Raw genomic sequence first — 48,958 nt, 5'->3', positions numbered from 1 at the left:
GTACAGATCAGACGTCGCTTATCGAAACGGCAATGAGTGTCGGTGCAAAAACGGTTCTGCTTGTACCGTCACTCGCTGGTACTCGCATCGACCTTGGCTCGATCGAGAGAACTTTTGAGGTCACGGTCATCGCCGCCGATGAACTGTTCTTCAGCCAGGACGGGACGGTCGTAGTGAGCACTCCTGCGTTGGACGAGCTTCGCTACCGACTTGGGCTGGGCGAAGATTCTCCACCCAACTCTTTCCGCATGACTGGCGATCATTGGGATATCTGTTTCGAGAAGAATCGGTTCGTACTCGCCGACGCGATTGGCATGTGGTATCTCGCAGAGTTCTTGTCACGTCCTGGCAGAACACTGAATCCCGTCGAACTCGAAAACGCTCGCACTGGGATCGCGGCTCGGTCTTCCACCAGCGGCACGGGCGAGGCTTTCGACGAAGACGCTCGCCGTGAATACAAGCGGACCTTGGCCGATATCAGTGCCCGCATCGCGGAAGCAGAACGCAACAACGATGCAGGTACGCTCGAAACGCTGCAAACCGAGCAATACGAGATTCTCTCGCAACTTCAAAAGGACACCGGTAGGAGCGGCAAAGCCCGCGTCCTCACTGACGAATCCAAGTCACGCAAGAATGTGCGGCAAGCCATCAACCGTGACATCAAACGCATCGCCGAGCATCATGCGGAGCTCGCTGAGCACTTAAAGCTCGCATTCAAAGGCAATGCAATGTGCTATCGGCCAGATGCTGATCCAAATTGGGAATTCTGAAATTTCTCCTCGACTCACGCGATGTGCCAAAGACTCACGCCATGAGTCGCCGTGACTCCAGCTGAGAGATTCGCCTTCGTGCTGATCCCGCTGGCCCGTGTGTTTCTGTGACCGATCGGTCGTTCGCAGCACGGTTTCGCCGGCCGGAGTCATCGAACGAACCTCCAGCCGGAGGATATTCGTTTGAAAACTCAGGAAGTTTCAAAAGTCAGCGACATCGACTGGAAGTACATCCAGGCCAATATCCGCTGTCAAGCGTGGCGTGGCTATAAGGCCGGTGCGTACGCCCGGCAAGAACTCCGCGACATCGAACAATCGTTGTGGACGATGGTCGAGCGGTATCTCGAAGATTTCACGCCCGAACGTGCGACATTCAAAACTTACATCGACATGATCGTCTCGCGGGCACTCGCCAGGATCCTTGATTCTCGCAAAACCGCGTTTCGCACTCCGCCCGGCGGACCTGTCGTTTCACTCACAACGATGGTCGACGATCCCGACGGTGGCCCGCCGGTTGAATTGGCTTCTGCGCTTTCGCTGGAAGATCGCGACCGCGCCATCGGCAGAGAGACTCGCAGTGAAGAAGCGGTATTCGAGGAAGTCGAAGCGTTTCGCGTTGTCTTCGCTGAGTTGCCCGAACATCAGCAAGAACTCTGCAAGCAAGTCATGGAACACGGGCGCATTCCTGCGCGACTTCGTGCGGTGGGTTGAACGGTCGCTGAAACATCGTGGCTTGCGTTTGCTTCGACGATGGAGTCCTTGGCAACGTCTTTTCAGGACGACTGAGATTGAACTCCGCCGTACACACTGGAGAACTTCATGAGATGGCTGCTTGCAGGGCTGGTCACTCTTTCTTTGGCAATTCGAACCGCTCACGGTGACGAAACGGAAGACTCCAACTCTTCTCATGAAAAAGAAAAACTCACCTCGCACGGGTTCGAAGGGCTCGCTGAATGGAGCGAGTTCGGATGGCGAACCAATGGGGAATTGCCCATGGATGTTGCAGCGAGATTGCCCGTGATACCTTGATTCGCATGACTGACACCTCTTCGACCGTCCGTAGTTTACGCCGCGTGTTTCGAGAGAGCATTGTGGCTCGCGATCTCGCCGAGCCGCTTGCTTCTTTTGATGACACCGCCGAACTCGACGCACTGCGTGAGTTCATGCTGGACCGGCCGCTGTCTGCCCTCCTAAAACGCGAGCCTACTCACTGAACCGATGGTGCAGGTCAATCAGTGGACCATAGTTTCGCACATCCGCTTGCTTGATGGCGGCAATGTATTCGTCTCGAATCGGACTCGCTGCATTTCGCAGGTCGGTCGCGGGCCAAAGTGTTGCTGGTTGATCGTGTTGCATGAGCCAGATATTTGCCAGCAGTCTTGCCCACCGACCATTGCCGTCTTCAAAGGGGTGAACCCAAACGGCGCGGTGATGAAACTCAGCAGCCGTTGCGATTACGAGGGCACCGGTTTCGTCGTGCCGTTTGTCCGCCTCCATCGCAATGACGCCAAGCTCGGCGGCAATGACCTTTGGGCTCACTCCGATGTTCTTTTCGGTGGCTCGGATCTCGCCCGCCCAACTCCAGATCGAGCCGAGCATCTCGCGATGAAGCCCGAGTAGCCAATCGAAATTGAACGGTGCAATCTTCCGCGATGGTTTGGTGAGCAGGTACTTTTCTGTCACGCGCAGGATCGAAGAAAACTCGACTTCATTGAGCTCGTGTCGCGTTTTGATGGACTTCATCTTCAGGCCTGATCCATCAAAAGGCGTGGCGTCATCCTTTCCGCTCGATCCCAACCTCATGCGTTTGTCGCGCCCGGCGTTCACGACGCCCACAGTTTTCGGCTGGACGATGCAATCCGATTTTTCGCTTCTTCGAGATGCGATTGAGCCGAAGCTCGCGAGACAGCCTGGGACTCGAGAGCCACATTGCCTTGCGTAAGTGCAATCAAACGTTTGGCTTTTGCGGTGGCAATCTGATCTCGGAATTGCGCGGCGGGAATCTCTGTTAGATCGAGAGAGATACCCAAGGCGAGCAGAATGGCCTGCAAGTTTGCGAACGAGAATTCATGGTCTTCACCCCCGAGGATCCGGATCACGGTGGCCCGCGAAACCCCGCTGCGTCGCGCGAGATCCGAAACGGAGATATCGAGCTCTCGTTTTCGCTCTTGGATACGGGCGATTATTTCGGGAAGGGCCATGGCGAAACGTCCGGATTCTATGGAGGAGCTGATTGGCAAGTCGGGAAGAAAACCGAAGCTCGCAGGACACAACTATATTGTTGCACGCGTGCTACAAAAATCAATCATTCAATTGTGTGTCATCGACGTTACATCCCGCAAAAAACGACAAAAACGCGAAAATCCTTGAGCGAGACAGACACCCTGCCTGTCATTCACCACCGAATCAAAAAGCCGACGTTGGTCACTGACCGACGCCGGCTTTTTTCGTGGCTCACCACGCCGAGCGGCGACAGATCGCTCCGAACTCGTTTCAACTGTTGTCGCTCCGCGACTTGGGTGCGCGTTGGTCACGACCGGACCTTGGGTTGAAACCCAAGGCTGGCCCAATGCAGTCGCTCCGCGACTGTTCGGACAAGATGTTGGCAACCAACCGCGGAGCGGCGACAGTTGGGTTTCCAATGATTGATGGATGGTGGGGGGCACCAAACGGATGACCGGCCCTTGTCTCCTCCGATGGCTTCGCGAAGGTCGGCGAGGATTTTGGCGGCGGCTTTGTAGTTGGTCGTGCCGCGACCAGCCGCTGTCTTCTCGGCTTGGTCGTGGGATCGAGTGCAACGATGGGGCGGTGTTCATGGCGGCAACCTGGGGCCAAACCACATCCGAGTGATGGCAACCAATCATCAGATTGTCGGCGTGGGTATTACGTTTGGTGATGGAGCTTTCGAAACAACTACTGCGCTCAAGAAGGTGACCCCGAGATCGAGATCCTGTTTTATACCAATACCGGTATCTTCCTCGGGTATTTCGACGGGGGCATCCGACGGCCGATGAATGGTTCCGCTGCTGACGCGATTGGCAGATGGGACTGCTGCGGGGTGAGACGGCAACTGCGTTTTGATCGTAGGCAGAGCGTGTGACGCCGCGTTGAAGGTCGTCTCGTTTGTTCTTGGACCGCGACACTTTTCGCTTTGTCTGCGAAGTCGGATTCGTCGATGGGGCGGTTGCAAAACGAATTGAAATCCGAAACGCCCGCGGAGGAGTCATCCCCGCGGGGGTTTTCTATTTCGTCACCTTTTCATCTTTTGCTCATATGCGACAATCTCCACCTTACTCCACCAGTCCCAAGAACGAACCAATGAGCGATCTACCTAACTGCCCACAGTGCGACGGCGAATTCACCTATGAGGACGGACCCTTGCTCGTCTGTCCAACATGCAACCACGAATGGTCGCCGGCCGACGAAGTGGCTGCCGCCGAAGATGAGATCACTCGCGATGCGAACGGGAACGTGCTCGAAAACGGCGACTCAGTCATCGTCATCAAAGACTTGAAGTTTAACGGTGGCGTGGTGAAAGGCGGCACCAAGGTGAAGAAGATCCGCATCGTCGACGGTGATCACGACATCGACTGCAAGATCGACGGCATCGGAGCAATGTCGCTGAAGTCCGAATTCGTCAAGAAGGCCTGATTCACTCGCCATCTCGCGACGGAATCATCCAGCACGATCATTTCTAATGACGTTCCAGCGTTGGAATGATGAGCTGGGCTGTGCGCCGAGCACCTCGGTTGGAGCAAATTCGAATGAAAGTCGAATGTGCCGATGAATGAACGATGCGCGACCGTCGCACCGCGCCTTCTGTTCCGATGAAGCCATCGTAGTGTCGGAATTAGAAATGTAGTGGATCTTGTGAAAGATCCTTCGTGGGTGAGGGACTCGGTATGCTGGTGGGATCTTCAACAAGATCCACTACGCGAAAACGGAGTTGACATCACCGACATGTGGGCTACTTCAGCCGGATTAGGACTTCGTTTCGACGAAGGGGGCCGGGGGTGAAGGGAGGGTCGTAGGATGCGGTTTCGACGCCACTGCCTGATTCGCCGGGCGTTGCGAATGAATCGTTGGCAACGAGTCCTTTCGATTTCATCCAGGCTCGGAGTTTGGCTTCGGATTCCTTGGCGAGCTTCTTGTTGAGTCGACCGGAGAATCGTAGGACGGCGAAGCGTCCGCCGGCTCGTTTGCGTACGTCGACGTCGGGACCGGTAGGCGACGGTACGCCTTCGACCGCAACTTCTTTCGGCATCACGAACCCCATCTGGACTTCCGAATCCGCTTTGTCGTTCTCCATGAACACTGGCGTTGTCATCGAGATCTTCTGTTCGGATTCGTTCGCGCCGCTGATGTAGCGAAAAAGTTTCATGAAACTGCCGTCGCGACCTTGTGCGTCAATTTTGGTCGACGTTGCAACCAGCATCAGGTCGGGGTATTCGCGGACTTCAAAGTTGCCGTCGGACTCGATGACTTTGTATTCGGCTGATTCGTAGCCGGCTCGCGTGGATTTGTTGAACACAAACACTCCGACCGCAACCAGTACCGCGATACTCGTGAGATACATCATTCGTTTACGCATCATCCATTCACCCAACGAAAACTCGCAGCGACGATTCGGAAATCGGATCGTTCGCATTGGCAGGTTAGATGTCTGGCAAGGAGGGAGGTGGGGCGAAGTTTGAAGGGTGAGGGGTGAGGTTTGGAAAGGTTGCGCATTGGGTTGGGCTTGGCGAGGGGCGGGGGTTTCGCTGGGGTAGGGTTGTTGGATTTAGACGCAGAGACGCAAGGATGCAGGGTTCAGGTTGCAAGGTTCAGGTTGCAAGGTCCAGGTTGCAAGGTTCAGGGGGGCGGTTGTGATGCTTTCCTGTTGGGGGCAGCATTTTGCATTGCAATGAATGGGGTATGTGTTCAAGATGCTGGGGATAAAAAGGCGGCGGGAGGACTGTTGGAATTCGGGGCATGGAGTGAGAGAGGCACTTTGATGAAAGAGCCCTGGGAATTGGTTCGAGCGGTGAAGTCCCTCCTGCTGCCGAAGTGATTGGGCATCATTGATTGCGGGGATTCCGTTGGCAAAGGAAAACAGGGGGGCTGGTTTCGACGGCGTTACCAAACCATCTCTCGATACAGATCAAGCGAAGACGCAGTCGCAGACGACGAAAGGCTCCCATGGCCCTGAGGCGAGCGAACTGCCCTCTCTCGATACGCCCGGTCTGAGCAGAGGAACGCTCGGGACGATCGGCCGGTACAAACTCATTCGAGAGATCGGCCGCGGCGGCTACGGCATTGTTTTTCTCGCCAGCGACACCGAGCTCCATCGTGAGGTTGCGGTCAAGATCGCACGCCCTGAGATCACCGATAGTGAAGAAGGAGTCGAGCGGTTTCTTCGCGAGGCCCAGATCGCGGGAACGCTGCGTCACCCCGGGATCATTCCCGTTTTCGACTGTGGCGTTGAGGGGAAGCTGCATTACTACGTGATGCCGTACATCGACTCGCAGCATCTCGGGAAATGGATGGATGCGCGGAAAGACGACCCCGTCGACGAAAAGCAGGCGGCTGAATGGGTGCGTGACATCGCCGCGGCGATCCACTACGGGCACGAACAAGGCGTCGTCCACCGAGACATCAAGCCTCAGAATATCCTTTTGAATGCGTCCTCTGAATCGCCGTCCGGGTTCAGTCCGGTGGTGTTGGATTTCGGACTGTGCGGCGTTGAACAATCGGCGTCTGTGTCGACTAGCGTCTTGGCAGGCACGCCGAATTTCATGTCGCCCGAACAGGCAATGTTTGGCCGGAAAAGGATCACCAAACAATCCGATATCTATTCGATCGGTGCGGTCCTGTATCGGATGTTAACGGGAGAGACGCCGCATCCGGCGACGACGCTCCCCGAAGCGATTTTGATGCTTCACAACGAACCCGTTCGAAGTCCGAGAACGATTCGACCGGAGTTGTCGAAACGTCTCGAGACGATCTGCATGAAGTGTTTGCGGAAGGAACCCGAACGTCGGTACGAGTCTGCAAAAGCACTCGCCGACGATCTCGGCCGGTTTCTCAGTGGAGAGACACTGTCGGCAAAACCAGAAAGCCGATGGGAGCGACTTCAGTTCTCGCTGCGATACCGAGATTGGGAAGCAAGACTGGGATGGTCGGCGATCGGGATCAGTGTGGGGAGCTTTATCTGGGCGTTCGTGGGGGCTTTGTTAATCGTCGCCCGTGATGGCAGCAATCCTGTAGTGATCGAGCACATGCCGGCGCTATTGATGTTTGAAACATTGATTGTCTTGCCCGTGCACGGGTATGTGGTTTATCAAGGATGGCTGATGGTAAAACGGACGACAAAGTTTGTTCAGCTAGCGATCTCTGCGGCGTTGTGTGGGGCGTGGGCGATTTTCCATTGGGTCAGTTTGTTCCAAGGCAGCACCAGCCTGAAAATCTATGAAGGTCAGGAGTACGCGCACGTGATGGTGTTCTTGCTGATCTCAGCCGCGTTTACCGTGATCAGCGTCATCTTCGCGGTGGGATACTGGCTGGCACGCGGCAGGCACCGATCCGAACGCGACTTAATTTCCTCAACGGGATGATAGGGCTCGCCCGCACTCGCAAGATCGCTCTGCGGTAGAATGCCTGCATGGACATTGCCACTCATGCATTGATCGGATCCGTTGTAGCTGCGGGGACATTGGACAGTCATCCCGCATTGGCGGCAGGCGTGATGGTGGGGAACGTGCTTCCGGATCTCGATGCGTTTTCTCGACTCGCGGGCAAGTACGCTTTCATGCGTTTGCACCAGACGTACACGCATTCGCTGGGGGCTCGATCGGTTTGGCGAACTCGCATGGTTGTTCCCATTTGTGCTCGGGTACTTCTTTTTGTTTTGCAACGTCTTTCGGCTCCCTCGGCAACCGGAGTTGGTATGGGCGGGTTGTTTTTTAGTGATCACGACCGGTTGTCTCGTGTTGGGCTTCTCGATCTTCGGCGTCATGTTGACGGTGCTGGCGATAACATTCGCGGTGCTCGCCTATGCGATTCGGCTGCCGAGTTATCACGGAATCTTCTCTCAACCAAAGTCGAGCGAATGGGAGGAATGTGATTGCTGAAGCCGAGGAACGCGGCTGGGTTGCTCGGTGTCTTATCGCTACGTGTCTCGTCGCTCGGCGTTCCGTTGGAGAATCGAACGGACTTGAAAACTGCTCCTTGACATGCAGATATTGCCGTGCGTAGGATTGGGCAATGTGCACCTTTTGGTGTTTGTTTTGTCCGGCTCGGTTGCGGTCTTCCTGGTGATTGTTCGCGGTGTTATCGCGTTTGCATTCGGGGTGATCGGTGGACTGTTGTTCGGTTGATTTCACCGCGTTCTCTCTTTCGAAGGTTTCTTATGCTCAGCGAACAAACCATCCGAATCATCAAGCAAGTCACGCCGGCGGTTGCGGCCAACGCCGATACGATCACCTGCAAGTTTTATCAGCGGATGTTCGCTGGCAATCCCGAGGTGAAAGCGTTCTTCAATCAGGCCCATCAACAGAGCGGACAGCAGCCTGCCGCGCTTGCGGGGGCCATCTGTGCCTATTTTGCAAACATCGATAATCTCGATGTGCTCGGTTCGGAAGTGGAGTTGATCGCACAGAAGCACTGTTCGCTCGGTGTGAAGCCGGAACACTATCCGATCGTGGGAAAACACCTGATCGATGCGATCAAAGATGTGATGGGCGACGCCGCCACCGACGAGATTTGTGCGGCAGTCGGGGAAGCGTACGGTTTGTTGGCGGACGTTTGCATTGGCCGAGAAAACGAAATTTACGATCACTTGCAAAACCAACCCGGCGGTTGGAATGGCAAGCGAGACTTCCTTGTCGAACGGAAGATTGCCGAGAGCGACATTGTGACTTCGTTCTATTTGAAGCCCGCAGACGATGGAGCGTTGCCGACGTTTCTGCCCGGTCAGTACATCACGGTTCACTTGGATCATCCGTCAACGCCAACTTCGCCGCGCAACTACAGCCTTTCGGATTGTCCGGGTACCGGTTACTTTCGAATCAGCGTTAAACGGGAAGTTGCCGGAGCGGCTGAGGCACCCGATGGAGTGATTTCCAACTATTTGCATGATCATGTCGGTGTTGGCGACGTTATCGCCTTGGGACCGCCATGCGGTGAATTCACCCTGGATGTTCAGTCTCCCTTGGAACGTCCGGTCGTGTTCATTGCCGGCGGGATTGGGGTAACGCCGCTGTTGTCGATGGCTAAAGCGTTGGTGGCGGCAGGCAACAAAACGCCCGTGTACTTCCTGCAGGCGGCCCGAAATAGTGGCGCCCATGCGTTTCGTGATGAGGTCCGCGGTCTGGCTGATCGCGAAGCCCCCGTGGTGACACGTTTTATTTACGACGCTCCGCTACCGACCGATGAGTCGGACGGGAAATGCGACGACGTCGGGTTGGTTACCAAGGAGTATCTCGCCGAGAATACCCCGACCGCGGACGCGTTGTATTACTTCTGCGGGCCGAAGCCGTTCATGCTATCGATCGAAAGATCGTTGAACGAATTGGGCGTCGATTCTGATCGATTGCACTGTGAGTTCTTTGGGCCGAAGCAACCGCTTGCTGCCGTTTAGAACTGTTTGCAGCGATGAGGCTTTGGTCGCAGTGAATCGATATGCGAGCGAGGGACGATGGGGTGTTTCGGCCTCAAGTCCTTCGTATACGCAATCGACTTGATCGGCGAAGAACGGCAACGTCGCGGAACTATCGGACGAGGTCGTACTGGAACGATTCAGGGTAGAAGATGATGTATGCGATGACTAGCAACGCCGGCAAAACCGTGAACGCGAGCATCATCACAACGAGCCGCATAAAGTAGCGGTCTTCGTCACAGAGGTTCGCCGGATCTTTCTTGACTTGGTAGCGAGCGGAACGTAATCCAACGTTGTTTGTCTGGTCCGACCACGTCGTTTTCGGTGGACGCGGAACGCGAGGTTGATGCGAGACAAGAGCAGGAACCATTGGCACTGCCTCCGGTGTAGGCGTTATTCGCGAAGACGGGCCTGGTCCGATTCTTCCATGAAAACGCGAGTGAGTTGGCTTCTTCGCAGAAGCGAGATTGAAACGACCGGACATTCATGCACGATGCGAGCCAATCGCGTATTCGATGCGCAGGAGCCGCTTTGAGACGGTTTTGTGTTCACCCCGGTTGCCACAGCGTCAACTGAGGTTGACGTTCGTTGGCAGGATTCGCCTTTGCCGGTGTCTGGTCTAAAATTGAGGAATGGAGTCATCGTGGACATCAGCGAAGTCGCCCCGGCGCGGCGATCCGATTGCACCAGAGTATTTTCGTGCGATCGCAGAAGGGACTGTCGACTGGGAGAGTTGGCTGTCGGGGGAAGGAGAGGTTCTGTGGGTCAACGAGGCGGTTGAGCGTTTTACCGGCTACGCGCCTGATGAGTGTTTAGCGATGGACGATTATCCGTTGCCGCTGATTGTTCCGGATGATCGCCAACGGATGGCTGTGCACATGAAGGATGCGGCCGGGGGCAGTACGAAGAACAACATCGAGTTTCGCGTGCTGCATCGTGACGGATCGACACCGTGGGTAGCGATTTCGTGGCAACCGTTGCGGGGCCGCGACGGCGAGGCTCTCGGGTTTCGTGCGAGTGTTCGTGATGTCACGGAAAAGCACGCGATGCGGGAGCAGTTGCGTTTGCAGAACGAACACCTCGAGCAACTCGTTCAAGAGCGAACGGCGAAGATCGCACAGCTCGAGGAACATCGTTTGAAGATGGAGCAACTCGCCGCGATCGGTGAACTCGCCGCAGGAGTCGCTCACGAAATCAACAACCCGCTGGCCGGAATTCGCAACGCGTTCGCTTTGTTGAAACGGCATCTGTCCAAGGACGTCAAACACTATGACAAGCTCGAGTTGATCGACGACGAAATCGAACGTATCAGCGGCATCACGCACCAGATGTATCAACTTTATCGCCCGAGCGAACAGACGGCGTCCACGTTCTCGATGGACGAAATTCAACAGCACGTCCTCTCACTCACCTTGCCGACCGCTCGCAAGAGTCGCGTGACCGTCGACTGGGATACGGACCCACTGCCCGCCGGCGAAGGGCTCGAGATGAACGAAGTCCATCTTCGCGCGGGCGAGGTCAAGCAAATCCTGATCAACCTCATACACAACGCGATCCAAGCGTCCGAGAAAGGTGAACGGGTTCAGGTCACCGTCAAACCATCCACCGGTGGCGTGCGGATTGAGGTCACGGACTTTGGGTGTGGAGTGCCTGACGAACTACGAGAGAAAATCTTCTTTCCGTTTGTAAGTACCAAGATCGCGAAAGTCGGCCAGGGAATGGGACTGGGTTTGTCGGTGACGAAGGGACTGGTCGAGGGAATGCGGGGCGACATTCGTTTGCAAAGCCGGATCGGCGAAGGCACCTGTTTTACCGTTGAATTGCCACGCAGATTGTCGTCGATATAGGCCACTTATGAATCAACAGCCACCGAAGATCCTGATCGCTGACGACGAGCCGTTGTACCGTGAGACAACGGCAGAGTTCCTGCGCGAGGAGGGGTTCGAGTGCGTGTGTGTCGAAGACGCCCACGATGCAATCGACGTTCTGCAAAACCATTCGTTCGATTTGATCCTCTCGGATCTCAACATGCCGGGCAACCTGAAGCTCGAACTTCTTCAAGAAGGACGCACCGCGTATCCCGAGACGCCGATGATCATCGTCACCGGGGTGCCTTCGACCGAGTCGGCGATCGAGAGCGTCCGTTTGGGAGTGACCGATTACCTACTCAAACCGGTCAAGCTCGATGAGTTGTTGGTTGCTGTGCAGCGTGCGTTGCCCGCCCAACCGCGACAAACCCAAAGACAAGAGGCCCGACCGCAAAACAATGGTCACGCCGAGCCTCTGCCTGCAAATATCGCCGGTGCCCCAACCACGGCGATGCCCGAGTTTGGAGACGTGATTGGCCAAAGCCCGAAGATGCTCGAAGTGATGGAGATTGTTGAGTGCGTCGCACCTAGCAACACGAGCGTCCTGATTACCGGCGAGAGTGGTACCGGCAAAGAGATCATCGCGAGGGCGATCCACAACCGCAGTCAGCGAGGGAGCAAGAAACTGCAGGTGATCGACTGCACCGCGATTCCTGATTCACTCTTTGAGTCAGCGTTGTTTGGTCATGTCAAAGGATCGTTCACGGGTGCGGTGAAAGATCAAGCGGGACAATTGAAAGCGGCCGATGGTGGAACGGCATTCTTCGATGAACTCGGGGAACTGCCGTTGGTTTCGCAGTCGAAATTGTTGCGGGTCATTCAGGAGCAGACGTTCACGCCGGTCGGTGAAGACAAGCCCGTGCGGGTCGACACGCGTTTTCTATGTGCGACCAATCGTGATCTCCAGGCCGAAGTGGATGCCGAGCGGTTCCGTCGAGATTTGTTTTACCGTTTGGCGGTGATTCATATCGAGTTGCCACCACTGAGACAGCGTGGTGATGATATTTTCTTATTGGCGGAGTACTTCTTGGATCAACTTCGTACGCCAGGATCGAGCGTGCATGGTTTTTCTGCAGAGACGCTGGATTGCTTTCGCCGGTATCGTTGGCCCGGCAACATCCGTGAACTACGCAACGTCATTGAACGATCGCTTACGCTGACCAAAGGCGATCAGGTGCAGGCGGCTGACTTGCCCGCCGCGATTTTAGACCCATCCGACGCCACCTCGGAATCAACCGGCGTCGATGACTTGGCTGAGATTTCGAGGGACGAGGCACTCGACCGAGCCGACCGGGCTTACTTGTCCGCTTTGCTCGAACGGCATGACGGCGTGATTGCGAAAGCGGCACGGCAGGCGGGATTGTCGCGGCAAGGAATGAATAAACTTCTCAAACGCCACGACATCGACGCCAACCTGTACCGCGGGTGAGGTCCTAGCGAGAGATCGCGGCAGGGTCGTTGGAGCGATTCGCTCTATGGAGACTTACTTCGATGGAGACTCTCTCTCGGTAGAAACACTCTCTCTCGGTCGAAACTCTGGGTAGTCCATCGTGATAGCATGACGGGGCGGATTCTGCTGCTGTGTTTCTCGACGCTTTTCGCGAGCGATTGATCCGGATGAGCGAATCCGGAGCAATCGGTGGACAAACGCGATACCGAGAGGCCAAACCGGTGTTCAAACCCGGCTAGTAGCGGGAGGACCGCTCTTTTCGCTGATATTTTCTTTTCAATGTGGTTGGCAAGGATAGAGAGATGATTCGACGTTTCAAATGGATTTCGTGCGCGGTGGCGTTTGCCGGCGTGGTGGCCGCAACATCGGCCGAGGTTCGGGCAGACGACTGGACCCGTTTTCGCGGGCCGAACGGATCGGCGGTCAGCGCCGAGAGCGAAGCGTTGCCGGCGGAGTGGTCACCGAAAGCCAACCTTGCCTGGAAAACGTTGCTGCCGGGAGCGGGCGTGTCGAGCCCGATCGTTGTCGGCGATCGAGTCTTTGTGACCGCTTACTCTGGTTACGGTTTGGATCGACAAGAACCGGGCGATATCAACGATTTGGTTCGACATCTCGTTTGCGTTGATTTGCCAACCGGCAAGACGCTCTGGCAGAAGGATGTCCCGGCCGCGCAGCCCGAGGACCCATACACGGGGATCGGCGTGACCGCTCACGGATACGCGTCGCACACGCCGGTCAGCGATGGTGAGAACGTGTATGCGTTTTTCGGCAAGAGTGGTTTGTATGCGTTCGATTTCGACGGGAACGAACTTTGGAACGTCAAACTCGGCAGTGAGTCGGACCCGCGGAAATGGGGCTCCTCATCGAGTCCGATTTTATACGAGAACCTGGTGATCGTGACCGCGGCGGCGGAGAGTCAGGCGATCGTTGCTGTTGACAAAGCCACCGGCAAAGAGGTTTGGCGAGCGGAGGCCAAGGGGCTCGATAACATGTGGGGCACACCCTTGTTGGCTGAAGTCGATGGTCAGCGAACCGATTTAGTCATGAGTGTCCCCAAAGAGGTTTGGGGGCTCGATCCGGAAACCGGAAAGCTGCGTTGGTACGCGGCCACCTCCGATGCCGATCAGGCTCAATCGAGTGCCGTGGTTGGTGACAACGTTGTGTACGCATTTACCGGACGAGGCGGTGGCAGCGCGTCGGTGGAAGCAGGCGGAAGCGGGGATGTGACCGACAGCAAGATCGCTTGGACCGGTCGCGATTCGGCGAGGTTTGGTTCGCCCGTGTTCGATGGCGAGCGGTTGTACCTCGTTGCCAGCGGCATATTGATCGTCATCGATCCTGAAAGTGGCGACAAGATCAGCCAAGTTCGATTGGAGGGTGCGTCGCGCGGTGGCGGCATGGGGGCACAAGACTACGGATCACCCGTGATCGCGAACGGTAAGTTGTTTTACGTCAACGGTTCGGGACAAGCGTTTGTGTATGCGTTGGGTGATGAGCCGAGTTTGGTCAGTATGAACCGTTTCACTGCGGAGAGGGAATCCTTTGGCGGAAGTCCAGCGGTTTCGCAGGGACGTTTGCTCGTTCGCAGTGACAAGCATCTGTATTGTGTGACGGATGAAAACGAAACCGTGGACCCGGAAGACAACCAAGTGGCGTTCGCATCAACTGACGATTCGGGAGGCTTCGGCGGCGGAGGAGGTCGAGGCGGCCGCGGCGGTGCGGGCGGACGTGCTGGTGCGGGAGGCCGCGGTGGTTTCGGTGGTCGAGAAGGTCAGCGTGGCGGCGGCCAGCGTGGCGGAGGCGGCGGAGGCGGCGGTGGATTCCGTGGGGGACGAGGCGGCGGAGAAGACACTCGCCCCGACCGACCGCAGCGCCCGGAACTCGCGTCTTAACGCGGCGGTCCGCGAAAGCCTCCTCTCCAATGTTTGAATATTGAGTGGCGGTTGACTTGCCCGGGGGTGTAAGGGCGAGACGACTGCGGTGAACCAACGCGGGGGAGGATGTGTCTATTAAGAGTCTTTTGATAATTGACGTGTCCGATCTCTGTCGCTGAATTCGCCCGGATTTAGGCATGTGGATTTAGGCATGTGGAGTCTGGCACGCGGATTCGGGCGACGTCGGTTACGTTTCTCTTGATGACGTTCGAATCCTTTCGTATTGCCGACATTTTCGGATAGGTTATCAGAGCTGACGCATCTTCCAACGATCGATGTTCGGGACCCGAACGCGATCAAGACGAAAGGTTGATTCGGATGACAAAGAGTGAGGCTCCGACAGGAATGGTTGCTTTTTTAGGCAGTTGCCTCGTTTCGGTTTTGACCGTGGCCGGCAGACTGAGTGATGAGGGAGTCGACATCGGCCGCCGCACGCTCCGGCATGCCCCGTCTCCATCGCTTGTCATCACGCCGAAGGCGAACAAGCTCATGGAACTTTCTGATCTCTCGGATATCGACCTGTTTCCTGAAGGGAGTGGGCTTCATTTCATCCGCTCGTCGGATCTGAATGCCATGACCAAACGTGAACCTCGTCTGGAACAGGCCGGAAATGTACGTGCCATGGTGACGGTAACGAAGGTTATCCCCAAGGCGTTCGATGTCGGTGAGAATCTGCAACCACCGTTGCCCGAACTGCCCGAGTCGCAGGATCAATACGACGAGGCGGAGCAAATCGAGGGCGTCACTCTCCGGTGGGTAAAGTAGCGACGGTGGGATCGGAGTCCGATGGGGACGCACTGCGTTGGGCGAACCAGGGATAGATCGCAGGGATCACGATGCAGGTGAGCAGCGTGCTGGTCACCAATCCGCCGATCACCACGGTCGCGAGCGGACGTTGCAGTTCCGCCCCATCGCTCGTCGATAGGGCCATCGGTAGGAACCCGAGGCTTGCGACCATCGCTGTCATCAACACGGGGCGTAAACGATCGTTGGCGGCACTTTTGGCGGACTCTCGCGGATTTCTGCCTGCTTTGCGATGGTTTTCGGCATCGGCAACCCATACCAATCCGTTCAAAACGGCAACGCCCAAGAGTGCGATAAAGCCGACGCCGGCGGCGATGCTGAACGGCATTTGACGCAACGCCAATGCGAAGATTCCACCGCTCGCGGCGATCGGGACACACGTGAAAATCAACGTTGCCAAACGCAACGATCCGAACGATGTGAACAGCAACATGAAGATGATGATGAGTACCATCGGCGTGATTATCGCGAGCCGTCGGCCGGCCGATTGCAGGTTTTCGAAATCGCCTCCCCAATGCAATTCGTACCCAACCGGTAACTTCACATCGCTCTCGACAGCCGACATGGCGTCGGCAACGAAAGACGCCACATCTCGGCCACGGACATTGGCCGAGACGAATGTTCGGCGGCGTCCGTCTTCGTGTTCGACCGTCGGCGGAGTCTGTTCGAGACGGATGGTTGCCAATTCATAGAGCGGAACCGGTTTTCCTCCTGCCAACGACACTGGCAACTGATTCAGCTTGTCCACATGGTCCCGCCACAGGGCAGGCAAACGCACGCGAATCGGGAACCGGGCTCGGCCGTCGAGAACTTCCCCGACGGGGCGCCCGCCGATCGCGGCAACAACGTCCATCACTTGTTTGGCCTCGATCCCATAGCGTGCCAATGCACTGCGATCCGGTTCGATGGTCAACGTTTCCAGTGTGGATTGAATGTCGGCTTTGACGTCAGCGGCCCCCGGCACACTTTTGAGTGTTCGTTCAATTTGTTTCGCTTTTGCTGCGAGCGTGTCGAGGTCGTCACCGTAGATCAAGATGGCCACGTCGGCTTTCACGCCTGCGACCAATTCATCGACTCGCATCTCGATCGGTTGCGTGAACCCGAATGCCACACCGGGAACGTTTTCATTCAGAACGATTTCCATCTCGCCAATCAGTTCCTCGCGTGTTTTGGGGGTTGGCCAACGGTCGGGCGGATGCAGCATCACCCAGACGTCGCTCTGGTGAACACCCATGACGTCATTGGCGATTTCGGGTCGCCCCGTTTTGGTGAACACGGTCGCGACTTCCGGTAGGGCGAGCAAATGCGACTCGATCTGTTGCGCCATTTGTTCGGCACCTTCGAGCGACGCGCTGGGCAGTCGAACTGCTTCTACGAGCAGGTCGCCTTCGTTGAGCCGAGGCATGAATTCGGCACCGAGGTTGAGGGCAACGGGAATGCTGACCGCAAAAATGCCAAACGCGACAATTGTCGTCACGAGGGGCGAAGCAATGGCAGCACCCACAGTCGGCAGGTAGATCTTCTTGAGCATCCGGATCAGCCACAGGTCTTTCTCGTGCGTTTGCTTTGGCAAGGCCAATGACGAGAGGGCCGGCATTAGTGTCATCGAAAGAAGGAAGGAACCGAACAACGCGCAGAGCACGGTTAGTGCCATCGGGCGAAACATTTTTCCTTCGGTGCCCTCGAGCAATAGCACCGGCACATAAACAATCGCAATGATGAGTTCGCCGAACATGGTCGGTCCGCGAACCTCCACGCAGGCATCGCGAATGATTTTCAGTCGAGCTTTGCCGGGGACGCTGTTGGATAAACGTCGCACACAATTTTCGACCATGATGACGGATGAATCGACAATCAAACCGAAGTCAATTGCACCGAGGCTCATCAAACTCGCCGAGATCCCCAACGCCCACATCATGTTGGTCGCAAAAAGCATCGATAGCGGAATCGCGAGGGCGACGATGATTCCGGCTCGCAAGCTGCCGAGGGTCAGCAACAAAACGATCGCGACCAACACGCCGCCTTCGAGCAGATTCTTCATCACCGTTTGGAGCGTGCGATTGATCAGCGACTCGCGGTCATAGATGATTTCCAACGTAACATCGCTGGGCAGAGTGGCACGTATTTCGTCGATCCGTTTTTTGGCCTTGCCGACAACATCTCGAGAGTTTTCTCCGATTCGCATCATTACCATTCCGGTAACCGCTTCGCCGCGCCCGTCACGACTGACGGCGCCTTGTCGTGGCATGGCCTCGATCGATACGTCCGCAATATCGGATACGAGCAAAGGCGATCCGTTTTCGCTGCGTCTGAGAACAATGTCGCCGATGTCATCGACGCCGCTCAGCAACGCTTCCCCGCGAATGAATCGTTGCTCGTCATGATGAACGACGTATCCACCACCGGCACTCGCGTTTGCGTTCTCGATGCGTTCATACAGTTCGGCAAACGTCAGCCCCTGTGCCATCAGCGAGTCTGGGTCCGGGCGAACTTCGAAGGTTTGATAAAAACCACCCATCACGTTGATTTCGGTCACACCGTCGACTTGTCTCAGTTTGGGTGCGATCTCCCAATCCAGTAGCGTCCGCAGTTCCAACGGAGAACGTAGGTCGCTCCGGACTTCGAACTGCAGGATTTCTCCGAGTGCGGTCGTCATCGGTCCGAGTTCCGGGGGGCCGTATCCGTCCGGGATGCTCGCCGCGGCGGATGAGAGTCTTTGGTTGACTTGGTGGTTGGCAAAGTAAACGTCCGTGCCTTCGTTGAAGACGATCGTGATCACGGACAATCCAAACTTCGAGACGCTGCGGATCTCTTCCACGTCGGGCAAACCGCCCATCGCCCATTCGATCGGATACGTGACGAGTCGCTCGACACCGACCGGTGGCAGTGAGCCCGCCGGCGTGATCACGGTGACCTGAGTGTTTGTCAAATCCGGTACCGCATCGATCGGCAGCATCAATGCACTGCGGGCACCGGCGGCAGCCATTGCGAGAACAGCAATGATCACGAGGAAGCGATTCTTCAGCGAGAATTCGATTAGCTTTTCCAACACCGTTCTATTCCTCACCTTCGAGGAGGAGTTGGCTCTTGAGCAGGAAGGCTCCGGACACCACGACGACCTGGCCGGGCGAAAGCCCTTGGCGAATCTCGACGCGTTGCTCGCTCGCCTCGCCGAGTTCCACGGGGACGGGGAAGTAACCGTCTCCGTCGGAAACGAAGACGCTCTCAATACCTTCCAAATCAACAACCGCCGATCGTGGCACGGTCACGATATCACGCCGCATTTGCGTTGGCACGGACACCCGCGCGAACTGTCCGGGACGAAACCGACCATTCGAATTGTCGACTTGTGCCACCAGGGGAATCGCTCCCGTTTGAGGATCCACCTGGCGTCCAACGTAGTGAACCGTTGCTGTTTGAGGTTCACCATTGACCGACGGTACCGTTACCGAGACGGTGTCTCCTTCGCGAACGTGAATCGAACCCCAGTCGCGATTTCGGATATCCGCCTCGACCCAAAGGTGCGCGGTATCGGCGATCACGAATAGTTCTTCGTCGGCGGAGACCCGTTCGGTGGCCGAAAACGTTCGTCGTTCCACGGTTCCCGATATCGGGGAGCGGACCGTCAGACGTGAGACATCAGTGTCATTGGGCGAAAGATCCAAACCGCTCGCCGAAGTTGGTGTTGATCCGATCAGCGTCGCGAGCGTTTGTCGTGCGATAAGGACTTTTCGTTCCGCACCCGCGAGATCCGCTTGCGCGTTCAACATTGCCTGTTCGGTTTCAAAGAGTGCCTGCTCGATCGTCGCTTGCAGTTCAGCCGCTGCCTGCTGCCGATCGCTCTCTCGTTCGCGAACAATTCGTCCGCTGATCGCGCCGCTATCACCGATACTGCCAACGGACCTCGCGATCTTTTCAGCCAGCATTGATTTGCTGTACGCGGTCAACAACCTTCCCCCAAACATCCCGGTGGTTTGATCACTCACCATCTGTTCGATCTTTTCGACCGGTTGGCCGTCTCGGATCATGTCGACCAGGACGCGAACTCCGTCGTGAATCTCATTCTCCCAGTTCGCCGCTTTGGATGCGATTTTTTGTTCCGAAAGAGCCGCAAGAATGCGGTTGCGTGCGTCGCCGATTGGCGGACTGCTCAGCTCCGCAATCGGATCTCCTTTGTCTACCGAGTCGCCGACTTTCACCAAAACGGATCGCAATACTCCGTCGGTCGGCATGCGGATCGCGACGTGTTTGGTGTCGTCGTACGCGAACCGTCCGGGCAAAACTCGGTGGAGTTGCATGTCGGTCCTGCGGACAGGTTCGGTCGCTAGATCTGCATGCGCCTTTTGGGTTTCGCTGAAGCGGATGCGGTTGGCCGGATTGCTGTCGGTTGACTCAAACGCGGTACCCGAGTCGTCAGGGGATACGGCGGACTCGTCGTCCAGAATTTGATACACCGTCCATCCGGATCCGCCCACGAGGATGATCGCCACGAGCGCAGCGAAGGATTTCTTCCAAGTCATTCCAAGGTTCATTCAATTGCGTTGTCAAAGGCGCAGCAGTCGCCGCGTCGGTTCGTTTCAAGACGTCAAACGAAACGATTTCTTAACAACGCATCACGCAAGAGAGCGCAGAACGGTGGCGTCGATCTGCCGTCGTGACGAGCAATTGTCTCGACTCGTCATTCAGTTTGGCGGCAATGACCGGCGTGGGATAACAGTCGACCAGAACGGATTGCACGTCATGGATTCGTGATACAACGAACGAAACATGCGATCCCTGAACTTGCCCGGGCGTGTATTCCTGCGGCAGCGAATGAGGGACACCGGACTCGTCGTGTTCCGAATGGTCGTCGCCACAGTGCGGCATCGTGAAATGCCAGTGCACTTCAGAGAGATCAATCGAACCGTGGGCGGAGTCGCTGTGTTGTCGCGAAAGATGAGCGGCGAGATGCGTAGGCGACTCGAACGAATCGTGCCGATGCGACGTCGGCACAGGTAGCGGTAACAGCAACACTCCTACAAACATAATGAGGCAGCGATCGAGAAAATCGATCCGGTGTCGCATTCGAATGGGAAGGAATTGTCTGCCGTTCATGCTTTCAGTCTAGTTTTACGGTCTGTCTCCGGCCAGATCGTTTCGCCCGAAATTCTGTCGAGCAAACGTCGCATCAGACCATGCCTCCGTTGGCTCGGATGGTTTGGCCGTTGACCCAACCTCCGTCGGGACCAGCCAGGAACGAGACGACGTTTGCGATATCCTCAGGAGTTCCGAGGCGTTCGAGAGGTGCCGTCTTGGCGAGTTGCTCGACCAATTCGTCTGATTTGCCGTTGAGGAAAAGGTCCGTCGCGGTTGGGCCGGGAGCCACCGCGTTGACGGTGATGTTTCGCCCACGCATCTCCTTCGCCATGATCGCGGTCATCGTTTCCACGGCGGCCTTGATTCCCGCGTAGACGCCGTACTTCTCAAATTTCAATCCCACGACCGTCGTTGAAAAGTTGACGATCCGCCCGCCGTCTCGTAGCCGACTGCCTGCTTCTCGCAGGGTGTTGAAAGTGCCACGAAAGTTTACCGCGACCTGGGTATCGAAAACGTCGTCGTCACATTCCGCGATCGGGGCCAACTTCATAATGCCGGCATTATTAACCAAGACATCGATACCGCCGAATTTTGTCTCGGCTTCATCAAACATTAGCTCAACAGATCCCGAATCAGAAACGTCCGCTCGAACCGCGATGGCGGTTCCGCCTTTGGATTCAATTTCGCCGACGACTTCGTTTGCTGCCTGTTCACTGCCCGCGTAATTCACGACCACGTTGAAACCGTCCGCGGCTAATCGTCGTGCCACGGCGGCACCGATTCCTCGTGAAGATCCGGTGACGATCGCAGTTCGCTGTGTATCGTTCATCTCGCTATCCATTTTGCAAATGCTTTGTCCTGCGCCATTTGTTGAAGTGCTTCGCCTGACTTGATGGCCAACCGCACGGGACGCAACAACAAAGGATATCGATCGGGCAATAGTGCAATGATCCATTCAAAGGAACGGTAGGCATCGCCGCACCTATCACATCGCCGCATCTAGCACAGGGATAAGCCCGCGAAGTTGCACATTCTGATTGTGTTCGGCCACACTCCCGGCATCGAGAACCTATCGAACTCTTATCAGCCGATCGGCGTTGGCCCCGGTTTCCACGGGAAAACCGGGGCGGACGTTCTCCGGTTAGAGCATCTTCAAACTCGACATGTCCGATCTCTGTCGCTGGTTTCGCCAAAATTCAGGCCACCGAAGTCTGGCGACATTGGCTATGTCGTTTTCATGAGCGTGTGTGCCACGTTGTGGGGCATGGCATTTGGTGGGGCATGGCATTTGGTATCACGCCAAGAAGATGTAGCGGACGGACATATAGATTCCGATGGCCAACATCAGGGCGCCGGTTGCGTTGCGAGCCCACCACTCGATTTTGCCAACGGCATTGAATGCGTTGCCGAGTCGTTTCGATCCGAACGCGATCAGCATCGCAAACGCAATCACCGGCAGTGCCGTGCCGACTCCGTAGAGCAGCGGCATCGTGATCGTGGAACCTGCACCGAGTGAGGCCATGACATTGCCGAAAAACAACGCCGCCGATGTCGGACAGAACGCGAGTGCGAAGAGAATCCCTAGTAGCAACGATCCCCAAATGCCTAGCGAATCGACTCGTTTTCGTCATGTTGTCTGACACGCCTTTGCCTGCCAGGTTGATTTCGATGAAGCCGAGCAGGAACATGCCGACGAGGATCAACAGCGGTCCGAGCAGCATGTGCATGTATTTCTGCAGAAAGACCGAGACTTGCGGTACCGACAGCATCGTATTGACGAGCACCCAAGCGAGCCCGAGGTACGCGATCACGCGTCCGAGCGTGTACAGCACACCGGCGAGCAGGACGCGGCGTGTGTCCTCGACCCGGCCTCCGATGTAGCTGATCGCGGCGATGTTAGTGGCGAGCGGGCACGGACTGATGGATGTCAGCACACCGAGCCACAATGCCGAGAATGCCGCCACGGTATATTCGCTCATCGGTTCGCCTCGTTGGGAGTAGGCGTCTCGCTGAGATAGCTCTTAACGCCCTGCTGGACGTAGTCTTCGAACATGTCAGGTCGTCCGATCAATTGCCAAACCTTCGGCATCGCCTTCCAACGCGTTACCTTGCCGTCCTTGACGTCCAGGAGGATCAACGTCGGTGATTTTATTTTGTAGTAGTTCGTCAGATGACTGTTCTTTTCATCTTCAAAGTCGATCAATCGAACTTCGACGGATTTGGTTCTCAATTCCGCCGCGTACTTCTTGGTCACCGCTTGTTGGGTCAGGGTTCCAATCCGTTTGCACGTCGGGCATCGCTGCGTGCGGTGGAAGTACACGGCAATGACTTGGTTCGGTGGCGGTTGAACTTGCTCTTGCGCGAGCGTTCCGGTTTCGTGAGTTGGTTGTTGAGCGGTGACGGTGCACACCAAGCCACATGACACCGCGATTGCTAAGAAAATTCGTTGCATGGCACTTTCTCGTTTGAATTGCTTTTTCTGTTTCGCTTCCATGATGGACCCAATGACGTGGCCTTTAGGTCTCCAGCATCTCGCGGGTCTGTTCGGCGACATATTGTTGGAACGCCTGTTCGTCACCAACAAATTCCCAAACCCGGTTCAGGTTTCGCCAATCGGCCGGTTTCCCATCGACCATCCGAATCAAGACAACCGTTGACGAAAAAATCTCATATCGTTCCGCGTCGGGTTGGTTGGCGGGGGCCTCGTAGTTGGTGGTTTTCCACTGGATGTCACCGGATGCCAATTCGTCGGCAAAGTTCTGTGTGATCGCATCGTGAGCGTACCGTTCGATGTTTTGACACGTCGGACAGCGGACGTTCCCGTGGTAGAACGCGGCGACGATCCCGTTGGTTGGGTTCGGGGCAGCGGCGACGTCCGGCGACGATGTCGAAACAGGAGGACTGTTTTGTTTGGCGACCGCGGTGACAACAGCCACCGCGACGAAAGCGAGCATTGCGATCGTGAAGAGTTTTCTCGTGGCGGTCATGGAATTTGGCCTTGGAAGATTGGTTGACTGGTTCGTGTCGAATCGTGTCGATGCAGACGCGATTGAAGATTCATTCAGGTAGAGGACATTGCTGCGTGGGATCAGGCAGCAATGTCAATGTGAGTTGACGACGAGTGTTGTCGATGTCGATTTGTTGCGAAGACGTTTGGCCAACGCGGAATCACCGAGGAGCGTTTTGCTCACGGATTGATGACGTTGAGGACCTCGTCGACCGATGCGACTTTGCCGACGATCTTCACCTCGCCATCGACCGCGAGTGCGGGAGTGCTCATGATGCCGAACTTGACAATCTCGTTGATGTCTTCAACCTTTTGCACGTCGGCTTGGACGCCCGACTGTTTGAGTGCGGTTTCGACATTTTCTTTTAGTTGGACGCACTTGCGGCAACCGGTTCCGAGTACTTGGATGGTGGTCATTGGTCTTTCCTAATTAAGGTTGGAGTAACGAAGTGTTTGAGTGGTTGGGGGCTGATAATGCGATCGTTTCGGTCGATGGTTGAGCGTTCGTCGGATAGAGCGTTCCGTACCCCATTCCGGCCAACGTCGCCATCGCAACGACGAGCAATACAAAGACGGTGGTTTTCGCGTTTCCGATAACGCTGCGGATGACCAAGATGCTCGGCAGGGAAAGGGCGGGGCCGGCGAGCAACAACGCCAACGCGGGACCGGATGCCATGCCGTTTCGCATCAAGGCTTCCAAGATCGGAACTTCGGTCAACGTCGCGAAGTAAAACAGGCTTCCGATGACGGACGCGATCAGGTTTGACGTGAAGCTGTTGTCGCCGACCAGGGCCGCGACTTGCTTCTCAGGGATGAGGGCGCCGAGGAAGCCGACGACGAACACACCACCGAAGAGCAGCGGAACGAGCAGTTTGGAAAACTCCCAGGTGTTGTCCATCCATTGGCCGAAGTCCTCCCGGTCCAACCATGCGAGACTCATCGCGGCGACGATGATTCCCATGGTTCCGGCAAGGTACCACCGATAATGATGAATGGCGGTGACCCACGACTGCACATCTTCGATGGTGGCTATTTGCGTCTTGTCCAACCGAACGATTTCGGATTGTTCGTGACCCAAGACCGCCGATTTCAGGCGAAGGTCGTAGCTCGTTTCGGTTTCGTACTGCAGCGTCGCGGCGAACTGAGTTCCGTCGACTAGCTCAACGTTCTTGTCGCCAGGATTGAACCAATCACTGAAGACCAGGAACAGCAGCATGGCAGCGAGCATGGTCGCGGATTGCCACAGAGGTCGTTTGGACGCCGGCGGGTCGGGCATCGCCAAGGTGGTTTGGTTGCGGTCTTCTTCGCTCGCTCGGAAGAAGACCGACATCAGCAGTCCGATGATCACGCCGAACACGATCGCGCCGATCACTCGAGCGACGCCGAGTTCAAATCCCAGCACACGTGCGGTGAGAAAGATCGCCAGGACATTGATCGCCGGTCCGGCGTAGAGGAAACACGCGGCCGGGCCGAGTCCGGCGCCGATGCGGTAGATGCCCGCGAACATCGGCAACACGCTGCAGGAGCAAACGGCCAACACCGTGCCGGAGATGGACGCGACGCTGTAGGCCTCGGTCTTGTTCGCCTTGGGGCCGAGATGCTTCAGCACGGATTCCTTTGTGAGGAACGTCGTGATTGCGCCGGCGATGAAGAGTGCCGGAACGACGCAGGCGAGTGTGTGGTTGCGGGCGTACCACTGCAGCAGCACGAAGGCTTCGACGATCGCTCCGGTGACTTTCGCCGCGATCGGGTTGGCGTCGGCGGGAAAGTTCGGCGTGGCGAGCGGAACGAAGTAGGCAAACAGAAAGATGGCCAAAAAGGTAGCGAAGATTTTCCATTCCCGGTTCATGACTCTCATTTTCCAGTCGTGCGTATTTGCACAAGTTTGCAAGTAATGTGTTAAAAAAAATGCTATCGCTATGACAGCACTTTCAATTGGCTCTTGATGTGTCCTTCAACGACCGATTCGATGCATCCGAAAAGTCCAGTCAAACACTTGACTTTCAAACGGTAGAACACCATTTGCCCGTGCTTTTCGCTTTCGACGATCCCGGCGTTTTTCAACTGCGTCAGGTGCCGAGAAACGGTGGACATGTCCGTCCCGATGGCGTCGGTCAAATCGCAGACGCACACTTCGTCCTCTTCCGCCAAGACGTCGATCAGTTTCAGGCGGGCCGGATGAGCGAGTGCCTTGAGCACCTTCACCCGCGTTTCGTATTTCGCTTTTTCTTCTTTGTTCATAGCCGCAACTTTCCTGTCAGCAGTTTCGTCATTTGCTTATTTGCAACTTTAGCCAAATATAGGAGTCGGTCAACCCTGCGTCAACGCAGATCCGTCCTCAAAGTCGCGCATTCTTGCCAGGCTTCTTTCGCAAATGGGGGCTGATTCGTCGGGGCACTGCGCATATTTCGCGTTCGGGGATTTTTTTGCATCTTCCAGACGAGGTCGCTGGGCAAGTCTTGGGGAGCCCTGTGTTGTTTAGCGTCGGGTTGCGAGTGATAACCCGCCACAGCACGCCTGTATCCCCTTGGGTGGTTGTTCAACTCTCGCCAATGGTGGTTCTTTTTGATTTGGGTGACACAACGCTATGGTCGTGTCTCCATCGAACAGCGGCCTTCGTTGTTGTTAATGGAAACAGGCGGCTCGGTTGATTGTGCATTATCGAACAGGGCTTTTACACGTTATCAGGCGTGCGGTGTGCTCTTGTTCGGTACACGATTTCTCTGAGTCAACTTATGCGACCGGTGCCACTGCCGTGGTGTACCCGGTCACTGCTTCCTCTATTGTCCGAAAGGGCTTTTATGTTGGCGATCTATCTGAGAGCGAGGGTTCTCGTCTCTGCCGTCCTGCTGCTTCTCGCGTTCTGCGGTTGTGGTTCGGAACAGAACACGGTGATTGAGCCAAGCCAAGGCTATGTGCCGACTGCCCAAGAGCAGCAAACCTTGGCTCGAAAGAAAGAAGCGTTGCAAGACAACGACAGAAGTCAGCAACGCTAAGAAGTCGCGGCACGCGCGTTCGAAGATCTTCTTTTATTGATCTTTGAAATTTCTATTTCGATTCTTCTCCGCAATCGAGCCTGGTGGCTTTTCTGCTATGGGGCGCACGTGGTTGTCGTGGTGACTCGGAGCGTTCGCTTCGTCGCTACGTCTGGAGGGGAGATATGTACTTAACGTTTACTTTTTCCTTGAGATGGGTGTGAGAATGTCACAACAAAAACGAACTCGGCAAGGTGGTTTTACCTTGGTCGAATTGCTTGTCGTCATCGCCATTATTGGTGTGTTGGTGGGATTGCTGTTACCGGCTGTCCAAGCCGCTCGTGAGGCGGCGAGGCGAATGAGTTGCAGCAACAACTTCAAACAAATCGGAATCGGAATCCATAATTACCACGCGGCCTTCAACCAGCTTCCCGGTCACATGGAAGGCACCGCGCTGTTGAGTAACCCGAGCGGTTGGTACAACCCACAGGACGAAGCGAATCAACGATCGCTGAGTATCTTCGTCGGGTTGTTGCCGTTTATGGAACAACAGGCTTTGTGGGAACAGATCAGCAACCCGAACATGACCGACCTTCTGGCTTCGGGCGGTTCGCGACCTGCCGGACAGCCTTGGCCGGCGATGGGACCCACGGTGACAGACGACACGAACACGTCGCCGAGTGTTTCGTCATTGAATACCGGGTATGCCCCGTGGATGACCGAGATCCCGACGCTGCGTTGCCCGAGTGACCCGGGTGTGGGGCTGCCTGCGATGGGGCGTACGAACTACGCCGCGTGTGTCGGCGATGCGATTCACTACATGGACAACGGCGAGGTCTTGTTTGATCTGACCGGTATCTGGACGTACGGACCGGAAAAGAAACAGGCCTGCGACCGCGGTGCGTTCTATCCGCGAGCGAAGCATAAGTTCCGTGACTTCCTCGATGGTTTGTCGAACACCATCGCGGCGGCTGAGATCGCAACCTACCTTGGTGACAACGCGATCACCGGGATTGGACGATCCATCGGTGGTGGTGACGCGAGTGACCATCGGGCCGATCCGACGTTCTGTCGCACGGCAGATGGACCGAACACGATCGATCCGACTCGGCCTCAGTTCTGGGGGCCCGACGCGAGCTATATCATGCCTGCCAATGAAGGACGCGGTTATCGTTGGGCCAGCGGAATGCATCCCTACAGCGTCGTTAACACGATCCTGCCGCCGAACCGAGAAATCTGCTTGCTCTACGGTGACACGGGGGCCGGTACCGTTCCTCCGAGCAGTCGACACCAAGGCGGTGTTCATGTGCTGATGGGCGACGGAGCGGTCAAATTCATTACCGATTCGATCGAAGCGGGAAGCTCAACATCCGGTACCGTGGTCGCGGTCTTTGACGGAGGCACCGGAACCCGTGCACCGGGATCACCGAGCCCGTACGGTTTGTGGGGATCGCTCGGTACCCGGGCGAGCCGGGAGGTTATCGACGAAGAGTTCTAAGGAACGGGCATCACAGTTCATCGACGTCTAGCGAATGCGTGCGATATCGGCTCCGACAGCCGGTGTTGCACGCATTTTTGTTGCGCCGGTGTCGGTGCCCCGCCACCGTATGGATCGCATGCGTGATCGTCGACACGCGTTCATCGATTGCGATCCGACGTGCCGGGGCGACGTACCGAGAAAAGGAGACTCGCTTCGGAAGATCGCCGTTGACATTCTTTCTACACTGCCGTATCGTAAATCGTAGATGAGCGATTATGAGGGCTCGAGATGACAGGCAGTGATCAACAAATGTGTTCTTCCCCCGGATTCAGCGACGAAGGAGCGGCGTTTCGTCGGGCCAAACTTGCGTGGGTCCTTACCGATCCGACTCGGGTGAGGATTTTGCGTTTGTTGATGACAATCGACTGTGCTTCGCAGGGCGAACTCGCCGAACGTCTTCAACTGACCGAGCTAATTCTAACGCGTCACCTCGACGTTCTTCGAGGTGCGAGTTTGGTGGTTCGCGACGCCGACAAGGGAACGGTTCGCTACCGCGTCGATGAGAGTCAAATCAACCGCATGAAAAATTCAGCGAATGAATTCTCTACTTTTTTGGATGTTTTTATCGCAAAGCGTCGATGAACGATAGATAGTTCGCATTGGAGAGAGAGATGAAAACAAACGAAACGTGTCCCTCCGACGAAAAAGGGATCGGCTTCTTTGAACGCTATTTGACGGTCTGGGTCGGTTTGTGCATCGTCGCCGGGATCTTGCTGGGCAAGGTCGCACCGGGTGTCGCGAAATCGCTCGACGCCCTGGCGATCTACGTCAACGGCGCACCCGTGATTTCGATTCCGATCGCGATCTGTCTGTTCTTCATGATGTACCCGATCATGGTCAAGATCGATTTCGGCGAGGTGGTGCGGGCCGGGAAGTCGGTTCGTCCGGTTCTCGTGACGTTGTTCATCAACTGGGCGATCAAGCCTTTCACGATGTACGCGATCGCGAGTTTCTTTCTGGGGACGGTGTTTCTCGGTTTCATCGGTCCCGACGCGGTTGACTACGTGAAGGCACCGCTCGGTGTGGAACTCGAAGTCGGAGCCGCCTATGGATCGGGCGAAGTGGTTCTGGTCGATGGGGTGAAGATGCTGCAGGTGCCGTTGTGGCGAAGTTATCTCGCCGGCTGCATCTTGTTGGGCATCGCTCCCTGCACGGCGATGGTTTTAGTTTGGGGATACTTGGCCAAAGGCAACGACGGTCACACGTTGGTGATGGTTGCGGTCAACTCGTTGACGATGTTGCTTCTGTACGGAGTGCTCGGTGGTGTTCTGCTCGGGGTGGGGCAATTGCCCGTTCCTTGGCAGGCGTTGTTGTTATCGATCGGAGTGTATGTCGCGTTGCCGCTGGTCGCGGGGTATCTCTCACGTCGATGGTTGATCGCGGCCAAAGGTGACGTCTGGTTCCGCGAGACGTTCCTTCGTTACCTCGCGCCGGTAACCACGACGGCTTTGTTGGCAACGTTGGTTTTGTTGTTTTCGTTCAAGGGCGAAACGATCGTCGAAAACCCGCTGACTATCCTGTGGATTGCGATACCGCTGACGATCCAAACGTTGGTGATCTTTGCGTTCGGATACGTCGTCTGCAAAGTGATGGGTTTCCGATATGACGAGGCTGCTCCCACGGCCATGATCGGTGCATCGAATCACTTCGAAGTCGCAATCGCTACCGCGACGATGCTCTACGGGTTGTCGTCGGGGGCGGCGTTGGCAACAGTGGTCGGAGTGCTGATCGAGGTGCCGTTGATGTTGGGTTTGGTCCGTTTCTGTCTTCGGACGCAGCAGTGGTTTCCTGCCGAGTCGATCGATGTTGACACGAACGTTGTGAACACTGAATTTTCTCAGGAACCGATCCGATGAGCGATGCGAAACATAAGGACTGCCACGGAGCGATGTTTCCCGAAAGCATCGGGCTGGGCAGGCAATCAGGGAAAGTGTTTTCAGTGAACATAAAACCGCCTGCAGGGATGACGCGAACACGTCCCCAGATCGAGTCCAATGCTCAGCAATGGGATGAGTGCCGAAGGTGTCCGGAGTTCAACAGTTGTTACCAGATGTCGATGGCGAAAGTCGCACTCGAAAATTGGGTTGCCTCCAACTTTTGAAAACCAAACCGACGCGTTGGTGACTCGATCAGCCGTCGGACGCCACACCCGGTGTGCTCGTGGAAGCTGCGGTGAGAGCATTCTTCAAAACGCTCTCGTATTCCGACGCGGGGAGGTCTTCGGGTAGGTGGTAGTGGATCTTGCTAAAGATCCTGCGGCATGAGGAGCTTTAACAAGATCCACTACAGGAAGATCGTGCTGACACGAAATGGTCGTTCGGATCGGTTTCGATCGACGGGGGAGCCCGCAATGACGAGACAACTTCCGTGAGTTTGTCGCAATACGTTTTGATTACCGCATTCGATAGCAAGAGAATGCGAAGCCAAACTGAAATGAGGAAAGATGATGGGATCGAGCTGCGATAGTTCCAAACCGAGTTGCTGCAAGACGGCTCCGACGTTGCCGTCCATTTCACACCAAACGCCGAGCAGTCAGACGCAAATGGCAACGATCGCCGGGGGTGAGGAGACTCTTCCTGTTGCGATTCTCGGAGCCGGCCCCGTTGGGCTCGCCGCGGCCGCGAACCTTTGCGAACGCGGAAAGAAATTTGTGGTGCTGGAATCCGGTGATCGAATCGCTGCGAGCATGTGGCAATGGCGACACGTGCGGCTGTTCACTCCATGGAAGTATTTGATTGATCCGGCCGGTGCAAGATTGCTTGCTGCGGCGGGAAATTGGAACGAGCCCCATGCGGACAAGGTCCCGTATGCCAAAGATTTCATCGAGGCCTTTCTTGATCCCGTCGCCGCGCTCCCGGGTATCGGGCCGAACATCCGGTTGAACCGCGAAGTCGTTTCGGTGTCACGTGAGGGGCACGACCGGATGAAAGACGGCCATCGCAACGAGGCTCCTTTCTTGATCACGACTCGGAGCCCAACCGGGAACGAACGCATTCGAGCAAGCGCGGTGATCGACGCTACCGGAACTTGGCGAACGCCCAACCCATTGGGAGCCGGTGGCGTTGCCGCCGACGGCGAGAGCGAAGCCCAGGAACACATTTGCTATGGGATGCCAGACATTTTGGGTCACGATCGCAAACGCTACGAAGGGAAACGAGTGTTGGTCGTCGGTTCGGGACATTCGGCGATCGGCAATGTCTTGAGCCTCGTTGAACTCGCCAAGAGTGGTGCGGACACATCGGTTGTTTGGGCGATTCGTCGAACCAATCCTCAGAAGCTATGGGGCGGCGGTGAGGCGGACCAAATCGAGGAACGTGGCGAACTCGGTCTGCGTGTTAAACGTGCCGTCGATCTCAACGAAGTCACATTGATGGGCGGACTTTCGATCGCTGCTGTTCGTCGCGAATCGGCTGGTTTGGCAATCATTGATACCGAGGGTGAGACGCGAACAATCGTTGATGAAATCATCGTCTCGACGGGAGCGAGGCCTGACTTGAGCATGCTTCGCGAATTGAGGTTGGAGTTTGATTTGGCGACCGAAGCGTCAGGGAAACTCGGGCCACTGATCGACCCAAATCACCACAGTTGCGGATCTGTACCGCCACATGGCGAGGCCGAACTGCGTCAACCGGAACGCGGTTTTTATCTGGCCGGAATGAAGAGTTACGGTCGAGCGCCAACGTTTTTGTTAATGACCGGCTACGAACAGGTTCGATCGATCGTTGCTGAGTTGTGCGGGGATCGTGCTGCGGCGGAAAACGTTGAGTTAGTCTTACCCGAAACCGGTGTCTGCTCGACGGACTTGGCGGCGCAGGAAGAAAGCAATTGCTGCGGCGGGTAAGATGCGTTGGAAACCTTTGAATACGCCACGAGTACACCGCCGGCCAGCGGATGGCTGACCCGGCGGACTTCTCAACGAACCCCAACCCAAGACGCATCAACCGGCACCTTTGGCGATCAGAAGCAAAGCCACGAAAGTGAGCCCGACCGCGACGAGTGTTCGGAACTTACCCGCCGATAATCGTGTGCTGAATCTCTTCCCGATCGCTATGCCCAACAGAGCGGCGGGGATGATCAACAGGGATTCGATCGTGGCTTGTTGGCTGATGTCGGTTGAGACAAACAAACCGAAGATTTTGAATACGGACAACGCGAGCAAAAACTGATTGACGAATGCCTTGAATTGCTCCTGGTCCCAGTCTTGTTGCAACGCGTAGGCGACCACCGGTGGTCCCGGCATGGTAACCGCACCCATCAAGAATCCTGAGGCAACGCCAATCGTGCTGGCGCCAACCGCATCGCTCGATTTCTCTTGGTCGCCTTCGCTAGGTTCGTTAATCTCGTTTTCGGTCTGTTCTGCACGACGGCGGGAAATATTTCGGTTGTGAAACGAATAGGCGATCATCAACAGCAATGCGATCCGGTACCGCGGGTCAGCCAGTCGAGGTTGATGGAGTTGAACAGCCACAGGCCTAGCGGCAAACCGATCACCGCACCGGCGAGGGCGAATAACAGCGGTCGCCAAACGACTCCTTTGCGGTACGCCCAAACCGTGCCCATCTGAACCGGCACCGCGCAGAGGCTGACCAACAGGTGCGTGTGCCGCGCGTCGATCACCAAGGGCATCAAACCGATGGCCACGATTCCGAATCCGAACCCGATGCCGCTGTGTACAAAACCGGCGACGAGTGCGATCAACGCAACAATCGAAATCAGGACAATCCATTGGTCGCTGCCTTGAGCAGGATGCTTGTCGGGGAGGTCTGGGTTATCTGAATGCTCGATGGACAGTGACGAGTTGAGTGCGTTGTTGTCGGCAGGCTGTGTTGTAAGAATCGGTTGCGATTCTTGTGTGGCGGACGGGATATCCGCGTGCAACGCCGAAACGTTGCCCAGGACGACCAAGAGGAAAGTGAGCGATAGGAGCAGGCGATTAAGATGTGGCATGGTTTGTGAATGTGCGGCGTGTTGGATATGCGGCATTATGAACATTGGGCATTGTGTTGAGGTCTGGAGAGAGTGAATCCGCAGTTGGTCAAAACGCCGGTGCTAGCGTTCGACTGCTATCCGATTCGTTGTGTTTTGTGATGAACGCGAGGTTTGTGATGAACGCGTGGTTTGCGGAGAGGTCTAAGATGCCGGTTGAGGTTGTTCGATGTTGAACGCACGGGATCGGATTGCGGCCATGTCGCCGTTGATGATGCCGTCTGAAAATGTTTCGTAGTGTTGGCTGACCAACCCAGCGAGCGGACCGACCCATGCATGGAAATCTTCGATGTTGATCGCATCGAGGATGGCTTCGGCGACTTCCGATACCGGAGTCGCGAATTGACCAAAGCCGGCGGACGCACCCATGTCGGTCGCGGTCGGTCCCGGGTGTACACTGATGACGCGAGTCCCCTGTTGGCTCATCCAGTCACGCAGCGATTGGGTGATCGAATAGCTGGCTGCTTTGGAGGCACAGTAAGTTGCGAAATTGCCGGATGCTTTGATCGACGCAACGCTGTTGAGTTGGACGAAGAAGCCGCCCCCGTTGGTTTTCAACGCGGGAGCAAACGCTTGGGCAACCCGCATCAATCCAAATACGTTGACGTTGAGTTCCTCCTGCAACGCGTCGACGGCGTTTTCATCGTACGCAGCCACCGTGTTCATGATGCCTGCGTTGTTGATGACAATGTCGACGTCGGGGGCATTGCTCGCTGCGTCGATGATGGAACTTGGGACGTTCATGTCCATTGCGATGGCTTGGACACGATCGCCGTATCCATCGATCAACGGTTGCACGGACTGAGGGTCACGCACCGCCGCGTAGACCTTGGCTGCGTCTCGCCGGAGGGCTTGTTCCAACAGTTCTTTTCCGATGCCACGGTTCGCACCGGTGATGAGTAGTTTGCGACTCTTGATGTTGTCTGACATGGTTTGCATTCGAGGTTTGTGATCGAGGTTTGAGAGAGTTGGTTTGTGTTTGTTTGGAACGGGGACCGAACGCTGTTTGGGTTATCGAGTTGCGACTTCGTACGCGCCTTTGTTGCGGACGTAGACCAGGCAACCGTTGGTGGTATGGATCTCGTGCGAGGCGTTTGATTGGGATCCGAAGTAGCTACCCGCCGTGAGCGATTGACTGCCTCGGGAGTCGCGAAGTTGGAGATCCAGTTCGCCTTGGATCACAACGACACGAAGCGTGGAATCGTCGCTGATGGTTCCGTGAAATCCGGCGGGCAGTTTCAATAGAGACGCGTTGACTTCGCTTTCGTCGGTGTTGCCCCACAGAAACGACAGTTGTGGGCTGTTGTTTGGCGTGTTGTCTGTCGACTCTTTGATCCATGGTGTCGCGTCCGCGTCGAGCCAGACCATATTCGAGGCGTCGATATTGACGGGACGTTCATCGGAATCAAACGACTCAGCGGGCGGTTTGACCAGGTAGGGGCCGGATTGAATTTCGAGAAACGCGACGCTGGCGCCGCGGGCGGCGGTGATGTGGACTTCGCCTTTGGGTTGCATCCAATAAGATCCCACCGGCATCCACATCGGCTCGGCCTTGGGATCATCGTTGAACAACGCACCGCTGACGACGACACCGCGATAGGTGATGTTGTGGATGTGCGGCGGCGAAGAAAACCCGTCGAGGAACTTAACCAGGAACCCCGAAGAAGTGTCCGTGGTTTGGTTTCCCCACAGGGTCCCAGCCTTGGGGCCTTTGTCGCCTCGAGCGGGATTGAGCGGTTGCCACTGAACGTTGGAAGCCAAGACGACTTCGGTCGTTGAATCGTCGAGATTGCCAGCGTTAGCAATCCCCGCGGTCGCGATTGTGATTGCCAGTGAAAGGATCTGGAGAGAGTGCCGATAAATGCGCGTCATGGACATCGCGAGTTTCCTGTAAGAAAAGAAGTTTGATTCGGATTTCACAGGTCAGTGCGAAATCCGAACGCCATCTCCATCAAGAAAAATCGAAATTTTGCCGTGGGGTGGTTTGGGGTGGTTTGGGGTGGTTTGGGGTGGTTTGGGGTGGTTTGGTTTGGTTTGGTTTGGTTTGGTTTGGTTTGGTTTGGTTTGGTTGGTTTGGTTTGGTTTGGTTTGGTTGGTGTGGTGTGGTGTGGTGTGGTGTGGTGTGGTGTGGTGTGGTGTGGTGTGGTGTGGTGTGGTGTGGTGTGGTGTGGTGTGGTGTGGTGTGGTGTGGTCGGTGGTGTGGTCGGTGGTTGCGGTTGCGGTTGCGGTTCGCGGTTCGCGGGGTGTCGCAAACGGCCCAACGGGCCATCGGTTTGTCTAGCCCAGGGCGTTGCCCTGGGCTAGGTAAACGGTTGGGGCTTTGGCCCGTGTGGGTGGCGGTGGACGTCGGGCGATGTTTGGGCGTCAGGACGTCGATGTGACGTGGGCATCGCGACGGACGGCGATTGACGTCCCCACGCCCACGAACCAGCGTTCCATGCCCCACGTCCACGTTCCACGTTCCCCTGCGCCGTGTAGCCACGTCCAGGCGCACCGATGGTCCAATCAACCCGGGACAAAATCGGCCCAACGGGCCATCGGTTTGTCTAGCCCAGGGCAACGCCCTGGGATACCGGCCCGTCCCCAAATTTGTTGAGAGGGCCAACGGCCCGGTCGTTTGTTCGCCCATTGGTGTTGTGTGGATGACAAACGGCCGGACCGTTGGCCCTTTGCGGTGATTTTATGGGGTTGAACCCAGGGCGTTGCCCTGGGCTAGGTAAACGGTTGGGCCTTTGGCCCGTGTGGATGTTGCCCCATGGAGGTTGGTCCATATTGGGGTTTGCCCGCATGCCGCCCATGCCGAGGATGTGGTTTCTGGCCTGAAGGTGGATCATGAATGGTCGAAATGAGACCTCTGGTCATCATGACGTTGTATAACGTGAATGTCCTAGGATGTTTGGAACTCGCGATGAGGAGTTGTCCATGCCGCAATCCCTTGCCCAGGTTTGGGTGCATGTTGTGTTTTCAACAAAAGAACGTCGTCGGTATTTTCAGAACGACGCGTTTCGTGCGGAGGCGTTTCGAATGTTGGCGTATCACGTGAAGGAATCGAATTGCGTGAGCGCGTCGGTGGGAGGTCACTTTGATCACGTGCATTTGTTGGTCGGCTTATCGCGAACAATTGCGATTGCCAAACTGGTTGAGAACGTGAAAACAGAAACATCCAAATGGGCGAAGTCCGCCACGGGTGGCATGCGGACGTTTTCTTGGCAACAAGGATACGGCGTTTTCTCGGTCAGCCATTCGAATTGCGCTGACGTCGATGCTTATATCCGCGACCAGATGGAGCACCATCGGAAGTTAACATTCCAAGATGAGTTTCGAGCGTTTTGTAAACGACACGAAGTAGCAATCGACGAGCGATACGTTTGGGATTGATCGGTTGACCGAACACGGTTGTGGTGAGAGCAAAGGGCCGGGCCCATTGGCCCGGGGGATGGCGTTGGACGACATTTGGGCGTTGGATGATGTTGACGTGGCGCGGGTGTCGCGTGCGAACCATGTGGGATGTCCCCACGCCACGCCACGCCACACGACGCACGCCGCAAAGTTGCAAAGTTGCAAAGTTGCAAAGTTGCAAAGTTGCAAAGTTGCAAAGTTGCAAAGTTGGCATGACCAGACGAATTGGTGGCCCGGGCAAACCCGCGGGGAACACGGCCCAAGGGGCCATCGGTTTGTCTAGCCCAGGGCAACGCCCTGGGTTACCGGCCCGTCCCCAAATTTGTTGTGAGGGCCAACGGCCCGGTCGTTTGTTCGGGCATTGGTGTTGTGTGGATGACAAACGGCCGGGCCGTTGGCCCTTTGCGGAGATTTTATGGGGCGTTGAACCCAGGGCGTTGCCCTGGGCTAGGTAAACGGTTGGGCCTTTGGCCCGTGTTTTGGGGGGCGTGCTTGGGGACTTGGGGACGATGTCAACGTGGCCATGCGGGCGTTGCTGACCCAACACCCAACACCCAACACCCAACACCCAACACCCAACACCCAACACCCAACATCAACATCAACATCAACACCACTCACCACTCTTCACTGCATTTCCGTTTGCAGCCATGCTCTTGCGTAGGCCCAGTAGCGTTCGGCGGTTGCGGTGGAGATGTTGAGGGCGGCGGCGGATTCTTTGATGGTGAGGCCGGCGAAGAATTTGAGTTTGACTAACTCGGCTTTGACTGGATCCTTTTGTTGCAGCTTTTCCAAAGCTTCGTTCAACGCGATTAGTTTTTCAGGTTGCGACGATGCCGGATGGTTCCAGGTATCCAGTTCGATTCGGACGTGACCGCCGCCGCGTTTTTCTGCTTTGGCCGCGCGGGCGTGGTCGATCAAAATACGACGCATCGCTTCGGCGGCGGCGCCAAAGAAATGGCCACGTGAATTCCATTGTCGATCGCTGCCCTGTTGATCGCCAGCGAGACGCATCCAGGCTTCGTGCACCAACGCGGTCGCTTGCAACGAATGATCAGGACGCTCTTGGTGGAGTCGTGCAGCGGCGAGTCGACGCAATTCATCGTAAACCAACGGCAGCAAGTCTTTCGCCGCGGCGGCGTCGCCTGATTCGAGCGAATCAAGAATCTCGGTGATCTGTTTCAAGAGAATCTCTCACACACAACAGGAAAGCGATCGACGGCGCTCATGATTTGGCCAACGAAGTGTTGTTCGAATCGGGCGACGTTTGTTCTAAATCCTTGGCAATCTTCCTCGCGTCTTCGGCGGCATCCGTTTCACCGTTGGCGATGAACGCATCCGCCAAGTTTCGCCAGATGCCGGGAACGTTCGGACGCAGCGACGTGCACCGCATGTAGTACCGGATCGCATGATCGTAACGCTTTTCATTCATCAGAGTTGTTGCGTACTCAAAGTTTAGCATCAAGTCCGCGGGGTGTTGCATCAACGCGTAACGTTGGACTTCCTCGGATCGTTTCACGTTCCCGAGCGACCGGTACGACTCCGCCAACCACGAGAGCTTTCGCGGGCACTTCTTTGCCAGATTGCTTTGCCGAACGACTTCTTCCAGTTCCGATTCGTCGGGTGGTCCCGGCGAGTAGATGACGTTGCGAATCGCGACCCTCAATGGATCCGGGTCGGCGATGGACATCGCGTCGGTCCAGGATTGCCGCTGCGACTCGGTCAACTCGGGACCGCCCAGATCCGCGGCGTGTTGGCGAGCGGCAATCCACAATTCCAACGCATCGGCCAATTGAATGTGCGAGGGATCATCACGCATGCGGAGGCCGACTTGTGCGGCGGTCTCGCGACCGACGTCGTATCCTCGTTCGCGCAGTATCCGGCGGAGCTCTTCCTCCATCGTCATCCAACTCGGCAGATCCCGTTGGGTTCCGCGAGCGATCAGCAAGTTTTCCATCGCCATTGCAAACTGTCGGTCTTGTTCGACGGATTGATAGTGCCGAAGGAAGGCGTCTGCCTCGCCGAGCGATGCTTGGTCGAGGTTGGATTCTGTTGCCAGCAGTTGCACCTGAGAAGCCAAGTACGCGGCACTGGTCCAGCGATCATCGGCAGGAGAGGCCGCCGTCAAGGCAGTCAACGTGTTGTTCGCTTGGTCGACCGCGCTGGCGAGGCGGGTTTCGTCTTGCCTTCGAGCGGCGAGTGTTTGGCGGTGGGTAAACCAAAACGCAGACGCCAACGCGGCAATGAGAATCGTTAACACCGCTGCGGAGGTGACACCACGACGGTGTCGAACGAGAAACTTCTTCGCCCGGTACACCGATGACGGTGGACCGGCATGAACGGGCTCGTTTGCTAAGGCACGACGGATGTCGGTTGCCAGATCGCTCGCGGAATCGTACCGCCGGCGGCGATCTTTTTCCAAACCTTTCATGACGATCCAGTCCAAATCGCCTTGGACCTGACGCGGCAGTCGATCCGGGCTGATGCTGCGATGTTTTGCCAAGACGGTCAGTTTCTGGCCCGATGAGCTGAGTCGTTTGCTGGGTTTGACCGGTTCCTCTTCGCGAATCAAACGCTGCAATTCCCGGTAACCGGCTTCACGCAGTGACTCGGCTTGCAGCGGCGTCGTTCCCGTCATCAATTCGTACAGCAGCACCGCCAACGAGTACACGTCGCTTCGCGTATCGACATCGAGTCCGCTGATTTCGGCCTGTTCGGGGCTCATGTATTGTGGCGTACCGACCATCATGCCGTACTGCGTGAACAGCGTCTTTTCCGTCAGGCGTTGATGCAGTGCTTTGGCGACGCCGAAGTCAATCACTTTCACGACCGGCCGACCGTCATGTAGCGTCACCATCACGTTGGTCGGTTTGATGTCTCGGTGAATGACGCCTTTTTGGTGTGCGTGATGCACGGCGTTGCAAACCGACACAAACAGTTCGAGACGTTCGGTTGTCGACAACGCGTTGGCATCGCAGAACTCCGTGATCGGAACTCCTTTCACCAGCTCCATTACGAAGTAGGGGCGTTCTCCGCCGGCGATCGCACCGCCGTCAAAGACGCGAGCAATGTTGGGGTGGTCCATCATCGCGAGTGCTTGACGTTCGGCTTCGAAGCGAGCCACGACGGCTTTCGAATCCATCCCGGGCTTGATGACTTTCAACGCCACCTGACGTCGGACGGGTTGGCGTTGTTCGGCCATGAACACGACACCGAATCCGCCTTCGCCGAGTTTCTGCAGCAGCCGATACGGGCCGATGTCTTGACCGGCGTCAACTTTGATCGCCGCGTCGACGGTTTCGCGAGGATCAGCATCGAGGAAACTATCCTGTTCGTCGTGTGCGGCGACGAGCTTTTCGATACGCCGCCGCAGTTCGTCGTCCGCCTCGCACACGTCTTCTATGAACGAACCACGCTGGGCCCGCGGTAGTGCGATTGCTTCAGCAAAGATGGTTTCTTCAGATTTCATGCAACTCAGACGAAGATAGGCTTGGCGGGCGAAAGTGACGGGGCAATGCGATTGGCGAGATTGAACGGTTGGTGAGGCAGTCAGCCCGCCAAAACCCAGTGCGAGAAACGGGGAGGATTCCCATCACAGAAAATTAAAAAAGAACAAAATTCATTCGCGATGTTCCACGCCCGCCACGTGGGTTGTGGACACGTATTTGATTTTGAAGCGTCGAGTGGGGCTGCAGTATGGTGTGGGACAGGAAAGTGGTAGTTTAGCAGCGAAGCGTTGATTCGGGGCGGTCGCAGACGACGCCTCGTTGGCGGGATTTGCCACACGGGCGGAATCGGCTCGCGGTTTGGGTTCGCTCGTGAATTGAGATCGGACGAGCCCAAAACCGTCGGCGAATTGTGTTGCCGACAGGCGTTTGCCAAGATTCACGCATCGATGGCTGTTAATTCCGCCCGGTCAATGAGTTCGCGGATAGGTGTTTTGTTTGCTGGGTTTCGAACAGGAAGTTGGGCATGTTGGATTGGATCAAAGTCGCCGGAAAACTCGCCTATGATCGACCGACGCGAGAGCGATTGTTCGGTTATCGGCCGGTCGTGATTTGTCTCATTCAATCACTCGAGAGAGATGCGTTTTTGTTTGTGCAGCCGGCGGCGGGACGAGGCGCGTGGATGCCGCCTCAAGAAGGGATCGAGCCGAATTGTTCGATCGAAGACGCGACCCGGCAATGCTTGGATGTCGAGTTGGGCGTCTCGCGGAACCAGATGCACTACCGCCGTTCCGTTTGGCTAGGGCGTCGTCCGATTCCAGAACGAGAAGGTAGCCGTGACGTCGAGTATTCCATTCGACCGATGCAGGGAAAGGCCTACTACGCGTCGCTGAGCCGCGTGGCGGAAGACACTCCGCTGTCGTGCAATCCGGCGGAGGTTTCGGCACATCGATGGTTGACCCCGAGTGAGATTCGAGATCACCTCGATGGCAACTCCCAACGCAAAGTCGAGCTGATGAGGTTAAGTCTCGCGAAGATGACCGGGATTGAGCTTTGATTCGTTTGGCTCTGGCCTGACACGTGCGACTGAACTAGACCGCCCGAAAGATCCCGGCGGTGCCTTCTGTCGGATCAGAATCGTTCGTTGACGCTCGCCAGCAGCGCGAATTTTGCCGAGTCGGCCCGATAGATTAGTCGAATGTCCGTTGACGCGGCGGTGCAATCAAGCGACCGGGGCTGGACATAACGCACGATCGGCAAGGTCATGGTCAGGTTGAAGTCTTCGAGTCTTGTCTTGGCACCGCCCACGATGAGGTTGGTGATTTCGCGGACGGAGTCGTCGCGATCCTCACGGCATACGAGGTGCCCCTCCTCGCATTCTCGACCGCCGAGTAGAGCGTTTGCCCATCGATCCGCCGAGTGCGTGTCGACGATCAGCGTGAGGAATCCAGTCAGGCCCCCGGTCCATGACATTTCAATCGACAGAATGCGGTCGGAGTCACTTCCCATGCCGTCGCTATCTGACGCTGCAAAACGGTTGTTTGCCGTGTGGCTGATGTTCACGACATCGGTGCCCAACATCGTTTGAAACGTGTTGCGTACCGATTGATCGATGGCATCAGTAACCGCCATCTCGATCGTCATTGGGTCAGTGTTCATTCCGTCGCTCGGAAGAGTCATGGATGGCCGGCAAGCACATCCGGCGTGAAGGCTGGGTTAACTCTTGGCCTTCGGTAGGACTCTGTCCAGTTTTTCTTGCAACATATTTTGGTCAAAAGGTTTCACCAAGTAGTCATTGATGCCCGCTTGGATGGCTTCGACGACACGTGCCTTCTCGGCTTCCGTGGTGATCATCATGATTGGCACTTTGGATCCGGTCGCACGGATCGCTTTGACCAGATCGAGACCGTTCATGTTGGGCATGTTCCAGTCGGTGAGCACGAGATCGAAGTTGTTTTCTTTTTCGAACAGTCCGAGTGCGATCGCACCATCGGCTGCTTCGACAATTTCTTCCACCCAAAGGCTGTGCAATCCTCGACTGATGATCTTTCGCATCACGCCAGAATCTTCGGCTAGTAAAACACGCATGGCAGTAGGCTCCGCAGAGAGTTAAATAGAGTTATGGTTATCCAAGATCGCAAGGCAGGGTGCCCGCGGGTAATCGATGGTCGTTATGGTTGGTGCGTTTCGTGTCGATCCGAGAACGCGTGGTTAGGCGATGGTCAACTCGCTGGATGATTCCGGCCGGTTCTGTCGTGCCCAAACGGTGTACTTCAGTGCGAAGCTGAGGCAACGCTCGGCAGACCAGAGATGAGGTTGGAACTCTTCGAAGAACTCGATCTCCTCGAGCATCTCTTTCTGGACGGTCAGGTGACGCATCGTCCAACCTTCAAAGAACCTTTCGGGGCAGAAGGTGAATTGAATCAGTTTGCAACTGTGGTGTCGCGAATCCAGTACGATCCGGGCGTACGTTTGCGAAACGGTTTCCTGATCCCCTTCGAGTATCTGCATGAAGCGTCCTTCGCCGAAAGCGAGGATGCCAGTAATGCCGTCACGTTGGTTTATGTCACGGGCCTCGCGACGAATTTGCAGGAACGATTCCATCGGAAGTGGCTTGCACGCTTCGCTGCAATATATGAGGCGGCAGAGTTGAGGGTGTTCGTGATGACCCATGACACACCTTTGTTAGAATTACTTGGTGAAAGAATCCAAAACGTCGCGTGAACGTCACGCGACTATTGGGGTTGTGGTTCTTGGTGACGAATCGCGATCGAGAAATCAGTGTCGTTGCTTCGCAAACCGACAGATTGAGTGTGCACGACGTTGGCGAGTTTGAAATCGAGTCCCGCGCCGCTGGCAACACTTGGAAGAGACAGTGTGGACTGGCCGGGAAGGATCGCTTTGATGCTGCCGCCGACCATGTTGGACAGTTCAGCGATCGTGTCTTGAACGTCTTCCATGGAAACGTCTTCGTCGGGAACCATCAGCATCGCCGAAGCGGCTTTACGGCCCAGTTCCAACGGTGTGTGGATTTCGACAGCGCCGACCCAATCACCTTGGATTTGAACGCAACCGACGAGCCGGTCCTCGGTGAAGGATGCTTCGCTTTGTGGCGATGAATCATTCGGTTCGCATGGCATTTGAAGCATGTTGTCGAAGATCGCTTGTACGAGTTCGACGACATGACTCGGTTCGATAGGTTGAATGTCCATGATGGGATTGCCCTTTGTTGATAAGTTGGATTGCGCGCGAAATCGGTCGAGCGACGGTGGCTAGCGAATCGCCAGCAGGTGGGATGTCGCAGGATGGTTTCGGTTGGTTATGGTCTAAGACAAAGAAAGAATTTCCCTCGTCCTGTTTCAATCAGTCGTCTCATACCGGTCGGTAGTAGACGGTTCGATCGACCTGAACTCTTTCGAATTCGTTGGTCAGGTTCATCGTGTTCTCTGATCCTCCGAGGAACAGACAACCGTCGTCTTTGATTCGTTGTCGAACCTTGGCGAGGATTTGGCGTTTGGTATCGGGCGTGAAATAGATCAGCACGTTTCGCAGGAACACGACATCGACGTTTGCCAACGTGAGTGGCCAGTTTTCGATTAGGTTGACACTGTCGAACCGCACCATCGAACGAATGTCGTCGTTGATTTGCCAATGCACCCCTTCGCGATGGAAGTACTTCATCAGTAATTGCATCGGTAGACCGCGGTTGACCTCGGTTTGATTGAAGATCCCTTTCTGTGCCCTTTCGAGAATATCGTTCGAAAGGTCGGTCGCTCGTAAACGCACGTCCCAATCGAGCAGTTGAGGAAAGTGCTCTCGGATCATCATCGCGATCGAGTAAACCTCCTGGCCGCTCGAACAGGCGTTCGACCAGATGGTGAGGCGTTTTTCCTTGGACCGTTTCTCGATCAGTTCGGGAAGAAGCTGTTTCTTGAGAACCTCAAACGGATGAATATCACGATAGAAGCTGGTTTCGTTGGTCGTCATGGCATCGACGACTGCATCGGCCAATTGGCGATGGTTTGGTTTTCGCAAGGCATCGGCCAGTTCGCCAATGGTGTCGAAACCGTTTTCGCGTGCGACGGGATTGAGTCGCGATTCGAGCAGATACGATTTGCTCTGCTCGAGCACGATGGCGGATCGTTCGAGAACCAGTTTGGCGAGAAAGTCGAAGTCGGTCGGCGATAGACCGTTTGCAGCTAGTGTTGTCATTACAGCGCCCCTACGCTGGCAAGTTGTCGTCGGTGTCGTCCATTGAGTGCGTGCCGGGTGAGCTCGCTGCTGATTTGTTGCAGCGGCAGCACCTGGTTTGCGAGTCCCGCGTTGGTGACCGCTGCGGGCATTCCCCATACGACCGAGGTGTCTCGGTCCTGTGCGATGATTTGACCGCCTTTGTCAGCGACCACTTTGCATCCTTCGAGTCCGTCACTGCCCATTCCTGTCAGCACGCACGCGAGCGTGTTGCTGCCATAGGCTTTGGCGACGCTGCGAAACAGCACATCGACGGCCGGGCGGCAGGAGTTTTCCTGTTCGCCTTGATGGATGCCGATCTGAGCGGTTGTTCCACGAACTTCGGTGACCATGTGAAAGTCGCCTGGTGCGATCCACGCGTGCCCCGGCAATAAGGGGTCACCCGCTTTCGCTTCGGCGACTTCGATCTCGCATTTCTGATTGAGTCGATCGGCCAGGTGTTTGGTAAAGATCGGCGGCATGTGCTGCACGATCACGATCGGAATCGGAAAGTCACCCGGTAGGGCTGGCAAGACCGTCGACAACGCGTTCGGTCCACCTGTCGACACTCCGATAGCGAGGATGTCGATGCGTGTTTTCCGATCGCGTGGTCGCAGACTGACCGAGGGGGCCGGTGTTGCGGTGCTTGGTTGAGGTGTCGCAGCGGCGATTCGGTTGCGCGTCGAAGCGGGAGCACCTTTCTGCGGACAAAGCGCCTTGAGTTTTGGAATCATCTCGCCACGAACTCGGTTCATGGCTTCGGTAACACTGCCCACGTTGGCAGGTTTGCCGACGTAGTCGTTTGCTCCTCTTTCCAACGCATCGAGGGTGCCTTCGGCGCCGCGTTGGGTGAGTGTGCTGAACATGATCACGGGCAGCGTTTTGTTGACCTTGCGAAGCTCGGTCAGCGTTTGCAGCCCGTCCATCTCTGGCATTTCGATGTCGAGGGTGAGCACATCCGGTTTGAGCGTCGGGATCTTCGCCAAGGCAATTTTGCCGTTGGGTGCCGTCCCGACCACTTCCACCGAAGGGTCCTCGGCTAACGTTTGTGTGAGCAGACGCCGGATGACCGTCGAATCGTCGACGATCATCACGCGAATGCGTGGTGAGTCGCTCATACCGCTGTTCCAATGCCGAGGATTTCGAGTTTGGAACCGATGTTCTCTTCAGTAAACGGCTTCATGATGTACTCGTTGACACCTGCCATGAAGGCGAGTGCCATGCGATCCATTTCCGACTCCGTGGTCACCATGATCATCGGTGTGTGGGCGTGGTCTGCATCCGCACGGACGGCCTTGATGAATTCCAATCCGTCCATCTCCGGCATGTTCCAGTCGACCAGGATCAAGTCCATTTCGCCGAGTTTTGCGAGTTGGTCGAGTCCCTCGATGCCATTGCCGGCCTCATGGGTTTCGTAGCCAAACGTCCGCATGATTCGTGCGATCATGTTGCGAATGACACGAGAGTCGTCAACGATTAAGACGTTCATTTTTCTATTCTGATCGGTGAGGAGTTGCGAGAGATTGAGAGTCAAGGGGCGTGATAAACGGGCGGTCAATAACAGCCCGGTGCAAACAGGCGGCCGCCAACAAGTGGCAGCGAAAGAGTGACCGCGAGCGAGTGACCGCGAACGGGCGGCCTGGTGAGAAAGGTTCGTCACCAGGCCGCTCGAACGTCGCGTCTAGAATTTGAAACGCATCACCAGTTGTTGCAGTGCCGATGACATCTCGGACAGTTCGCCGGCGGCTTGCTGGGTGTTGCCGGCACCTTGCGAAGTGCTTTCGGCAGCCGAGGCAACCGAGGTGATGTTCTTCGCGATTTCGTCGGCACCTTGGGAAGCCTCGCCGATGTTGCGGCTGATTTCGTTTGCGGTTGCCGTTTGTTCTTCCACCGCACTCGCGATGGTGTTGGAGATGTCATTGATTTGGTTGATGACATCGCTGATTTCTCGGATGGCGGAGACAGCACCGGTGGTGTCCGATTGAATCGTTTCAATCTTGCCGCTGATGTCTTCGGTCGCTTTCGCGGTTTCCTTGGCGAGTTCCTTGACTTCGTTGGCAACCACTGCGAAACCTTTCCCTGCCTCGCCGGCTCGAGCGGCTTCGATGGTCGCGTTGAGGGCGAGAAGGTTGGTTTGTTCCGCGATCGAGGTAATCACCTTGACGACCTTGCCGATCTCGATACTGCTCGCTCCGAGTTTCGTGATCGTGTCGTTGGTGTCGCTGGCGACTCCGACGGCTTGATTGGAAACCTTCGATGCCTCGGTTGCGTTGCGAGCAATTTCGCGAATCGCTGAGTTCAACTCTTCGATGCCGGTGGTCACCGTTTGGATGTTTTGACTGACCTCGGTCGAGGCACTCGAAACGATTTGTGCTTGCGAAGAAGTTTCTTCGGCGTTGCTGCTCATTTGTGTGCTGACCGCGGATAGTTCTTCCGACGCACCGGCCAACGAGGTGGCGTTCTCGGCGATGGACTCGATGCTGCCACGCAGATCGGTGAAGAACTTCTGCAGACGTGAACCGACTTGGCCGATCGCGTCTTCGCCTTCGACGTGGATCTCTTGGGTGAGGTCACCGTCGGAGGCTGCGTTGACGACGCCGAGGATCTCTTCGACGTTCTTCTTGAGTTCTTCGCGAGCCTTGACCTGATCGGTGATGTCGGTTGCGAACTTAACGACCTTGAACGGGTTGCCGTTGAGGTCGAAGATCGGGTTGTAAGACGCTTGGATCCAAATCTCTTCACCGCTCTTGGTGATTCGTTTGAACTCAGCGGCTTGGAATTCGCCACGGTTAAGGCCTTCCCAGAGTTGTTGATACTCAGGCGAGGCGGCGTGTTCCGGAGTGACGAAGGTGCGGTGATGCTTGCCTTGGATCTCGCCGAGCGTGTATCCGAGTGCACCGAGGAAGTTATCGTTGGCGGTGATGATCGTGCCGTCGAGGTTGAACTCGATCACGGCTTGAGCCTTGCCGATCGCAGCGAGTTGACCCTCGTAGTCGGCGTTGCGGGTCTTTTCCTCGGTAACATCGCTGACGATTTGGACGTATTTGGCCACGCGTCCCATTTCGTCTTTGATCGGGGCATAAACGCCGTGCAGCCAAACTTCTTCGCCTGACTTGGTGACGCGTTTGACCGTTCCTGATTGGGGAACGCCCGCTTTCAGTTCATTCCAAAAGTTCGCGTACTCTTCCGAACGCGAGTAAACCGGATCGACGAACGTGCGGTGTGGTTTGCCTTCGATTTCTTCGTTCGTGTATCCCATCAGGGTCAAGAAGATGTCGTTTGCCGAGATCACATTGCCGTCGAGGTCAAACTCGGCGAAGGCGTTGGTCGCGTTGATCGCGTCGAGCAAACCGTTGGTGTTGTGGCGAGCGATTTCGGTTTCGGTCAAATCGTAACGAATGCCGATGTACTTACGCGGCTTTCCGTTTTCGCCCATCACGGGGGCGATCACTGCGTCGACGTAATATGGGTTGCCGTCTTTGGCGCGGTTCTTGATGATGCCGCGGAATGGTTTGCCGCGTCCGATGGTGGACCACAGTTCCTTGAACACTTCCTTCGACATGTCGGGGTGACGTGTCGTGCTGTGTGGGAAACCGATCAATTCATCTCGACCGTACTTCGAAACCTCGATGAATTTCTCGTTGATCGAGACGATGTCGCCCTTGAGGTCCGACTCCGAAACGATGCTGGTCATGTTGACCACGTCGACGTAGACCTGCAGTTCGCTGACTTGATCTTGCAGTTCTTTCTTCTCGGTGATGTCGCTGCCGATCACGAGTGTCTTTTCGATCGATCCGTCGGCGGCTTCGACCGGGTAGAACGTCAAATCGAGCCAGCAGTTCGAATCGTCGGCGTTGCTCAACAGGTATTCGCCGGATTCGACACTGCCGCTCGCGAGGTTCTGCACCAACTCTTTGCAGCGGTTGGTTGCCCGGTTGGTCTTTGGCATCAGGCTGCTCAACGGCGAACCGACGACTTCGTCAGAACTGCGGCTCCACAGGTCCAGCAGGCGATCGTTTGCACTCAAGACAACGCCGTCGTTGTCGAGTTCCATCACGAGTTGCGAGGCGTTGAGGACGTCGGCAGCGAGTTGAAGGCTGTTATCGACCTTGGCCGCGGTTTTGGGTGTGCGCGGTGCCGCTTTCGTTTTGCGAGCGCGGGATTGAGTGGTCGTTTTCGGTGTGTCGAGTGTAGTTGCCATGGTTTATTGATAGGTTTGAAGTGTTGCAGAAATTTGTTGAAGTGACGTGAGAGACGGAAGAGTCGAGAGAGATGAGGAGTTAATTCAAACTGACGTTCATGGCCCGCTCCCTATCGAGAATTAAGATGAGTTCATCGTCCGTTTTGTAGGCTCCTCGAATGATTTCGCTGGCGACTCCACCCAAGGTTCCTGGTGTGCGTTCGAAGTTCTTCGGGTCGATCATTTTCACCTCGCCGATGGAGTCGACGAGGAAACTCGTGGTGCTGCCGGAATCGCCTCGGACGATGATGTTCATCGGGAGTTGGTCGGATGCCCGGTCGGGTAGCCCGAGTCGAGTTCGCAAGTCGACCGCGGTAACGATCTGGCCTCGGAGGTTGATCAGTCCACACACCGATTCGTCGGCGAGTGGCACTTCGGTCATGTTTTGGTAGCGGATCACTTCTTGGACGGCTTTGACTTCGATTCCGAAGACTTGCTTGTCCAAACTGAACGTGCAGATTTGGTCGTCGTCGATCATGAATAAGTTCTCTGTAAGATTGGTTTGTTAGGCGATGCGATGGCCGGCGAGTTGGATCAGTGCGGGCAGATCCAACAGGTCAATGACGCGTTCTTGAATGATTGCCGAACCGAGCAGTCC

The 48,958-nt window shown here is 56.1% G+C and carries 49 protein-coding genes; 20 read left to right on the top strand and 29 right to left on the bottom strand.

Going from position 1 to position 48,958, the window contains the following annotated elements; all coding sequences use genetic code 11:
• The 4 genes from RSSM_RS08105 to RSSM_RS08090 all read left to right on the top strand — a co-directional run.
• The coding region (locus RSSM_RS08105) for a hypothetical protein (protein WP_236621012.1) at positions 1 to 770 on the top strand (770 nt) is incomplete at its 5' end.
• Positions 771 to 953: 183 nt separating this feature from the next.
• Positions 954 to 1,481 (top strand): hypothetical protein, encoded by a 528-nt coding sequence (locus RSSM_RS08100; RefSeq protein ID WP_008676487.1) that lies wholly within the window; start codon positions 954 to 956, stop codon positions 1,479 to 1,481.
• A gap of 108 nt (positions 1,482 to 1,589) precedes the next feature.
• On the top strand, positions 1,590 to 1,799 hold the full coding sequence (locus RSSM_RS08095) for a hypothetical protein (RefSeq protein ID WP_044301739.1): 210 nt from the start codon (positions 1,590 to 1,592) through the stop codon (positions 1,797 to 1,799).
• Positions 1,800 to 1,804: 5 nt separating this feature from the next.
• Positions 1,805 to 1,984, top strand: coding sequence for a hypothetical protein (locus RSSM_RS08090; protein WP_044301737.1), 180 nt, complete (start codon positions 1,805 to 1,807; stop codon positions 1,982 to 1,984).
• On the opposite strand, the gene RSSM_RS08085 is transcribed toward RSSM_RS08090, so the two are convergent.
• Positions 1,974 to 2,573, bottom strand: a complete 600-nt coding sequence (locus tag RSSM_RS08085; RefSeq protein ID WP_261340250.1) for a mobile mystery protein B — start codon at positions 2,571 to 2,573, stop codon at positions 1,974 to 1,976. The genes RSSM_RS08090 and RSSM_RS08085 overlap by 11 nt on opposite strands.
• 20 nt (positions 2,574 to 2,593) lie before the next feature.
• Positions 2,594 to 2,971 carry a helix-turn-helix domain-containing protein gene (locus RSSM_RS08080; protein WP_008676483.1) on the bottom strand — a complete coding sequence of 126 codons (378 nt, stop codon included), beginning with the start codon at positions 2,969 to 2,971 and terminating at the stop codon, positions 2,594 to 2,596.
• Positions 2,972 to 4,088: 1,117 nt separating this feature from the next.
• On the opposite strand from RSSM_RS08080, the gene RSSM_RS08070 reads away from it, so the two are divergent.
• Positions 4,089 to 4,421, top strand: a complete 333-nt coding sequence (locus RSSM_RS08070) for a zinc ribbon domain-containing protein YjdM (RefSeq protein ID WP_008676481.1) — start codon at positions 4,089 to 4,091, stop codon at positions 4,419 to 4,421.
• Between the two features lie 316 nt (positions 4,422 to 4,737).
• On the opposite strand, the gene RSSM_RS08065 is transcribed toward RSSM_RS08070, so the two are convergent.
• Positions 4,738 to 5,361 (bottom strand): SOUL family heme-binding protein, encoded by a 624-nt coding sequence (locus RSSM_RS08065; protein ID WP_390174047.1) that lies wholly within the window; start codon positions 5,359 to 5,361, stop codon positions 4,738 to 4,740.
• 487 nt (positions 5,362 to 5,848) lie between these two features.
• Between RSSM_RS08065 and RSSM_RS08055 the strand changes: the two genes are divergently transcribed.
• From RSSM_RS08055 to hmpA, 3 genes are all read left to right on the top strand, one after another.
• On the top strand, positions 5,849 to 7,363 hold the full coding sequence (locus RSSM_RS08055; RefSeq protein ID WP_160168113.1) for a serine/threonine protein kinase: 1,515 nt from the start codon (positions 5,849 to 5,851) through the stop codon (positions 7,361 to 7,363).
• A gap of 47 nt (positions 7,364 to 7,410) precedes the next feature.
• A complete protein-coding gene (locus RSSM_RS08050) occupies positions 7,411 to 7,872 on the top strand; it encodes a metal-dependent hydrolase (RefSeq protein WP_008676478.1) in 462 nt (153 codons plus the stop codon).
• 285 nt (positions 7,873 to 8,157) lie between these two features.
• Entirely contained in the window at positions 8,158 to 9,387 is a 1,230-nt protein-coding gene (hmpA, locus tag RSSM_RS08045) for an NO-inducible flavohemoprotein (protein WP_008676477.1), read from the top strand.
• A gap of 130 nt (positions 9,388 to 9,517) precedes the next feature.
• On the opposite strand, the gene RSSM_RS08040 is transcribed toward hmpA, so the two are convergent.
• Entirely contained in the window at positions 9,518 to 9,775 is a 258-nt protein-coding gene (locus RSSM_RS08040; RefSeq protein WP_008676476.1) for a hypothetical protein, read from the bottom strand.
• 262 nt (positions 9,776 to 10,037) lie between these two features.
• On the opposite strand from RSSM_RS08040, the gene RSSM_RS08035 reads away from it, so the two are divergent.
• The 4 genes from RSSM_RS08035 to RSSM_RS08020 all read left to right on the top strand — a co-directional run bounded on the left by RSSM_RS08035 (position 10,038) and on the right by RSSM_RS08020 (position 15,422).
• Positions 10,038 to 11,252: a two-component system sensor histidine kinase NtrB gene (locus tag RSSM_RS08035; RefSeq protein ID WP_008676474.1), complete on the top strand. Its 1,215-nt coding sequence runs from the start codon at positions 10,038 to 10,040 to the stop codon at positions 11,250 to 11,252.
• Between the two features lie 7 nt (positions 11,253 to 11,259).
• Positions 11,260 to 12,702 (top strand): sigma-54-dependent transcriptional regulator, encoded by a 1,443-nt coding sequence (locus tag RSSM_RS08030; RefSeq protein WP_008676473.1) that lies wholly within the window; start codon positions 11,260 to 11,262, stop codon positions 12,700 to 12,702.
• Positions 12,703 to 13,025: 323 nt separating this feature from the next.
• Positions 13,026 to 14,615, top strand: coding sequence for a PQQ-binding-like beta-propeller repeat protein (locus tag RSSM_RS08025; protein WP_008676469.1), 1,590 nt, complete (start codon positions 13,026 to 13,028; stop codon positions 14,613 to 14,615).
• A gap of 360 nt (positions 14,616 to 14,975) precedes the next feature.
• A complete protein-coding gene (locus tag RSSM_RS08020) occupies positions 14,976 to 15,422 on the top strand; it encodes a hypothetical protein (protein WP_144059650.1) in 447 nt (148 codons plus the stop codon).
• Here the strand turns inward: RSSM_RS08020 and RSSM_RS08015 are convergent.
• From RSSM_RS08015 to RSSM_RS07970, 10 genes are all read right to left on the bottom strand, one after another.
• Entirely contained in the window at positions 15,400 to 18,513 is a 3,114-nt protein-coding gene (locus RSSM_RS08015) for an efflux RND transporter permease subunit (RefSeq protein ID WP_008676465.1), read from the bottom strand. The genes RSSM_RS08020 and RSSM_RS08015 overlap by 23 nt on opposite strands.
• A gap of 4 nt (positions 18,514 to 18,517) precedes the next feature.
• Complete coding sequence (locus RSSM_RS08010; protein ID WP_008676463.1) at positions 18,518 to 19,981, bottom strand: efflux RND transporter periplasmic adaptor subunit; 1,464 nt, start codon at positions 19,979 to 19,981, stop codon at positions 18,518 to 18,520.
• A gap of 82 nt (positions 19,982 to 20,063) precedes the next feature.
• Positions 20,064 to 20,555, bottom strand: coding sequence for a hypothetical protein (locus RSSM_RS08005; RefSeq protein ID WP_144059648.1), 492 nt, complete (start codon positions 20,553 to 20,555; stop codon positions 20,064 to 20,066).
• A 73-nt stretch (positions 20,556 to 20,628) separates the two neighbouring features.
• Complete coding sequence (locus RSSM_RS08000; protein WP_201767192.1) at positions 20,629 to 21,366, bottom strand: SDR family oxidoreductase; 738 nt, start codon at positions 21,364 to 21,366, stop codon at positions 20,629 to 20,631.
• Between the two features lie 406 nt (positions 21,367 to 21,772).
• A complete protein-coding gene (locus RSSM_RS32105) occupies positions 21,773 to 22,516 on the bottom strand; it encodes an urease accessory protein UreH domain-containing protein (RefSeq protein ID WP_201767191.1) in 744 nt (247 codons plus the stop codon).
• Positions 22,513 to 22,989, bottom strand: a complete 477-nt coding sequence (locus tag RSSM_RS07990) for a nitrophenyl compound nitroreductase subunit ArsF family protein (protein ID WP_144059647.1) — start codon at positions 22,987 to 22,989, stop codon at positions 22,513 to 22,515. The genes RSSM_RS32105 and RSSM_RS07990 overlap by 4 nt, the downstream gene beginning before the upstream one ends.
• Before the next feature lie 64 nt (positions 22,990 to 23,053).
• Positions 23,054 to 23,524, bottom strand: a complete 471-nt coding sequence (locus RSSM_RS07985) for a nitrophenyl compound nitroreductase subunit ArsF family protein (protein WP_008676451.1) — start codon at positions 23,522 to 23,524, stop codon at positions 23,054 to 23,056.
• Positions 23,525 to 23,724: 200 nt separating this feature from the next.
• A complete protein-coding gene (locus RSSM_RS07980; RefSeq protein ID WP_008676448.1) occupies positions 23,725 to 23,961 on the bottom strand; it encodes a thioredoxin family protein in 237 nt (78 codons plus the stop codon).
• Positions 23,962 to 23,974: 13 nt separating this feature from the next.
• Positions 23,975 to 25,393 (bottom strand): permease, encoded by a 1,419-nt coding sequence (locus RSSM_RS07975; protein WP_008676446.1) that lies wholly within the window; start codon positions 25,391 to 25,393, stop codon positions 23,975 to 23,977.
• A 68-nt stretch (positions 25,394 to 25,461) separates the two neighbouring features.
• Positions 25,462 to 25,785, bottom strand: a complete 324-nt coding sequence (locus tag RSSM_RS07970) for an ArsR/SmtB family transcription factor (RefSeq protein WP_008676444.1) — start codon at positions 25,783 to 25,785, stop codon at positions 25,462 to 25,464.
• Positions 25,786 to 26,345: 560 nt separating this feature from the next.
• Here RSSM_RS07970 and RSSM_RS07965 point away from each other — a divergent pair.
• The 5 genes from RSSM_RS07965 (at position 26,346) to RSSM_RS07930 (ending at position 31,900) form a co-directional block, all read left to right on the top strand.
• On the top strand, positions 26,346 to 26,540 hold the full coding sequence (locus RSSM_RS07965) for a hypothetical protein (RefSeq protein ID WP_008676442.1): 195 nt from the start codon (positions 26,346 to 26,348) through the stop codon (positions 26,538 to 26,540).
• 205 nt (positions 26,541 to 26,745) lie between these two features.
• Positions 26,746 to 28,017, top strand: coding sequence for a DUF1559 domain-containing protein (locus RSSM_RS07960; protein ID WP_008676440.1), 1,272 nt, complete (start codon positions 26,746 to 26,748; stop codon positions 28,015 to 28,017).
• Positions 28,018 to 28,308: 291 nt separating this feature from the next.
• Complete coding sequence (locus RSSM_RS07950) at positions 28,309 to 28,641, top strand: ArsR/SmtB family transcription factor (RefSeq protein ID WP_160168112.1); 333 nt, start codon at positions 28,309 to 28,311, stop codon at positions 28,639 to 28,641.
• Between the two features lie 29 nt (positions 28,642 to 28,670).
• Entirely contained in the window at positions 28,671 to 29,915 is a 1,245-nt protein-coding gene (gene arsB, locus RSSM_RS07945; RefSeq protein ID WP_008676433.1) for an ACR3 family arsenite efflux transporter, read from the top strand.
• Between the two features lie 587 nt (positions 29,916 to 30,502).
• Positions 30,503 to 31,900, top strand: a complete 1,398-nt coding sequence (locus tag RSSM_RS07930) for an NAD(P)-binding domain-containing protein (RefSeq protein WP_144059645.1) — start codon at positions 30,503 to 30,505, stop codon at positions 31,898 to 31,900.
• 96 nt (positions 31,901 to 31,996) lie between these two features.
• On the opposite strand, the gene RSSM_RS35180 is transcribed toward RSSM_RS07930, so the two are convergent.
• The 4 genes from RSSM_RS35180 to RSSM_RS07910 form a co-directional block, all read right to left on the bottom strand.
• Complete coding sequence (locus RSSM_RS35180) at positions 31,997 to 32,464, bottom strand: sulfite exporter TauE/SafE family protein (protein ID WP_008676425.1); 468 nt, start codon at positions 32,462 to 32,464, stop codon at positions 31,997 to 31,999.
• Positions 32,464 to 33,006, bottom strand: coding sequence for a sulfite exporter TauE/SafE family protein (locus RSSM_RS35175; RefSeq protein ID WP_160168111.1), 543 nt, complete (start codon positions 33,004 to 33,006; stop codon positions 32,464 to 32,466). The genes RSSM_RS35180 and RSSM_RS35175 overlap by 1 nt, the downstream gene beginning before the upstream one ends.
• Before the next feature lie 183 nt (positions 33,007 to 33,189).
• The gene (locus RSSM_RS07915; RefSeq protein WP_044301752.1) at positions 33,190 to 33,975 is read right to left on the bottom strand and encodes an SDR family oxidoreductase; all 786 of its coding nucleotides are present in this window, start codon (positions 33,973 to 33,975) and stop codon (positions 33,190 to 33,192) included.
• An 81-nt stretch (positions 33,976 to 34,056) separates the two neighbouring features.
• A complete protein-coding gene (locus tag RSSM_RS07910) occupies positions 34,057 to 34,923 on the bottom strand; it encodes a DUF4437 domain-containing protein (RefSeq protein ID WP_052336020.1) in 867 nt (288 codons plus the stop codon).
• A 48-nt stretch (positions 34,924 to 34,971) separates the two neighbouring features.
• Here RSSM_RS07910 and RSSM_RS31570 point away from each other — a divergent pair, with 48 nt between their 5' ends.
• Positions 34,972 to 35,349, top strand: coding sequence for a hypothetical protein (locus RSSM_RS31570; RefSeq protein ID WP_052336019.1), 378 nt, complete (start codon positions 34,972 to 34,974; stop codon positions 35,347 to 35,349).
• 618 nt (positions 35,350 to 35,967) lie between these two features.
• The gene (gene tnpA, locus RSSM_RS07900) at positions 35,968 to 36,423 is read left to right on the top strand and encodes an IS200/IS605 family transposase (RefSeq protein ID WP_044301730.1); all 456 of its coding nucleotides are present in this window, start codon (positions 35,968 to 35,970) and stop codon (positions 36,421 to 36,423) included.
• A 648-nt stretch (positions 36,424 to 37,071) separates the two neighbouring features.
• On the opposite strand, the gene RSSM_RS07890 is transcribed toward tnpA, so the two are convergent.
• A complete protein-coding gene (locus RSSM_RS07890; RefSeq protein WP_008676414.1) occupies positions 37,072 to 37,629 on the bottom strand; it encodes an ECF-type sigma factor in 558 nt (185 codons plus the stop codon).
• Between the two features lie 40 nt (positions 37,630 to 37,669).
• On the bottom strand, positions 37,670 to 39,913 hold the full coding sequence (locus RSSM_RS07885; protein WP_008676413.1) for a serine/threonine-protein kinase: 2,244 nt from the start codon (positions 39,911 to 39,913) through the stop codon (positions 37,670 to 37,672).
• Positions 39,914 to 40,416: 503 nt separating this feature from the next.
• Between RSSM_RS07885 and RSSM_RS07875 the strand changes: the two genes are divergently transcribed.
• Positions 40,417 to 40,947, top strand: a complete 531-nt coding sequence (locus tag RSSM_RS07875) for an NUDIX hydrolase (RefSeq protein ID WP_008676410.1) — start codon at positions 40,417 to 40,419, stop codon at positions 40,945 to 40,947.
• Positions 40,948 to 41,021: 74 nt separating this feature from the next.
• Here RSSM_RS07875 and RSSM_RS07870 read toward each other — a convergent pair whose 3' ends face one another.
• From RSSM_RS07870 to RSSM_RS07830, 9 genes are all read right to left on the bottom strand, one after another.
• Positions 41,022 to 41,549, bottom strand: a complete 528-nt coding sequence (locus RSSM_RS07870; RefSeq protein ID WP_160168110.1) for a chemotaxis protein CheX — start codon at positions 41,547 to 41,549, stop codon at positions 41,022 to 41,024.
• A gap of 57 nt (positions 41,550 to 41,606) precedes the next feature.
• On the bottom strand, positions 41,607 to 41,978 hold the full coding sequence (locus RSSM_RS07865) for a response regulator (protein WP_008676405.1): 372 nt from the start codon (positions 41,976 to 41,978) through the stop codon (positions 41,607 to 41,609).
• 123 nt (positions 41,979 to 42,101) lie between these two features.
• The gene (locus RSSM_RS07860) at positions 42,102 to 42,563 is read right to left on the bottom strand and encodes a BLUF domain-containing protein (protein WP_052336018.1); all 462 of its coding nucleotides are present in this window, start codon (positions 42,561 to 42,563) and stop codon (positions 42,102 to 42,104) included.
• Between the two features lie 62 nt (positions 42,564 to 42,625).
• Positions 42,626 to 43,102, bottom strand: coding sequence for a chemotaxis protein CheX (locus tag RSSM_RS07855; RefSeq protein ID WP_008676401.1), 477 nt, complete (start codon positions 43,100 to 43,102; stop codon positions 42,626 to 42,628).
• A gap of 160 nt (positions 43,103 to 43,262) precedes the next feature.
• Positions 43,263 to 44,102, bottom strand: coding sequence for a CheR family methyltransferase (locus RSSM_RS07850; protein WP_008676399.1), 840 nt, complete (start codon positions 44,100 to 44,102; stop codon positions 43,263 to 43,265).
• Positions 44,102 to 45,238: a protein-glutamate methylesterase/protein-glutamine glutaminase gene (locus RSSM_RS07845; protein WP_008676397.1), complete on the bottom strand. Its 1,137-nt coding sequence runs from the start codon at positions 45,236 to 45,238 to the stop codon at positions 44,102 to 44,104. The genes RSSM_RS07850 and RSSM_RS07845 overlap by 1 nt, the downstream gene beginning before the upstream one ends.
• On the bottom strand, positions 45,235 to 45,609 hold the full coding sequence (locus RSSM_RS07840) for a response regulator (RefSeq protein ID WP_008676396.1): 375 nt from the start codon (positions 45,607 to 45,609) through the stop codon (positions 45,235 to 45,237). Before RSSM_RS07840 ends, RSSM_RS07845 begins: the two co-directional genes overlap by 4 nt.
• A gap of 192 nt (positions 45,610 to 45,801) precedes the next feature.
• The gene (locus RSSM_RS32370; RefSeq protein ID WP_008676393.1) at positions 45,802 to 48,321 is read right to left on the bottom strand and encodes a methyl-accepting chemotaxis protein; all 2,520 of its coding nucleotides are present in this window, start codon (positions 48,319 to 48,321) and stop codon (positions 45,802 to 45,804) included.
• Between the two features lie 79 nt (positions 48,322 to 48,400).
• Positions 48,401 to 48,838: a chemotaxis protein CheW gene (locus RSSM_RS07830; RefSeq protein ID WP_008676391.1), complete on the bottom strand. Its 438-nt coding sequence runs from the start codon at positions 48,836 to 48,838 to the stop codon at positions 48,401 to 48,403.
• Positions 48,839 to 48,958 lie beyond the last annotated feature (120 nt).

Origin of the sequence: Aporhodopirellula sallentina SM41, assembly GCF_000346505.1 — a bacterium.
Lineage (GTDB): Bacteria > Planctomycetota > Planctomycetia > Pirellulales > Pirellulaceae > Rhodopirellula > Rhodopirellula sallentina.
The sequence above is the reverse complement of the archived record's forward strand: the minus strand, read 5'-3'. Positions and strand labels throughout refer to the sequence as shown.

Bases quoted from the DNA above. Each gene is read 5' to 3' on its own strand.
- RSSM_RS08095 (WP_044301739.1), top strand. From the start codon at position 1,590: ATGAGATGGCTGCTTGCAGGGCTGGTCACTCTTTCTTTGGCAATTCGA.
- RSSM_RS08090 (WP_044301737.1), top strand. From the start codon at position 1,805: ATGACTGACACCTCTTCGACCGTCCGTAGTTTACGCCGCGTGTTTCGA.
- RSSM_RS08085 (WP_261340250.1), bottom strand. From the start codon at position 2,573: ATGAGGTTGGGATCGAGCGGAAAGGATGACGCCACGCCTTTTGATGGA.
- RSSM_RS08080 (WP_008676483.1), bottom strand. From the start codon at position 2,971: ATGGCCCTTCCCGAAATAATCGCCCGTATCCAAGAGCGAAAACGAGAG.
- RSSM_RS08070 (WP_008676481.1), top strand. From the start codon at position 4,089: ATGAGCGATCTACCTAACTGCCCACAGTGCGACGGCGAATTCACCTAT.
- RSSM_RS08065 (WP_390174047.1), bottom strand. From the start codon at position 5,361: ATGCGTAAACGAATGATGTATCTCACGAGTATCGCGGTACTGGTTGCG.
- RSSM_RS08050 (WP_008676478.1), top strand. From the start codon at position 7,411: ATGGACATTGCCACTCATGCATTGATCGGATCCGTTGTAGCTGCGGGG.
- hmpA (WP_008676477.1), top strand. From the start codon at position 8,158: ATGCTCAGCGAACAAACCATCCGAATCATCAAGCAAGTCACGCCGGCG.
- RSSM_RS08040 (WP_008676476.1), bottom strand. From the start codon at position 9,775: ATGGTTCCTGCTCTTGTCTCGCATCAACCTCGCGTTCCGCGTCCACCG.
- RSSM_RS08035 (WP_008676474.1), top strand. From the start codon at position 10,038: ATGGAGTCATCGTGGACATCAGCGAAGTCGCCCCGGCGCGGCGATCCG.
- RSSM_RS08030 (WP_008676473.1), top strand. From the start codon at position 11,260: ATGAATCAACAGCCACCGAAGATCCTGATCGCTGACGACGAGCCGTTG.
- RSSM_RS08025 (WP_008676469.1), top strand. From the start codon at position 13,026: ATGATTCGACGTTTCAAATGGATTTCGTGCGCGGTGGCGTTTGCCGGC.
- RSSM_RS08020 (WP_144059650.1), top strand. From the start codon at position 14,976: ATGACAAAGAGTGAGGCTCCGACAGGAATGGTTGCTTTTTTAGGCAGT.
- RSSM_RS08010 (WP_008676463.1), bottom strand. From the start codon at position 19,981: ATGACTTGGAAGAAATCCTTCGCTGCGCTCGTGGCGATCATCCTCGTG.
- RSSM_RS08005 (WP_144059648.1), bottom strand. From the start codon at position 20,555: ATGAACGGCAGACAATTCCTTCCCATTCGAATGCGACACCGGATCGAT.
- RSSM_RS08000 (WP_201767192.1), bottom strand. From the start codon at position 21,366: ATGAACGATACACAGCGAACTGCGATCGTCACCGGATCTTCACGAGGA.
- RSSM_RS32105 (WP_201767191.1), bottom strand. From the start codon at position 22,516: ATGAGCGAATATACCGTGGCGGCATTCTCGGCATTGTGGCTCGGTGTG.
- RSSM_RS07990 (WP_144059647.1), bottom strand. From the start codon at position 22,989: ATGCAACGAATTTTCTTAGCAATCGCGGTGTCATGTGGCTTGGTGTGC.
- RSSM_RS07985 (WP_008676451.1), bottom strand. From the start codon at position 23,524: ATGACCGCCACGAGAAAACTCTTCACGATCGCAATGCTCGCTTTCGTC.
- RSSM_RS07980 (WP_008676448.1), bottom strand. From the start codon at position 23,961: ATGACCACCATCCAAGTACTCGGAACCGGTTGCCGCAAGTGCGTCCAA.
- RSSM_RS07975 (WP_008676446.1), bottom strand. From the start codon at position 25,393: ATGAACCGGGAATGGAAAATCTTCGCTACCTTTTTGGCCATCTTTCTG.
- RSSM_RS07970 (WP_008676444.1), bottom strand. From the start codon at position 25,785: ATGAACAAAGAAGAAAAAGCGAAATACGAAACGCGGGTGAAGGTGCTC.
- RSSM_RS07965 (WP_008676442.1), top strand. From the start codon at position 26,346: ATGTTGGCGATCTATCTGAGAGCGAGGGTTCTCGTCTCTGCCGTCCTG.
- RSSM_RS07960 (WP_008676440.1), top strand. From the start codon at position 26,746: ATGTCACAACAAAAACGAACTCGGCAAGGTGGTTTTACCTTGGTCGAA.
- RSSM_RS07950 (WP_160168112.1), top strand. From the start codon at position 28,309: ATGTGTTCTTCCCCCGGATTCAGCGACGAAGGAGCGGCGTTTCGTCGG.
- arsB (WP_008676433.1), top strand. From the start codon at position 28,671: ATGAAAACAAACGAAACGTGTCCCTCCGACGAAAAAGGGATCGGCTTC.
- RSSM_RS07930 (WP_144059645.1), top strand. From the start codon at position 30,503: ATGATGGGATCGAGCTGCGATAGTTCCAAACCGAGTTGCTGCAAGACG.
- RSSM_RS35180 (WP_008676425.1), bottom strand. From the start codon at position 32,464: ATGATCGCCTATTCGTTTCACAACCGAAATATTTCCCGCCGTCGTGCA.
- RSSM_RS35175 (WP_160168111.1), bottom strand. From the start codon at position 33,006: ATGCCACATCTTAATCGCCTGCTCCTATCGCTCACTTTCCTCTTGGTC.
- RSSM_RS07915 (WP_044301752.1), bottom strand. From the start codon at position 33,975: ATGTCAGACAACATCAAGAGTCGCAAACTACTCATCACCGGTGCGAAC.
- RSSM_RS07910 (WP_052336020.1), bottom strand. From the start codon at position 34,923: ATGTCCATGACGCGCATTTATCGGCACTCTCTCCAGATCCTTTCACTG.
- tnpA (WP_044301730.1), top strand. From the start codon at position 35,968: ATGCCGCAATCCCTTGCCCAGGTTTGGGTGCATGTTGTGTTTTCAACA.
- RSSM_RS07885 (WP_008676413.1), bottom strand. From the start codon at position 39,913: ATGAAATCTGAAGAAACCATCTTTGCTGAAGCAATCGCACTACCGCGG.
- RSSM_RS07875 (WP_008676410.1), top strand. From the start codon at position 40,417: ATGTTGGATTGGATCAAAGTCGCCGGAAAACTCGCCTATGATCGACCG.
- RSSM_RS07870 (WP_160168110.1), bottom strand. From the start codon at position 41,549: ATGAACACTGACCCAATGACGATCGAGATGGCGGTTACTGATGCCATC.
- RSSM_RS07865 (WP_008676405.1), bottom strand. From the start codon at position 41,978: ATGCGTGTTTTACTAGCCGAAGATTCTGGCGTGATGCGAAAGATCATC.
- RSSM_RS07860 (WP_052336018.1), bottom strand. From the start codon at position 42,563: ATGGGTCATCACGAACACCCTCAACTCTGCCGCCTCATATATTGCAGC.
- RSSM_RS07855 (WP_008676401.1), bottom strand. From the start codon at position 43,102: ATGGACATTCAACCTATCGAACCGAGTCATGTCGTCGAACTCGTACAA.
- RSSM_RS07850 (WP_008676399.1), bottom strand. From the start codon at position 44,102: ATGACAACACTAGCTGCAAACGGTCTATCGCCGACCGACTTCGACTTT.
- RSSM_RS07845 (WP_008676397.1), bottom strand. From the start codon at position 45,238: ATGAGCGACTCACCACGCATTCGCGTGATGATCGTCGACGATTCGACG.
- RSSM_RS07840 (WP_008676396.1), bottom strand. From the start codon at position 45,609: ATGAACGTCTTAATCGTTGACGACTCTCGTGTCATTCGCAACATGATC.
- RSSM_RS32370 (WP_008676393.1), bottom strand. From the start codon at position 48,321: ATGGCAACTACACTCGACACACCGAAAACGACCACTCAATCCCGCGCT.
- RSSM_RS07830 (WP_008676391.1), bottom strand. From the start codon at position 48,838: ATGATCGACGACGACCAAATCTGCACGTTCAGTTTGGACAAGCAAGTC.